Source organism: Paraburkholderia sp. JHI869 (assembly GCF_038900775.1).
Taxonomy (GTDB): Bacteria; Pseudomonadota; Gammaproteobacteria; order Burkholderiales; family Burkholderiaceae; genus Paraburkholderia.
The window spans coordinates 229,976-287,646 of the sequence record NZ_JAYMSC010000004.1; the positions used below are offsets into that span (position 1 = coordinate 229,976).

The following is a 57,671-nucleotide window of genomic DNA, read 5'->3' on the forward strand; positions in this document are numbered from 1 at the left end:
AATCGCAGATCAAGCGCGAAGACCTGATCATTTTCGTGACGTCACCGAAGCGTGTGACCGCGTATCACATCGATCGGGAATGCAATTTCATTCTTCAAATCCACGGGCAAAAGGATTTGTACGTCTTCGATCGGGAAGACCGGCAGGTTCTTCCGGAAGAGGAACTCGAGCGATTCTGGACGATCGACCACAACGCGCCGAACTATCGACCAGAGTTGCAGGACAGGGCGAAGACGTACAGGTTGGCACCCGGAAACGGCGTTCACGTACCTGTCAACTGCCCCCATTGGTTGAAGAACGGCGACAATATCTCGGTGACGTTGAGCGTAAATTTTCAGTTTCTCAACACGCTGCGCGCGGATGTCTATCGGGCCAACTATTACCTGCGCAAGCTTGGACTCAACCCCACTCCGCCTGGACGAAGCGGCGTGCGGGATCGCGCCAAGGCCGCGGCTTTCTCGGCGGTGAATACCGCCCGCCGCGTCGCGAAGTCGGCCCTGCAAGGAAGCGACTAGTCTCACGTACTGCGCTGGCCCGCCCCGGCACGCCGCGGCGGGCTTTGCTGTTGTACGCAGAAGCAATCGGGATCTTGCTGCTCTGCTCGCATCACAATCTAGTGCATCACCCGACCTTTTCGACCAGCGCTCTCCAGCTAGCGAGTATCGGTTCGCGCGCAAACATCTCGAGATGCGCGCGTGCCTCGCAAATTCTCCGGCCACGCTCCTCGTCCGGCATCTCGGCGAGCGAACGCATACCATAAGCGATGGATTCGCGAGCAAGCGGATCGGCGCACAGCATCGCGCCGCCGCCAACCTCCGTCAAGATGCTCCCGCGGGAAACGAGGCATGGCAAATCGTGCTCTATCGCCTCGATCACCGGCATGCCGAATCCTTCAAGCAGACTCATCAGCACGAAACCGGATGCGTTGCGGTATAGCCAACGAAGCTCGTCATCTTTCGTATAGCCCGGCATCACGACACCCGGAGACTGCCTGGCGAGTTCGATGGCGGCGTCCGCACCCGATTCGCGCCCTCCGACAAGGACATACTGCCACCCTTTCTCCACGAGCCCGCTTGCCGAAAACGCCTCGATACAACGGGCCTGATTCTTCCGATCGCCGATACTGCCCACCGTCAGCAGAAAGCGGCGCGAAACGCCTTCCACCGGACGTCCCTCTCCTTTCTTGACTCCCAGACGAGTTGGAATATAGATGACGTTCGATGAGGCAAAGTCATTGCCGTACAGCGCGTGAAATTCCCGCTGCGACGTCTTGCTGACGAAAACCATATGCGGCTTCATTCGCCGGATCTCGTCATAAGCCCGAACATACAATTCATTGACACCCGGCGCGAAATATTCAGGATGTGTGATCGGACCGACATCGTGGCAGAGCACAATATCTCGTGCTTCCAGGCGATGGCGCACGACGCTGAGCGGGTCGAGATGCAGCGTGGGACGTGGATCGCGGATTACCGGCAAAAGTGAAACCAGGCGCGACTGGTTGACGCGCGCAATGGTTTCCTTGTGAGTCAAGCGGCCCACGATCCGGCGCATCAGATCACTATGGGGAAATTCGTGAAATCGTCCGTAGTGGACCCTCGTCACGCTGGCGCCGAGCGTTGAGATGATGTCCTTCCCCAAAAAGAGCTTGCCGGTGCGATCATTGAGCGCCAATGAGAAGTCGACATCAATAGACATTACGTGCCCCCAACAACGCTTTTCTATAAGGAATTCAGCCGCTCACGGCCTTCACGGTCTCGAACATGCTGCGCGCCGCCTGTCTCCAGGTGAAGCGTCCAGCCTGCCGCAGCCCGGCGGATATCAGGGACTGCCGCACGGGTTCATCGTTGAGTACGGTCAAAATATTCATCCTCCAGGCGTTCGGGTCGAACGGGTCGGCGTAAAGCACCGCCTTGCCACAAACTTCCGGAAGCGCGCCAAACGGCGCAGCGACGACCGGGCAACCCAGCGCCATCGCCTCCAGCGGCGGCAGACCAAAGCCTTCCGTCAGCGAAGGAAAGGCAAGTGCGCCGGCATCGGTCATCAGCCCAACTAGCTCGGCATCGCTAATGCGGCCGGTAAATCGCACGTTCGGAGGCACGACATGGCCGAGACTTTCGAAGTCGGCCTGCGTCGCACTGCCGAACAGCACGAGTTCGACGTCGCTCAACTGCGCGCCGCCGAAGGCCTTGAGCAAGATGCCGATGTTCTTGTGTTTCTGCGTATTCGCGAGTGCGAGCACATAGCGTCGCGGCTTCAGATTCAACACCGCGAGCTGCCGCGCGTCGGGCTGGACCTGCAGCACGTGGTCGCAGCCGTTATGCACGACGACAATCTTGTCGGCGCTGGCAATGCCATAGCGCACCAGCTCGGCTTTAGAAAACTCGGATACGGTAAAGATGATCTTGTGCCGTTTGCCGATGAAAAAGTAGAGCGATTTGTACCAAAGCCGAAAAGGAAGCGAATAAGATTCCGGGGCCGAATAGACCTGTGCGTCGTGGATCATCGTCGCCGAATCCCGATGAAGCAGTGGCCCGAGATTGCACAGATTAAGAATGAAGTCCCTTCTGCGAGCCAGTGGGAGATAGCATTGCTCCCACGCGATCCGGTGAATCTTGCGAGCCCAGCGACTCTCGCGAACGCACGAAATATTGCGGTAAAGCGGTATCTCGACGCGGTCTCTGACGACAAGGGCGCAATCGACTTCGCTGCCGGCTTGCGCGGCAATCAGCGCATCGGTCGCAGCAACGAGTTGCTCGGCAACCTTGTGCACGCCCGTTGGCGCTGCCCCGAAGAACTTGCCGTTGAACGCTATCGTCTTCATCGCCCTCTCCACGTTCAAACGTCAATTCTCTTCAGTCAATGGCCCGGCAACCGATCATATGGCCGCTCAAACGGCCACAACGGTAGCCCCAGGTTTCGAGCAGGATTCGCGCAACGCGATGTCCGTCCTTACGCAGGACAGTGCCGTTTTCCCCGACGCGTATGCTATCGACCCAGCCAGCGCAGCACTGCTGGATACCGCACGCAAACGCGTGCATATCGAGCCAGTGCGCATCGGCTCAAACGGGCGTATCGGCGGCCGTGGCGTCGAGAACCGCTTTATGCGTCGATCGGCCAAATCGGGAAACGAGCCACGCACGTATTGGCGTATCGACGAAACGCATGATGAGATAACTGGTCAGCAGGATCACGGGCAAGAACACGGCGGCCTCAAGAATCGGATCCTTTCTGTGCATCAGCTCCTGATAGACGCCGTTGAGCCAGACAAACGTGGGGTAATGCAGCGCGTACACGGGATACGACAGTTCGCCAAGAACGAGTGCGACCGCCCGCACAGGCCCAGTGAGCGCAATCGAAGACCCGCCGAGGATCAGCAACGGCATCACGGCAGCGGCCCACAGCCACTGCACGAAGAAGGGGATCTGGCCGTGCCACCCCATAATGATCACCGTTGCGATGCATGCCGGAAGAAATAGCGACTTCCAGATCGCCAACGAGAGCAGCCCGAATTTCACATGACAGTGATAAATCAGGACGCCCAGATAGTAAGCGCCAAATACACGTGGAAAGCCAGAAAGGAAAGTCTGCGGCGTATCGCCTCCCATGCCGCATACCGCGGTAAGCGCATAGCCCGCGATCGCCATGACGAGCGCGAACTTCATGCCGTCGAATCGACGTGTGAGCATCCAGAAGACGTTGACGACCAACTCGAGGAAAAGCGTGTATTCAGGGCCATTGAGCGGAAACACCTGCGGCCCTCCAATTGCATGCGGGGCACCGAAGATCGGAATGCACGATAGACCAAGCAGCGTGGCGGCCGCGAGCCAGCCAGGGGAGATGTCGGAATCGTGAAGCAGCACATATCTCGCCGCAAGATACGATGCACTCAACAGGGTTCCGATCACGATCATCGGCATCAGCCGTATGAGTCTGATACGCGCGAAAAGCGCACCGCTCATCCCTCTTTCGAAGCGCCCACGGTACGCCACACACAGTACGTATCCGGACAGGCCAAAAAAGAAGTCGACGGCAATGCCCGCGTTGGGGGCCAGCCATGGGATCCCAAGCCAGTGATTAAAGTGAAAGAGCAGGACCGAGATGGCTGCGAGGCCGCGCAGGCAATCTGGCACCGCCAAATGGGAGTCTTTGTTCATCGCGTGCGACTAACACCAGCTTTTTAGACAACCTTCTGCACCACTAATATGTTGTCCGAATCGAAGATACCTTCACAGGATTGTGTATAGCGTACGGCGCAACCAGGCGCGCCCCTAGTGCTTGTTCATCGATTGCGTACGGTCAGGCACAATGCCGACAGCACTCATCGCGCTTTGCCACGTCGGAATGACAGTCAGCCTCGCGCCTGGCCATTTCTAAAAGCTTTCGGGTCGCTCGGGCGTCAGCCTTCCTCGAAAGAAGTCCCACAATCCGATCAAATTTCCCATGAGACGCCCTCGCCGGTCGATCCATGGTTCCGGTGCAAAGCTTCGCACGATGTTGCTCGCGATATTGCGTATGACATGATCGACCGCCGGGCGCAAAGGCATCGTCTTCTTTTTCACCAGATAGAACGGGTTGATAACCTGCGAATAACCCAGTTTGCATCCGGACACCCTGCCGCGTTTGACGCCCATGTGCACGCCGAGCGCCGTGTTGATACGCACGACGAGATAGCCGCGATTCCAGATCTGGCCTCCGAAATCACGATCCTCCTGCCAGCCATAGAGTACGAGGCGCTCGTCAAAGCGCAGGCCAGCGATGCTGCTCGCGCGAAACGCCATGTTGCACCCGTAGGGACCACCGGTCGGCGCGACGATCAACCTTTCCGGAAGATCGCCGATCCTGGCAACGATGGCCCGCCCTTCTTCGAAGGAATAACCCGGCCCATGAATGCCGTCCGCGATGACGGTTCCGGTGACACAGGCGATAGACGGATCGCTATCCAGGGCCTTGAGGACTTCCGCAGTCCACTCGCTGTGCATCAGAAAGTCATCGTCCAGGAACATCACGACGTCGACGTCGTCCGGCACATGGTCCAATGCATGATTGCGTTGCGTCGTGAGCCCAGGTCGTCCCTTCAGCACGATCATTCCGGGTCGGACTGGGAGGTCGCCAACGTCCTCGTCCGAGACGCAGGAGACGATGATCAGATCAGGCTTAACCGTTTGCAAATCGACGAAGGCGACGACGTCCTTGAGAATGTCTGCGCGGCCACGCGTGGCGAAGATCAGACAGATTCTCGGATCCTTGCTGGATGAAGGCTGACGCGTTGGCTCGGCCATCGTGACTCGCGAATTGGAGTTCGATTCCATTATTGACCTCATCGACCAATGCCCGCAGAAATGCGGACGACGCGGCATCGGCACACGCGGCACCGCACTTCTGCCTGCCGCACACGCCCGTAAAAATACTTCGCAGACCTCGTTATTCGAGCCATCTTGCAAATCTCGCCGGCAGAGAGGAACCTTCGGTGATGCCAAGAATTTCCCGGAACAAGCCTGCTCTCCAGATCCCGAAAATCAGCATAACGAGCAATGATCCTTCCGCGAGGATTCGCGCGTACACCATACCTGCGGCTCCCCAGTGGCTGGCAAGGGGAATGGCCGCCATCAGGTTCACCACTGCGCTGATCACACCGCTCCAGGCGAGCAGCTTCTCGAGTTTTCGGGGAATCAGGAAATAGATGCCCAATACCCGCGTGCAAACGGTGAGCGGCAGAATGAACACCATGATATTGAGCACCGGTACAGCGTGACGGAGCTCCGGTCCAAAAATCAGCGGGATGAGCCATTCAGAGAGCAATCTCGTGAGGATCACACCCGCGACTGCTCCAACAAAGAAGACGGCAAATGTTCGCCGCGCGAGCAGATTCGCTCGGGCCGGATTGCGGGTAACCAGATACATGACCTTCGGCGCCAGAATCTGCGCGGCCGGCGCCATGATGCTCAATGCAGCGCCCACGAGGCGCTCGGAGAGACCAAAGGCACTGACTTCCTGGGCTGCGGCCAGCAGCGACAAAATGTAGGTCGATGCATCCAGCACCAACACCGCGGTTCCGCTGTAGATGAAGATCGTCGCCGACCGCTTGATCAGCCCCACGGCCGCGCGCACGGGTGAAATGAAGCCGCTGTATTCTTTTCGAATGAGCCAATAGGCCACCAGCGTCTGGATCATGCTGGAGGTAAAAATCACGGGAAACGCCCGGTCGACATCAGCCGGCTTGCGGATAAAGGCAAAGATCAGTGCGAGCGAAAGTACGAGCCCCAGTACTTCGATCAGGACATTCGTCCGCGGGCGCCCCGTGCTGGTGAAATACCAGCCAATGTTAAAGGCGGACAGCAGCCCGCCGGCAACGACGAAAAAACCCGCGAGAGGCACATTGGCGATGATGTCCGACCTGGAAACCGCGATGCCCCCGACGATCGCACCGGGAATGGACAACAGCAGCCGGGCCGTAAATTGATCCCGGAAAATCGTATCGCGTTCGCTCGCGACTTCGGTATGGACGATATCCCGTCCCCCGATGGTAGAAAATCCGAAGTTGACGACCAGCCAGAGAGCACTGGAAAGCGACAGGCCGGCCAATACCACCCCGTAGCCACTCGAACCGAGCACTCTTCCGTAATAGGGAATGAGAATAAGCGGGTAGAGATAGCGTATCGCGTACGAAAAATAAACCGCTAGCAGTTCAAGCTTTGACAGCGACGAGTGAACCTTATTCATGAGCCCCCCTGGCAACCCATCCGCCACGCGCGGGCACACGTCGCAGCACACGCGGCGAGAGTGCGCCCGCTGCGGCCGCAAATATATAGAAACAAGAACCGAGTTCGAAGACGCTAAGCGAAGCCGAGGCAACGATCAACGTCGCGATCATGGCGTGCCGCGCCGCATAGGACACGGCCCGCTCCGTGAATGGGTAATGGGCAGGCACTGGCACCAGCAGAGTCTTGCCAAGGAACAAGCCGTAACACACCACACCCACGATACCAAGGCTTGCCACCAGCACCACCAGAAAGCTGGACGCACGAATGCTTCCCAGCCCAACGCCTATTCCATACGTGTCGAAGAAGTTGGTAATACCTTGAGAATTCCACCCCATTCGCTCGACACCGGAGTCACTACCTGCCTTGCTCAGGATGGCGGCGTCGACGAAATCCCCGAGCACTTTCACCACCCCCGGCAGAAAGACGATCACGTAGAGCACGACCAGAAGGCCCGCGCACGCAGAGATAACCGACAGCCGTCGCTTGCGTACGGGAGCGAAACGCGAGATGACACCGGGCCGGCTGACGAGCAGTACGAACTGATACGCCCCTAACCCGACATACGCGGTTCCCGAAGTCGAAAGCAGCAGGAGGCATCCCGTTGCAATCGAGAGCGGCCCGGCCAGTTTCGGGCGATAGCCGACGAGCCAGAGATTCAGGCAAAAAACAAAGAGCGGCAGCGTAAAAGCCGCGAAACCCGAGGTTTCGCTGAACGTGCCACTGATGCGAACCATCCCGGCCATTTCCTGCCCCGTCAAATCGGCGAACTGCGCCGTCTTGATGGCCGAGAGGATGTCGAGGCCCGCCGCGTGCGCAACGATATCGATCACGCCAGCAAGCGCGTCAAGCGAGGCGAGCAGGAAGATGGCGTTGGCGAGCGTCCGGTACACACCACGATATTGCAGGAACGCAAACATGGAGCAATACACCACGACGTCGGCGATGCAATAGATCGTCTGGGACAAATTGCCAGAGACTGGGCCAAGCGGCTGCAATACGATGAACTGGCTGCTGCGGTCGACAGGGAACACCAGGGTCGCGCCGCTCAGCACCCGCGGCAGCAAGATGGCGCCCGTCACACCCCACAGGCAGGTGCAGAGCAGCCAGAAGCCGGGCTTGTCCTGCGTGAACGCGTCAGCGAGCTTCTTCCCGCCGACGAGATTGAACGCCCGGAGTGCGAAGAACGCGAGAAAGACTTGCGCCGGCAAAATGCCGATGCCGCCCAGTCCGAGCGCGAGCGTACATCCAAACAAGGAGAACACCGCCATGCCGTAAATCGCGCCGCGATACGACGCGTAGAGCGCCGCCAGTCCGGCGACGAACACGATGACTCCGAATATCGTCAGTTCCACTTGCCGAAACCCCTATGCGTTCACCCAGCATTCGCGCGTGAACGATCTCGTTATCGCGCCAACTCAGGCTGAATGCCAGCGCCGCACCACTGGCGGCGCATCGGCAAACGCCTTGTCGGCATCCATTGCGCGCTCCACGACGCTTAAAAACTCCTGCTTGAATCGCTCTTCCGTAAAGCGCATCGCATTGCGACGGCAAACTTCCGCTTTGAGCGGTGGCAGACGCTCGAAACGCTCGACCGCGTCGACGATCGATTCGACGCTCTGCTCGCTGAAGAAGAGCCCCGTGCCGCGCTCGGGGTCCGGGGACTCCACCACGATCTCCCGCGACCCTCCACGACCCAAAGCGATGACCGGCGTGCCGCAGGCCTGTGCCTCGACAACTGAAATGCCAAAGTCTTCTTCCGCGGCGACGACGAACGCCCGCGCACGCTGCATGTGGTCGACCAGAACCTCATCGGGCTGATAGCCAAGCAACGTTACGTTCGACGTCGCACACCCCTTGACGCGCGCAAAGTCGGCGCCGTCGCCAATCACCACGAGACGCCGCGACGGCATCGCCGCAAATGCCTCGACGATGAGCGGTATGCGCTTGTATGGCACCATGCGCGAGGCGATCAAATAGAAGTCTTCGTGGTGGAGACCCAACTCGAACCGTTCCACATCGACTGGCGGATAGACCACGGCGGCTTCGCTGCCGTAGGCCTTGCGAATGCGCCGCCCCACAAACGCGGAATTGGCGACGAAGGCATCCACGCCATGCGCCGTGCGCTGGTCCCAGATACGCATGTAGTGAAGCAATGCGCGCACGATCCAGCTCTTCATGCCGCGCTGCAGTCCGGCCTCGCACAGATACTGATGCTGCAGATCCCACGCATAGCGAATCGGCGAGTGGACATAACTGACGTGCACCTGGTTCGGCCCCGTCAAGATGCCTTTTGCCACGGCATGGCTCGACGAAATCACGAGATCGTACGAAGAGAGATCGAACTGCTCGATGGCCAGCGGCATGAGCGGCAGGTAGCTGCGAAACGATTTGCGAGCGCGAGGCAAATGTTGAATAAACGAGGTCGTGGCATGTCTGCCGCCCAGCACGCCGCGCAGCGACTCCGGAAAGAAGTCGACGACGCTGTATAGATCCGCCTGCGGAAACAGCTGAAGAATCTGCTCCACCACCTTTTCCGATCCCGCGTAGGTGACGAGCCACTCGTGCACGAGCGCGACACGGCCGAACCGGCGTGTGTCGTTGGCTAGATTGGATGCAAGCGTTACGTTAGCCACGGCGAGATCTCCTCGATCAACCTGGTGGCAGTCGTTTGCCAGGTTAGTTCTGCGGTCCGCGCGCGGCCTCGCTCGCGCAGACGCTCACGCAACGCGGCATCGCTCGTGATTCGTTCAAGCAAACTCGCGAGTTCGGCGGGGTCGTCAGGCGACGTGTAGAGCACGGCGTCGCTGCACGCTTCCTGGACAGCCGGCAGACGCGAAGCGATCACGGGGCAGCCAAGCGCCAGCGCCTCGACTGGCGGCAGCCCGAAGCCCTCGTAACGCGACGGATAAACGAAGCATGCTGCGCGACGATAGAGCGCCGCGAGTTCGCCGTCACTCACGTACCCGAGATGCTTCACGAACTCGGGCAACGCATCCTGGCCCGTTCCGTAGACGCGTGCATCGCCCCCGCCCACGACGACGATGTCGAACTGCGCGTCACGAATGAGCCGTGCGGCGTCTGCCACAAGCTGAAAATTCTTGTGACGGTTGAGGCTGCCCACCGCAAGCACGAATGGACGCTCGCCGTACGCGTTTGCCGCCTTGCCCCCATCCTGTTGCACACGCAACATGTGCTCGCCGCTCTCCGGCACAACGCCGATTTTGTCCGCAGGAATCCGGTAAGCGTCACACAGCTCACGCCGCGAGAATTCGGAAACGGTAATGACACGCCGCGATATGCGGCCAAGACGCGGCGCCATCAGGCGATACCAGGCAACAAAGGAGCGGCTGTAGCTGTCCGGCACGCGCGCGGGCGCCGCATCGTGCAGCACCGTAATTTGACGGCGATACCACAGCGGCCCGGAATTGCAGAGATTGAGCAGCAGCCGGCCGCGTGCCGCTTGCGGCAGCGCCAGTTGTTCCCAGCGCAGGCCACCGCTTTTCCCGCTCGCGCGCAGCGCGACGTGCCGAAACGGATTCGGCATGGCAGCCAGGGCTTCGGGCACGATGATTTCGGTCCGCAATCCGGCGACGCGCGGGTCGCGCAACTCGATCAATTGATCGAGCGCCCGGATCGTCTCGAACGCAAAGCGATCGACACCCGTCGCGCGGCGACCCAGAAAGCGGCCGTTGATCATCAGATTCGGGGCAAGCACGTGTTTCATCCCAAGGTGGAAGGCATCGCTCACGGCCGGATTCGACGGGCCACGCCATGCAATTCATATGTCTTGAAGTGTCGCCGGTCTTCGCCCCGGTGAATGTTCGCCGTCGCTCATGTGACTGGCAATTCGATGGACCGCGGCGCGGCCCATCGACGAGCACACGACTGCCGGCAGTCGCCGGCTACTCCGCCTTTGCACTACTCCCCGTATCCTTGGCAAAGCCGTAGCTCGTATAGCCGTACGCGGCATATTCGTCGCCATAGCGCCCCGGACGCGATGTCAGGTCATTGAAGATCACGCCGCGAATTGGCACGCCAACCTGTTCGAAGCGACGCACGGACTCGCGCAGATCCGTCACGCTCGTCGCGCCCTGGCGCGCGATCACGAACACGGTACCCGCCAGTTTCCCGATGATCCCGGCGTCGGCCACCGGCAGAATCGGCGGCGCGTCGATCAACACCAGTTCATACGTCGAATTGGCCCAGGCCACGAAGTTCCTGAAGGCATCCTTTTGCAGCAGCTCGCTGGCGTTGGTCACATAACCACCGGTCGCGACGAAGTCGACGCCCGGCATTACCTCGCTGTGCACCACCTGGTCATAGCTTTGGCATTGGTCGAAGATGTTGGTGACGCCGGGCATACTCGGCACCGCCATATGCTGGTTCAGCGAGCCGCGCCGCAGATCCGCGTCGACCAGAAGCACACGCTTGCCCGACGCACCGAATACGGCCGCCAGATTGACTGAGACGAACGACTTGCCGACCATGGGTGTCGGCCCCGCCAGCAGCACGACACGATTGGCTGCGTCCTCCAGCGAATGTTCGAGCGCAGTGCGGAAGCTGCGCAGGCTCTCGACCGCCGGGTCGAATACGGCCGTGTGCGCGAGCACCGTGTTCGCGCCCGGCGCGCCGTACGGCAAACGACGCGCCATCGACTGCTGAATCCGACTGCGCGGTACGGCCGCGAAGACTGCCAGCCCGGTGCCCGCTTCGATCTCGTCCACGACAGAGACGCCGCGGTTGAGCCTCTGACGCAGCAGCACGAGCGCGGCGCCGGCAAACAATCCGGTAAACACGGCCGCGACCACGATAATTGCGCGCTTCGGCCGAATCGGTCCCTCAGGCGGCACGGCGGCGTCGATCATGCGCACATTCGACACGCGCCCTGCCTTGATCAGACGCAACTGCTCGCGATTGTTCAAGAGATTCGTGTAGATGTTCGTATCGACGGTGACTTCCCGCTGCAGGCGCACGACCTCCTGCTCCACCGGCGGCAGCGCGCGGGTCTGGCCAGCCAGGTGTTCCAGCGACTTCTGCGCTTCGGACAGTTGCCCGTTGATGGCGACGAGAGCCGGGTTGTCGTCGGTGAAACGCGCCATCGCCTGCGCGCGTTGCTGTTGCAGATCGGCGATACGCTGCTGCGCCAGCGCCGAACTCTGCAACAGTGCCGAAGCTTCGGCATCCAGATTGACGGCCCCGTGCGCCGAGCGGAACGTGTTGAACTCATTCTCGGCTTTCTCGAGCTGCGCCTTGAGCAGAGGCAGCTGCCGGTCGAGGAAGGCAATCTGCTTTTCCGCTTCTTCCTGCGTGCGCTGAGCGTTCTGCCGGATGTATTCGTTGCCGATCGCATTGAGAATGGTGCTGGTGAGTACCGGGTCTTCACCGTCCAGCGCAACACCGATGACATCGGATTCCTTGCCCTTTTCCGTAATGGCGATTGCCGTCTGCAGCCCCTGAATGGCGCTCAGTTCGGACAGGCGCATCACGTTGAAGATCGTGCCCGGCTGCCCATCGATCCGGCCGACGACGAGGTCGATTGCGCCGCCCACCGTCGGTGCGTGTAACGCCTCTCCCACTTTTCCTTCGAGCGTGATGCCGCCACCCTCGAGCGTGTAAGCCCCGTCGCCCCGGTAGGTCAAGACAAACGGTCTGCCTTGCAGGCGCGTCGGCACGTCGAATTGCGTTACCTCGATCGCCTCGTCGCCCCAGGCGTAACCGCCCCATCCCGACCAGTTGCCGAGGCTCAGATGTCGCGCAGCCCAGCGGCCCACCACGGGGAAATAGCGTGGCGTTGCCTTGATATAGAGCTTGGTCGCATCCACGGCGGACGACACGACCATCCGCGAACGCAATACCTCCATTTCCGCCGATGCCTGGGTCTTGACCGCGAACTGGGAGGAAAGATCGGCCAGCGCCGACTTTGCCCCGTTCGGGCTCTCTTCCACCTGAATGAGCATGTCCGATTGGTAGACAGGGGACGCCAGTACCGCATAGAGGGTGCCGAAAAGCGTAAAGATCAGCGTAACGATCAGGATCGTCTTGCGGCCCGCGTAAAGGGTGTCCAGCATATTGCCCATATGGCCGCCGTCGGGGGCGATCGGCATGATCGTCTCCGCAGGCCCTTCGAGCAGATAGTCGCGGTTGTTCATCGTGTTTCCCCGAAATCTAACAGGTCGACCGACGCGGTTCGTGTGGTTTATATCTTTCATTTGCGCATCAGTATCCAATCGCACGGCTCGCCGCCGCGGCCTGCGTCGTTGGCAAAATCAGGCTGATGACCCGACTCCACTTCACGAGAGCAGATGTATCCACGAACACGACGTCGTTGGGCTTAAGCTCGAACGAGTCGGCCGTGGCCATTGCAGAAGCGCTGCTCGCGTCGAGATGGAACACGACCGGCTGGCTGGTATCGCGTCCACGCACGACATACACCTGCGATGCATCGCCCGATGACTGGTTGATCCCTCCCGCGTTGCCAAGCGCCTCGTTCAGCGACATCCGTCCGTTGTTGAACATCACGCCGCCAGGACGCTCGACCTCGCCGACTACAAAAACCTTGCTGTCCGTCTGTGCAAAGATCCGCACGAGGTCACCATCGTGCAGGATGATCCGGTCGGGATTGAATCCCTTGCGGATCATCGCCGGCATATCGATATCCACGGTGGCATCTCCACGTGTCACGGACACATGCGACCGGTCGGCATTGCTCGTGAAACCACCGGCCCGGTTGATCGCCTCGGGCAACGTCATCGGGCGGTCGTTGAGCACCTGCACGCCCGGAGTCTTGACCTCGCCGTCGAGATACACGCGCTTGCTGCGGTAGGTCTCGATGCGCACGGTGATCTGCGGCTGACGGACGTATTTCGCAAGCTTCTCCGCGAGGATGTCGCGCACGCCCATTTCCGAAAGGCCGGCGACTTTCAGCGGACCAATATAGGCATACTGAATAAAGCCGTTGGTATCGACGGTGTAACCGGACGCAACCGAACTAGCTCCCGATGGAGCGTCGCCAGCGCCTGCTCCTCCGGGCAGGTTGAGCTCCGGGTGATCCCACACCACGACGGTGAGAATATCGCCGGGGCCGATTTCATACGGAGCGGCCTTGGCAAACATCTTCTGCACGTCCTCGGGGATGCTCTTGGGTCGCTCCGCCGCTTCCTTGTCCACCAGGTCCCGCGTGATCTCGACGAGCGTGCCAGATGGCGCACCGGCGACACCCTTGGCCACCAAACTATCTGGCACCGCCGCGCCAGATCCCGCGCCGGCCGTTTTCGCCCCGGCGCTCGTGTTCGCCCCGGCGCCGCCCGCCCCGGAACTGTAAGTCATGCCCGGCGCCAGAGCACAGCCGCTCAACGCCGTGAGCGCCAGACAAACGGCACACGCCGCTCCCCGGCGCAGTGCGCCCGCCAGCCCGAATTCCCGCACGACACGCGCGTGCGCAGTCCCGATCCAGTTCATCGCGTTCAGTCCCATCGCAACACCCCCAATCCATTACACGCGTTCCGGGTCATGCCGTGTGACCCGGATACCTGATATCTCAACCGCGTCTCGCGCCAACACGTTTGCAGCTCTGCTTTTTCAACTCCGGTTCGCGACTCAATACGCGCCGTTACCGCGGATCACCACGAAAAACGTCTTGAACAGAATCCCGATGTCCTTCCGGAAGGTCCAGTTCTCCACATAGGAAACGTCGAGCAAAACGCGCGTTGCGTAGTCGATATCGTTGCGCCCACTCACCTGCCACAGGCCTGTGATACCCGGCGTGGCCATCAGGTAGTACTTTCTCGCCTCGCCATAGCGCTCCAGCTCCTGATCGATGATCGGGCGCGGGCCGACAAAACTCATCTGGCCGCGCAGGACGTTCCAGAGCTGCGGCAGTTCATCGAGGCTCGAGCGGCGCAGGAAGTGGCCGATCCGCGTTACGCGCACGTCGTGCTTCAGCTTGAATTCACGTTCCCATTCGGCGCGCGCTTCGGGATCACGCTCGAGCAGATCCTTGAGCACCTGCTCCGAATTCACCACCATCGAGCGGAACTTGAGACAGCGGAACTTCTTGCCACGGCGCCCTACGCGCGTATGGCCGTATATCGCCGGACCGCCGTCGCGCTTGACCAGCAGCGCGAGCACGGCGAGCAGCGGCGAGAGCAGGACGATCGCACTCACCGCCGCCACGATGTCAAAGACGCGTTTCAAGGCGTGCCCAATGACGGCGTTGCGAACCGTGTCGCGCGTACCGACCTCGAGCGCTTCCCGGCGCCACCATTCACGCGTCAATCGCAGCACGCTGAATTCCGAAAAGAACAGTGTGTGCGACAGCAGCAGAGAAATACCCGTCGTCAATGTCCAATACATGAACCACGGCAACGCCAGCAGATGATCGTGATGAATCGCATAAAGCAGCACGAGACCGCAAAGCTGCACTGCCAGCCACGCGAACGCCGTGCGGCCGGCGACGCTAAAAAGCGACCGGCTGCCGCGTGTGCCATAGGTCCCGCAGGCGGGAAAGACCGAGAGGGCGAGCGCCGCGCAAAACGCCACCAGCGTGGGATCGGGGTGATGCACCGCGGCCACCTGTGCGGAATTTAGATTCAGGTGTACGGCGCATATGGCGCCCAGCACGATCAGCACGACATCGACCGTACGTGGCAGCACGATATCGACCGTACGTTGCGTAAGTTCTGCCCGTTGCGTTAACTCAGACATGTCCCTGCCCCAAAGCGTGTCGTGTTCGTCAGACGTTTGTGTCCGGCGCGTTCGTCCGCAGGTGCGGACACACGGACCTCATGCCCCGAGCGGTCCATGCATTCGCTGTCCGCCCGACAGCCACGACAACACATTACGGTGTGAGCAACGAGCAATCCGTGCGCAATCCCACCAACTGTCCGAGATCGTCGCCGGCTCGCCGTCCGCGCCGCGCGGGAGCCCTATGGCGAGGCGCCTGCGAGCTTCGCGTTATGTGCGCTCTCGCACATAACGCAAAGGCGACGTCCTTCGCGGGAGTGTGAAGGTGCGTGGAATCGGGACTTTTGTCCCGCCATCGCAGCCCGTTCGCAGATGCGCCCGAAGCAGGGCAATTGATATGAAGGATTCCTTATTGATTACGGAATGTATGCACTGTCATACGAATTTAATCTTTCGCGCAATGCCTATCCGTTCGCCGTCGCACACACAAAGTCGGCAACTGCGCATCAGAATGGGCCGTGAATGCCGCTCCAACAGGGGCAGAATCATCGAGACGCCGGCAAGTGGCAACGCGCAGAACCGGCAGTCGCCCCACGCGAGGAATACGCCGTGAAGCATCTCCTGGTACTCAGCCCTATCCTGCTCGCCAGACGAGCCGCCTCACAGCGTGAGCGACAACACAACCTGGCAAAACGGCGCGCGCGGCCCGGCACGCGTATCGCCCAAAGCCTCGCTGCGGGTCTGTGCGCGCTCGCATGCGCATCGGCGGTGCAAGCGAGTGACGCTGTGCAGGCAATGCCAGCCGAGGACTTCCTCCAGACGCTCGCGGTCGTGACCCACGTCAGCTACACCGACGGTGCGTACGTCAACGTCCACAATGTCGCCGACGACATGGCATGGCTCGGCATCCACCACGTCCGCGATTACGCACCCGGCTCCTCCATCCCGTTCTCGAGCTACGTCTATCTCGCGCAGCGCGGCGTGAAATTCAACTTCCTGATGGGCGCGGATTTCGAGAAGCAGATCGGGCAAGTGGCGACGTTGAATACCGAGATCCCCGGCAGCGTCGCAGCCATCGAAGGCCCCAACGAGCTCAACAACTTTCCGGTCGCTTACCAGGGGCTTACCGGCGCCGCAGCCGGGCTCGCCGTGCAGCGCGACCTCTACGCACGCGTACACGGCATGCCTGCGCTTAAAGGGGTGCCCGTATACGATGCGACCGGTTTCGAGCCCAAGTCGGTCGAGACGCGCGCGAATTCAGCCGACTACGCGAATCAGCACGTCTACCCCCAAAACGGCGAACAGCCCCTCTGGAACGCGAACGGCGACAAGTGGATGCTTGCCGCCATTCACCTGGGCCAAAGATTTCAGTTGCCGCTCGTCATTACCGAGTTCGGCTACTTCTCTTTGCCCCAGGCGGGCTGGTACATGCTCGGCGTCGACGAGCCGACGCAGGCCAAGGGCGTCCTCAACGGTTATATGGACGCGGCGGCGGCGGGCGTGAAACGGCTCTACGTTTATGAACTGCTCGACGAGAAACCCGATCCGACGCGCAAGAACGACGAAATGCATTACGGGCTCTTTCGCAACGACAACAGCCCCAAGCCGGTGGCCTACGCCATTCGCAATCTCACGTCGATCCTGAACGCCAACACGGCGCGACGCGCGAACGCGGCGGCGCGCAGCACGCTCGCGTATACGCTTTCGGATATGCCGGCATCGGCAAACAGCCTGCTGCTGCAGAAGAAGGACGGACGCTTCGTGCTGGTGCTCTGGAATGAAACGCTCATCTGGAACCGGGAGACGGGAACACCACTCGCTAGCCCAGCCGCGCGCGTCGATGTCGATTTTGGCGGAAAAGCCAAGCGTGTCGACCTGTATGATCCGCTCGCTTCGGCGCAGCCGATCGAAAGCCATCGCGACCTGCGCCAACTCACCGTGAACGTGCCCGACCACGTCATCCTGCTCGAGATCACGCCGGCTAACACGCCGGGAACCTGAGCACGCTGCCCGTCAACGCGTTGTCGTGAGCGGAACGCACGCGCGCCGTCGCCCAGATGCGCTTCGGGCGAGCGGCGTGTCCGCCTTTGTATAATCGCGCATTCCTCCTTCCGGTCGCGGTTTCCTTTCATGCTCAGTTTTGCCCTCGGCTTTCTCGTTTCATTGCTGGTCACGCTGCTGATCGTGCGTTACGCGCATCTGCATGAAAGGTTCTCCGTCGATTCCGATCTCGTGGGCGTGCAGAAATTTCACGTGCGGCCCGTGCCCCGCATCGGCGGAACGGGCATCCTCGCGGGGCTCATCGTGGCGGCCGCGCAGTTGCACGGGGCCTATCCGGCCGTCTCGGGCGGCATACTCGGCATCGTCGCGTGCGGGCTGCCCGCGTTCGCCTCGGGGCTAATCGAAGACCTGACCAAGCGCGTCTCGCCGCTTGCGCGCCTCCTCTGCACGATGGCCGCCGCCGCGCTCGCGTTCTGGTTTCTCGGTATCGCGGTCACGCGCATCAGCGTGCCGCCGCTCGACTTCCTGCTCTCCTACGCGGCGATTTCCTTCGTCATCACCGTGCTCGCGGTCGCGGCGCTCGCCAACGCGATCAACATCATCGACGGCTTCAACGGCCTCGCCTCGATGGTCGCGTTCATGATGTTCGCCTCGCTCGCCTACGTGGCCTTCCAGGTGCACGACCCCGTCGTGCTCTCCGCGTCGTTCATCATGATGGGCGCGGTGCTGGGCTTCTTCATGTGGAATTTCCCGGCGGGCCTGATCTTCCTTGGCGACGGCGGCGCGTACTTCATCGGCTTCATGCTCGCCGAGCTGTCGATCCTGCTCGTCATGCGCAACCGCGACGTGTCGGCGTGGTATCCGGTGCTGCTCTTCATGTATCCGATCTTCGAGACCTGCTTCTCGATCTACCGGAAGAAGTTCGTGCGCGGCATGTCGCCCGGCATTCCCGACGGCGTGCACCTGCACATGCTCGTCTACAAGCGCCTCATGCGCTGGGTGGTGGGCGCGCACAACGCGCGCGAACTCACGCGGCGCAATTCGCTCACTTCGCCCTACCTGTGGCTGCTTTGCCTGATCGCCGTGATTCCGGCCACGCTGTTCTGGCGCCACACGGTGCACCTGTTCTGCTTCGTCGTGCTGTTTGCGCTGACCTACGTGTGGCTCTATGTGAGCATCGTGCGGTTTCGCTCGCCCAAGTGGCTCGTCGTACGCAGGACGCACAAGCGCTGAAAGCGGCTTGATGTCGTGTGCACTCCGCCGCGCAGCCTCGGCGCATGTGGCCCCGCTTCGCGCGTAGAATAAAAAGAACGGCGGCGCGCATGCCTCATGCCCGCCGCCGCTTCGATTCGACGTCTAGTCGACGCCTGTTCGACGCCTTTTCGATTGAGGGAGAGCCGATATGAGCCGTTATTTCGCGTTTGCGCTTGCACTGTTCGCCGTGACGCTTGCCGCTTGCAACACCATCGCAGGCGCGGGCGAAGACCTTTCCAAGGGCGGTCAGGCCATCACCAACTCGGCGGAAAAGGCCAAGTAAGCCGAGTTGTGGGTTGACTGTGGCGCGGGCGTTGCCTCAAGCCGCCGCGCCCTCGCGCAGCCGCGCGACCTCCGCCTCGAGCTCGCGCACGCGCGCTTCGCGTTGCGTCGCAGCCTCTTCCAGCTCGCGAATGCGCGTCTCGCGCTCGTCCAACGCCGACTGCACGTCAGCCGCGTCGAAGCGGCGGGGAATGTGCTGCGGGCAGTTCATGTCCCACGCCTGCACCGTGAACACGATCACCCGCTCGGCGCGCGCCTTGTAGCCTGCGGGCATCAGTTCCGCGAGCAGCTTCTCGTCCTCCACCACGCGCGCCCGGCCCCAGATCTTCACGCGCCGCCGCCGCGCGTAGTCGATCACGAACAGATGCGCCTTCGGGTTATCGGCGAGGTTGCCGAGCGTGATGTATTGCTGGTTGCCGATGAAATCGGCGAATGCGATGGTGTGCTCGTCGATCACGTGCAGAAAACCCGCCGGGCCGCCGCGATGCTGGATGTACGGTTGCCCATCGGTATTCGCGGTGCCAAGAAACACACTCGTCTGTGCGCCGATGAACGCCTGGATCTCGGGCGTGAGCGCAACGCCCCAAGCGTGGTCGCGCTCCACACGCGCATAGAGTTCGCGTGAGCCCAGGCGCTCCTGCATCGCCTTGACCGTCGGCGTGAAGGCCACGTCGCTCGGGTAGTGATGGATGCGATCGGCGTTCGGGCTCATGGCAGACTCCTTTGCAGCGCGCTGCGGAGTCTAAAGACTAGTTTCTTCCGTCAGAAAAGATAATCGTCCTGCGGTGAGAATCATCCTCCCGAATTCTGGAAGGCCAGGAAACCATCGGGCACGCGGCTGGCTGTCCCGACGCTTCGCGCCCCGCGAGAACGCCAGCGGCATGCACGCAAGTGCTGCGGCACTTCCCGCCCCATGCGGCCCGAAGCGCGCTACCCTTGGTGTTCACGCCGCGTGGCGCGAGTCCACTCAACCGCCCGGCGGCCGCATGCGCCGGGCGCCATGGCAGGGAGTCGAACATGTCGAAAACGATCTGGGTTGTCGTCGCCAACCGTGTGACCGCGCGTATTTTCGCCACAGAAAGCCCGCTGGGCGCCATCGACGAGGTCGAGACGCTGCTCCATCTGCAAGGCCGCATGTCGGATGAGAACCTCGTGACCGACAAGCCGGGGCGCACCACCGATCGCGTCGGCTTTGGCCGCAGCGCGACCGATCCCGACACTAGCCAGCACGATCACGAAGCCACCGTGTTCGCGGCGGAAATCGCGACGACGCTCACGAAGGCCCGCAACGACGCGCGCTACGGCACGCTCGTGCTCGCGGCGCCGCCCGCGTTCCTCGGCGCGTTGCGCAAGGCAATCGACGCCCAAACGCGCAGCCTCGTCACGCTCGAACTCGACAAGGATCTCGCGGCGCTAGACGCGCGCGCGCTACGCGCACGCCTGCCCGAGCGGCTCGTGCGCGCCGGGGCGTGAGCTAGCCGATCCGCACAAAAGGACGCGCGGATCAAAATCCGTCGCGGTGGGCGAGGAGTGCCCGCTCACCCCGCGAGATGCGCGACGCACGCGCGCACGAGGCCGATGGCGTTTTCGCCCGCCAGCATGCCGAGCAGTCCGACGAGCGCGATGGTCGGCGGCGCGGGCGATTTCACCTGCAGCACGTTGTACAGCAGCCCCGCGAGCGCGCCGACCGCGAACGACACCAGATAGCCCTTCATCCTCATCTCCGGTTCGTTCACGCGATGTCGATCACGACACGCCCATGCGTGCCGGCGGCGACCGCCTCGTAGGCTTCGCGCGCCCTCTCGAGCGGAAAGTGCGCGGCCACGACGGGCGGCTCGAACTGGCCCGCATCAAACGCTTCGGCAATCGCGCGCATGAGCGGCGCGGATTCGGCCACGCCGAGCTTCGCGCTATCGGCGCCGAGCAGTTGCGTCTCGTTGTGATAGAAGTCGATGAGGTCGAACTCCACGCGCCGCTTGCCCGTGGCGCTGATCTCGACCACGCGGCCGCGCCGCTTCGCAAGCGCGAGCGCCAGTTCGAACGCCACGCCGCCCACGGCGTCGTAGACCACGTCCGCGCCGGCGCCCCCCGTCAGCTCGCGTATGCGCTCGGCGGTGTGCTCGTTCATCGGCACGAAGGCGTCGATGAGACGCGCGGCCGGCGAACCTGCCAGCGGCGCTTCGCGGCCCACGCCAATCACGCGCGCGCCGCGCGCCTTGGCGATCTGCGTGACCGCACCGCCCACGCCGCCCGACACACCGATCACGGCGATCGTTTCGCCCTCGGCCAGACGCGCGTAATCGACAGTGCCAAGCCACGCCACGACGAAGTTCACGCCGATCGACGCGGCCTGCGCGTGCGAGAGCGCCGCGGGCTTGCGCGCGAGCGCGGCCACGGGTACCTCGATGAACTCGGCATGCGTGCCGTCGCGCGTGAAGCCGATGTCGCCGCCCGTGCCCCAGACCTCGGCGCCGAGCCACTCGTCGGGGCCTGCCACCACCACGCCGCTGAAGTCGCGCCCGGGCACCCGCGGCGGCACCGTGTGCTCGAAATGGCCGGAGACGTTCTTCACGTCGCTCGGGTTGATCGAGGCGGCGCGCACCTGCACGAGCGCACTTCCGGCGCCGGGCACGGGCGTTGGCAGATCGACGAACTCGAGCACGTCGGGCTTGCCAAAAGTCTTGAACTGGATGGCTTTCATGGCGGGACTCCGTGTAGTCAGGTTTCGCGCTACGGCTTGCGCGAAAGCGGTATCGAACTGAGAGTCAATGTAGTTTGTCGCCGCCCGGTTGTGCGGACAGAGACTTTCGAATTTCGGACAAGGTAACTCTTTAACTAATTGCTGGGTTCTGTACGGTCGGACACAAAACTACGCATTCGCATACCTTTCCGCGATGTCAGAATAGCCGCGATCAAACGCAGCACATCCCGCTCAGGCCGCCGTTGGCGAACGCGCAGACCGCGCATCCACCATGCAAAAGCTAAAGTCCCTTACCGTGCTGCGTGCCGTTGCAGCCACAACGGTCATTTTCTTTCACATCATGTCGCCGACCGCACACACATTCGGTGAATTTGGTGTCGACATTTTCTTCGTGATAAGCGGCTTCGTCATTGCCCTCGTGCTGGACAACCCCGAATTGACCACACAGCGTTTCCTCGCGGATCGCATTGCGCGCATCGTGCCGCTGTATTGGGTGTTGACGTTTGGCGTATTCGCCGGGGCACTCATTGCGCCTGAGTTGTTGAATTCGACCACGGCGGACCTCGGCAATCTGCTGAAGTCGCTCTTTTTCATTCCCTATCGCAAGGAAAGCGGCCAGATATTCCCGATGTTGTTCGTCGGCTGGACGCTGAATTATGAAATGCTGTTTTACGCGGCCGCGGCGGTCTCGCTGATGCTGGTGCGCCGTCACCGCCTGCTGTGCACGTCTTTGCTGATCCTTGCGATCTTTTGCGCGGCGAAGGCATCGCACTCGCACGGCGTGTTTGCCGCGTTCTATACGAATCAGCGGATGTTCGAGTTCCCGCTCGGCTTCATGGCCTACCAGCTCTGGAAATTCGGAGTCCAGATCAAGTTGCCGCTTGCAGGAAGCATGGCCGTCGCCGCCTATGGATGGATGGCCTATATCAACTGGCACGACCTTTCCAACGGACCATTGCTCTATTACGGCCTTCCGGCTTTCGTGCTGATTGTCAGCACGCTGAACCTGGAATCGGCAATGGGCTCGGGCCCACTGACTCGCGCCGCGATATTCATTGGCAACGCGAGTTATGCCATCTATCTGAGCCATCCCTACTGCGTTGAAGCGGCGCGAAAACTGTTGCCGGACGCGATTGACGGCTTTGACGCGACTGCGCCGCTCGGGGTGGCGCTCACCATGATCGTGGCTACGGCGATGGGCGCCGCGCTCTATCAGTTCGTCGACTGGCCGCTGCATCGACACGCGCGTCGTCTGTTGCACGCGGTGCCGATCATCCGGTTGCGCAGATCCCGGCTTGCCGGCGCAAGCCATCGAGTCACGGCTGCCGACCAGGAACCGGCCGGCGACGTTCCGGTCAACGAAGACGCAAACTAAACCGCGACGTGCGCGTGCAGCGCGCGATCAACGACGGTTTCCCCCACCTTCCCTGAAGCGCATTGCACAACGGGTGCCACAACGGTTCAAAGCGCGTCGATCGGAATCTTCAGGTAGCGCACGCCGTTGGCTTCGGGCTCCGGCATGCGGCCCGCGCGGATGTTCACCTGAATCGACGGCAGGATCAGGTTCGGCATCGCGAGCGTGCGGTCGCGCGCGGTGCGCATCTGCACGAACGCTTCCTCGCTCACGGTCTCGTTCAGGTGAATGTTGCCGCTGCGCTGGGCGCTCACCGTGGTCTCGAAGCAGGGGCCGCGCGAAGCAGGCGGATAGTCGTGGCACATGAAAAGGCGCGTGTCGCCCGGCAGGTCGAGCAGCTTGCGCGCCGAGCGGTAAAGCGTGTGCGCGTCGCCGCCCGGGAAGTCGCAGCGCGCCGAGCCGACGTCGGGCATGAAGAGCGTGTCGCCCACGAACACGGCGTTGCCGATCTGGTACGCGAGGTCGGCAGGCGTGTGGCCGGGCACGTGCAGCGCGCGCGCCGCGAGGGCGCCGACCTGGAACGTCTCGCCGTCCTTGAAGAGCACGTCGAACTGGCTACCGTCCGGGCTGAGTGTCTCGCCCAGATTGAACACCGCGCGAAACACGCCCTGCACGGCGCGAATATGCTCGCCAATGGCGATGCGCCCGCCCAGTTGCGCCTTCAGATACGGCGCCGCCGAAAGATGATCGGCGTGCGCGTGCGTTTCCAGCAGCCACTCGACGCGCAGGCCGTATTCGCGCACGAATGCGATCACGCGCTCGGCCGATTCCGTGGAGGTTCGGCCCGATTTGGGATCGTAGTCGAGCACCGGGTCGACGATCGCGCAGGCCGTATCGCGCCCCGCATGGACGACGTAGGTGACCGTGGCCGTGACGGGGTCGAAAAACGGCTCGACGTTCGGTTCAGGTGACTGAAGGGCTGGGTCGGACACGAAGGTGGACATCGAGGGCTCCGCAAAGATGACCCTCTATTGAAACACATATTATAAATTTATATAATGTTTTTAGACAAAGTATAATGCCGTCTATCCCCGTTTAACCTCGTCCAACGAGGCGACAAATGAACTCACCCCTCACTCCCGAAGCGCTCGCGGCCCTGCGCGAATCCGCCGAAAAGTGCTGCGCGCTGCTCAAGGCGCTCGCCCACGAAGACCGTCTCCTGCTGCTTTGCCAGCTCACCGAAGGCGAGCGCAACGTCGGTGAACTCGAGGAACTGGTGGGCGTGCACCAGCCGAGCCTTTCGCAGCACCTCGGCAAGCTGCGCGACGAAGGCCTCGTCGACACGCGCCGCGAAGGCAAATACATCTACTACCGCCTCGCGAGCCCCGAAGTCATCCAGGTCATGCAGACGCTCTCGAGCCTCTATTGCGGGCGGCTCAAGGTGAACCCGGCATGAGTCTCGACCTCGCCCACTTCACGCCCTACGCCTCCTTCGCAGGCGGCCTGATGATCGGCGCCGCGGCTGCGCTCTTCGTGCTCGTGAATGGCCGCATCGCCGGTATCAGCGGCCTCGTCGGCGGGTTGTTGGGCAAAGCGCTGCCGGGCTCGGGCGGCGAGCGCGGCGTGAATGCCGCGTTCGTCATCGGCCTCGTTGCCGCGCCGTTGCTGTGGCGGCTGCGCGCGGCGCTGCCGGCCATGCAGATCGATGCGTCCGCGTTCACGCTCGTCGTGGCGGGCCTGCTGGTCGGCGTCGGCACCCGTTACGGGTCGGGCTGCACGAGCGGCCACGGCGTGTGCGGGATCGCGCGCGGCTCGCGGCGCTCGTTCGTCGCCACGGGCGCGTTCATGGCGGCGGGCTTCGCCACCGTGTTCGCCGTGCGTCACCTGATCGGAGGTTGAGATGCGAAAACTCAGCGCGTTCGCGTGCGGTCTGCTGTTCGGCATGGGCTTGCTCGTCTCGGGCATGGCCAATCCGGCCAAGGTGCTCGGCTTCCTCGATCTCGCCGGCAACTGGGATCCGTCGCTCGCCTTCGTGATGGCTGGCGCCATTGCGCTCGCCGCGCCCGCCTTCTGGCTCGCGCGCAGACGAACGTCTAGCCTCGCCGGCGCGCCGATTCAGCTGCCCACGTCGCGGCGCATCGATGGCCGGCTCGTGGGTGGCGCGTTGCTGTTCGGCGCGGGCTGGGGACTCGCGGGCTTCTGCCCAGGCCCCGCACTCGTCGCCGCGGGCGGCGGCCAGCCACGCGCCTGGCTCTTCGCCGCCGCCATGCTCGCGGGCATGGCGATCTACGCCGTGCTGGAGCAGCGCCGCCGTTCACAATAAATCAAATCAATCAGTACTACGCCGCATCAGCCTCGGGACCAAAACCACATGCAAATCACGCAACACGACGCGCGCTTCGCGAGCGCCGACCAGATCACGCCCGACGACCTCGCCGCCATCCACGCGGCGGGCTATCGCTCGATCATCTGCAACCGGCCCGATGGCGAAGGCGGTGACTCGCAACCCACGTCGCAGGCGCTGCGCGCCGCGGCTTCGCAGCTCGGTCTGCAGTTCGCCTATCTGCCCGTGAAGCCCGGCCAGATTACCGCCGAGGCGGCCGCGCAGTTCGCCCAGTTGCTCGTCGATCTACCGGGCCCCGTGCTCGCGTACTGCCGCAGCGGCAACCGCGCCACGAGCCTTTACCAGCTCGCGCAGCAAGGCGTGCCGGCGCAGGCCACGCAAACCGCGACTGCCGCGCGCGCCGCAACGGCGGCCTGCGCGTGGGAAGGTGAAACCTGGGACGTCGTCGTGATCGGCGGCGGCACGGCGGGCATCTCCGTCACCGCGAGCCTTCTGCGCCGCGAGCCGAACCTGAAGATCGCCATCGTCGAGCCGAGCGATCATCACGACTATCAGCCCGCGTGGACGCTGGTCGGCGGCGGCGCCTACGATGTGACGAAAACGCGCCGCCCCATGGCGAGCGTCATGCCCGCAGGCGTGAAGTGGTTCCGCGCGGCCGCCACGCGCGTCGAGCCGGAGGCGAACGTCGTGCAGCTCGACAGCGGCGTGCGCGTGGCCTACCGTCAGCTCATCGTGGCGCCTGGACTGCAGCTCGCGTGGGAGCGCATTGCGGGCCTCACCGAAACGCTTGGCAAGAACGGCGTGACTTCGAACTATCGCTACGACCTCGCGCCCTACACCTGGCAGCTCGTGCAGCAGATGAAGGGCGGCACCGCGCTCTTCAGCCAGCCCGGCATGCCGATCAAGTGCGCGGGCGCGCCGCAAAAAGCCATGTACCTCGCGTGCGACCACTGGCGCCGCCAGGGCGTGCTCGGCAAGCTGAACGTGGAATTCAATCTCGCGGGCGCCGTGCTGTTCGGCGTGGCGACCTTCGTGCCGCCGCTCATGGAGTATGTGAAGCGCTACAACGCGAATCTCGCCTTCTCGTCGAATCTCGTGGCCGTGGACGGCCCGGCGCGTCTCGCCACGTTCGAAGTCAAGGATGCGGGCGGCAACGTCGCGCATGTGCAGAAGCGCTTCGACATGCTGCACGCCGTACCGCCGCAGGTCGCGCCCGACTTCATCCGCGACAGCCAGCTAGCTGACGAGGCCGGCTGGTGCGAGGTGGATCACGCCACGCTCCAGCATCCGCGCTATCCCAACGTGTTCTCGCTCGGCGACGTGTGCTCCGCGCCGAACGCCAAGACCGGCGCGGCTGCGCGCAAGCAGGCCGTGATCGTGGCCGAGAACCTGCTCGCCGCCCGCGCGGGGGCGCCGCTGGCCTACCGCTACGATGGTTACGGCTCGTGCCCGCTCACCGTCGAAAAAGGCAAGGTCGTGCTGGCCGAGTTCGGTTATGGCGGACGGCTCTTGCCCACCTTTCCGCTCGACCCCACGCGGCCGCGCCGCCTCATGTGGCTGCTCAAGGCGAGCGTGCTGCCGAGCTTCTACTGGTGGGGCATGCTCAAGGGCCGCGAGTGGCTCACGCGGGCTTCGCGCGGTTGATCGTGCTCAGTGTGTGAACTGCGGGGCTGACGCCGCAGCGCGTTCAGCCCTCGAAATCGAGCCCGCCGAGCAGGACCTCGGGCTCGCCTTGCGTGCGCGAAGCAAAATCGACAGAGCGCGCCGACTCCCACGAAGCCAGCTTGCGACCGGTCGCTTCGAGGTAATGCTCGAAGCGTGCTTCGCCGCCGGACTCCATCAGGCGCTCGATCTCCTCGGTGTCCCAGGTCAGCGAGACGTTCAGCGGATACACATACGGATGCCGGTGCTCGTTCGCGACGCCCAGCAGGCGCACGCGCGTGGGATGGCCGTGCCCGGCGTTGGGCACGACGTCGACGTGCACCGAAGGGCCGAACTGTTTCGCCAATTTCGCCGCGATGCGCGGTGCGAATTCTTCCTCGAACCGGCGAACGGCTTCGATACTCATGCGCGGGGCACTCCAGGGAGGACAAGTCTGCGGGTTAAAGCGCCGCGACCGCACAGCGCACCGTCCTGGCATCCTACCGCGCCAGCAGCAGGTCAGCCAATGCCCGACATCGCACCGCCGCTCGAACCCCTCACTCACCCGTCACGCCGCACGGCGCTCGCGCGCGGCCAGGAGGCTGCGCACGCCTTCGAGCGAATACACGCCGAGCGCGACCCAGATCGCGCCATAACCCACGGCGCGCACCGCGCCGAACGGCTCCCCGTAGATGAGCACACCGGTGAGCAACTGCAGCGTGGGCGTGACGTACTGGATCAGACCGAGCATCGAGAGCGGAATACGCCGCGCGGCCGCGCCGAAGAAAAGCAGCGGGATCGCCGTGATCGGGCCGGAGGCCGCGAGCAGTACTTGCAGCCCGCGCGAGGCATGCGTGAAGTGGCTGTCACCCGCGAGCCCCACGATCGTCAGATAAATGATCGCAACCGGAAAGAGCAGCACGGTTTCGAGCGCGAGGCCTTCGAGCGCGCCGAGCTGCGCGGTCTTGCGCAAGAGCCCATAGCCGCCGAAGGTCACGGCGAGCGCGAGACTGATCCAGGGCGGCGCGCCGTTTTGCCAGGTGAGCCAGACAACGCCCGCTGTGGCCAGCGCCACGGCGGCCCATTGCAGCGCGCGCAGGCGCTCGCGGAGGAACGCATAGCCGAACAGCACGTTGATAAGCGGATTGATGAAGTAGCCGAGGCTCGCCTCGACGATGTGCCCCGCATTGACGGCCCAGATATAGATGCCCCAGTTGGCCGAGAGCAGCACGGCGCTCGCGACGAAACGCAGGAGCAGACGGCGGTCGCGCAGCGTGGGCCCGAGCCAGCGCCAGTGATGGCGCACGACGAGCACGGCGATCACGAACAGGAGCGACCACGCCATGCGGTGCGCGAGCATTTCGAGCGCGGGGATCTGGTGCAGCGTCTTGAAGTAGATGGGGAAGAGTCCCCAGAGAACGAATGCAGCGAACGCGTAGAGGATGCCGGGATTCATGTTCGATTCTGGTTTTGGTGGCGCCAGTCCTGCGCGGCGCTGTACGGCATGTGCTTGCGAGAGACCGTGACCTTGCGAAGGCATTTGAAAGCCAGGCAAAACGCGCCCGATTTTGCTTAACCCAGCGCCAAGCCGCCGGTTTTGCGACAATAGCGGATTTTCGCCGCCAGCCTTGGCCGTTGTCCAGCCTGACGCGCCGCTTACGGCGCGCGCTGTGCTCAACGCAGCAGGCAATGGCGTAGCCCCCTGAACCGGCCTCCTCGCGCGCGATGTCCTTCCCCCATATCGATCTGCTGTATTCGCTGTCCGGCCTGTTCGTCGGATTTCTGGTCGGCCTGACCGGCGTGGGCGGCGGCTCGCTGATGACGCCGATCCTCGTCCTCGTCTTCAACGTCCACCCGGCCACGGCAGTCGGCACCGACCTGCTCTACGCGGCCGCGACCAAGTCGGCGGGCACGCTCGTGCACGGGCTCAAGGGTTCGGTGGACTGGCGCGTGACGCTGCGGCTCGCGGCCGGCAGCGTGCCCGCGGCGACGATCACGCTTATCCTGCTGCATCGCTTCGGCATGGACACGCCGCGCGCCGGGCATCTGATCCAGGCCGTGCTGGGCGCGGCGCTCCTCATCACGGCCGTGGCGCTCATGTTCCGCCCGCAGCTCGCGGCTTTTGCTACCCGCCATCGCCACGAAGCGGGCGAAGCGCGCACGCTGTTCTTCACGATCCTCACGGGCGCGGTGCTCGGCGCACTCGTCTCGCTGACCTCGGTGGGCGCGGGCGCCATCGGCGTAACCGTGCTGCTGCTGCTCTACCCGACGCTGCCCACGGTGCGCATCGTCGGCTCCGACGTCGCGCACGCCGTGCCGCTCACGCTGCTCGCGGGCGCCGGCCACTGGCTGCTCGGCTCGATCGACTGGCACATGCTGCTTTCGCTGTTGTGCGGCTCGCTGCCCGGCATCGCCATCGGCAGCCTGCTTTCGTCGAAGGCTCCCGAAAAGCTGCTGCGCATGCTGCTCGCCGCAACGCTCACGCTCGTGGGCGTACGGCTCGTGCTCTCCTGAACGCGGCGCGCGTCGCCTGAATCGCGCGCACTGCGTGCGCGTTCAGGCGTGCGGCGCCTGGCGGAAAAACTTCCCGTTGAGATCGACCTCGAACTGGCGCAGCCACTGGCCGCGGGCGTCGATGCGGTAAGCCTGCGCCCAGGCGCCGCGCCGCACGATCAGCATGTCGCCGTGCTCCGGGTCGTTCGGATCGGCTTCGCCGCTAATGTGAAACTGCATGGGAGCGAAGCCGTGCCGCGCACAGGCCAGCTCGAAGGCCGCGCGGTCGACGAGCGGCAAGTCGGTGTAGGTATGAATGGTCATGGCGATTTCCTGCTTTCCGTCGATGAGGCCGCGCTCGACCTCGGGAAAGACGCGCGATACCTACGGTATACCCCCAACGGCGGGAAGACTGTGTGTCAAACTACACTTTGGCGGCGGCAGTGCAACATGACGAAATCGCATGCCGCCCGTGTATTGGGCTGCAGGCTCACGCGCTATGCGTTCAAGCCGATGGCTTGGAGCAATAACAGCCCCCAATCGCAGCCAACCGTACGCCTGCTAAACCCTGTACGCATAAAAAAAGCCCGGCCTTTGGAGGCAGGGCTTTTTGCTTTTGCTTGACCGCAGGCGCCCCGTTTCCAGGGCGCGTGAAAGCACTTATTGCTGCATAACCGTCAGCTTGTTCGACACCGACGTCACGCCGGCCACGCCTTTCGCGACTTCGCCAGCCTTGTCGATCTGGCCCTGATCCGGCACCGTGCCGGTCAGCGTGATCGCGCCGCCGTGCGAACGCACGCTGATGTTCGAAACGTCGACGCCCTGGGTCTTCGAGAGCGCCTTGCGCACCGTGTAGCCCAGCTTGCGGTCGACCTTCTTGGCCGAGGTGGCCGGAGCAGCCGTGGTGGCTGCGGGTGCGCTTGCCGAGTTGTCCTGCGCGTACGACGCGCTGCAAGCCACCGACAGGCACAGTGCCGCGCCCAGCGTCTTCAGAATAGCGATCGATTTCATATGTTTTCTCCTTGTGTCTTCGCGTTGTTGCGGGTGTTGCCTGGAATAGGACCGCCTGCCTTGCCAGCGGACGGCTCGAAGGCCGCCCGTCAGCCACAGTCTGACGGCTTGGTTACCACTACCGATGACCGCGCACGGCGCGCAATGCGCGCGTACGCAGCCAGGGTCTGGACGCGATGCGAGAGGCAAGGATGAAAGGACGTCGGGAGACACCGCTTGTTACGCCCGCCCGGACGGGTCTGCGCCCGTTTCGTGTAGTTATGCGTCTTATGCTTTGGTGCTCGCGCGAGCCCACGGCTTCGGTCAAACTTGCGGGCCCCGGCGCGGCGGGCGCACCACAATTTAGCCTGGCCGCGCCGCAAGCGCAAAGAGTTTAGCGCAGGCGCATGTGGCATGCGCTTAGGGTGTGCCGCGAGGCACGCGGGCATGCCGCCGCAACGCCGATTCTCATGTACCATCGGCTCCACAGAGCCCGCGCGGCGCGCGGGCTTGAGTCAACCGGCGCCAGCGCCGGACCCGACGCGGACCTGACCGCACTTCCCCGAACCACTCGAGGCCCGCCCCAACCCGATGAAGTCCCGCACCGGCCGCAAACCTCCTCCCCGTCTCGTCGCGCGCTTCGTGGCGATCTCGTGGCGCGACCTGGCAGTCACGTTCGGCCCCATCCTGCTCGTGAGCGCGGCAGCCATCTGGCTCGCGGTGCGTCTCATCCAGCCCGCGCCGCCCAACACGCTCACCATGAGCGCGGGGCCCAAGGGCAGCACCTACTGGAACGCCGCGGTCAAGTACAAGGACATCCTCGCGCGCAACAACATCACGCTGAACGTGCTCGAATCGGAAGGCTCGGCGCAGAACCTGCAGCGTCTCGCCGACCCGAAGTCGAACGTCGATGTCGCGTTCGTGCAGGACGGCATCGCGAGCAAGGTGCCAGGCGGCCTCGTCTCGCTCGGCAGCGTGGCTTACGTGCCGCTCGTCGTGTTCTATCACGGCCCCGTCGCGACGCGCCTCTCGCAGTTCGCAGGCCAGCGCATCGCCATCGGCGCCGAAGGCAGCGGCACGCGCGAGCTTGCGCTCACGCTCCTCAAGGCCAACGGCATCGAGCCGGGCGGCCCGACGAAGCTCCTGCCGCTTTCCGGCGACGACGCCGCGCGCGAACTCGTGGCAGGCAAGATCGACGTCGCCATTCTCGCGGGCGACTCCGCGCAGCCGCCCGTCATGGGCCGCCTCATGCGCATGCCGGGCGTACGCTTCTTCGACTTCGTCCAGGCCGACGGCTACGCGCGGCGCTTTCCGTACCTCACGGCCATCACGATCCCGATGGGCGCGTTCGATTTCGGCCGCAACCTGCCTCCCGAGCCGCTGCAGTTCATCGCGCCCACCGCCGAACTGGTCGCGCGCGACTCGCTGCATCCCGCGCTCTCCGACCTCCTGATCGAAGCCGCCAAGGAAGTGCACGGCCGCTCCACACTCCTGCAGCGCGCCGGCGAATTCCCCGCGCCGCGCGCCCAGGACTTCCCGATCAGCGCCGACGCCGCGCGCTACTACAAGTCGGGCAAGAGCTTCCTCTACCGCGTGCTGCCCTTCTGGGTGGCGAGCCTCGCCGACCGGCTCGTGGTGCTGCTGGTGCCGATCATCGTCGTGCTGATTCCGGGCATGCGGATCGTGCCTTCGCTCTACGCCTGGCGGGTAAAATCGCGCATCTACCGCTGGTACGGCTCGCTCATCGCCCTCGAGCGCGCCGCGATGGCCGACAACTCGTCCACCGAGCGCCGCGCGCTGATCCGCCAGCTCGACAAGATCGAGGAGTCGGTCAACGGCATGAAGATGCCGCTCGCCTATGCGGAGCAGTTCTATGTGCTGCGCGAACATATCGGCTTCGTGCGCGCGCGGCTCACCGGGACGCGTGAAGCGCCGGAGGCAGACGTTGGCGCTGGGGAGCCGGAGACACCGGATGGCGCCGATGGGGATCAGGCGCCGGAAGGCGGGAGCAACGACGCAGGCATAGCAGGTACAGAGGCGAGCCATGCAAACGAAAGCGGCAGCAAAGAAACCGGCGAGCGCACGCATTAGCGCCACTGCACGCATTTTGAATCGAACAATCGGCCACTGGAACCATGGCCCAGACATAGCGCAAGAGCGGAGGAACAGCATGATCGACGGCATCGACGCCAGCCAGCCAGCCTGGTTCTACGACTTCGCATCGCCGTTTTCGTACCTGTTGCTGGAACAGCACAACAAGTGGCCCGGCTTCGACTTCGTGCCGACGCCAGTCCAGCTCGCCGAGCTGTATCGCCACTGGGGCCAGCCGCTCAGTTTGCAGATTCCGGCCAAGCGCATCTTCACCTACCGCCACGCGCTCTTTCGCGCCGAGCAATTGGGCATTCCGTTCAAGATGCCGCCTGCGCACCCGTTCGACTCGACCAAGCCGATGCTGCTCGCCATCGCGGCGGGCGGCGACTTCGCGTGCGTGCGCGAGATTTTCCGCTTCATCTGGCGCGAGGGGCGCGACCCGTCGAGCGACGAGGGCTTCGAGCAGCTTTGCGAGCGCGTGGGCATTGCACACGGCGAGTCGCTGATCGAGGAAGAGGCGGTGCGTGCGCAGTTGCGCCGCAACACCAACGATGCGATCGCCATGGGCGTGTTCGGCGTGCCGACGTTCTGGATGAACCAGCAGCTCTTCTGGGGCGAGGACGCGTTGCCGATGGTGCTCTACTGCGCGCGCAGCCCGAACTGGCTCGATTCGCGCGAGGTCAAGCGCATCAGTACGCTGCCTTCGGGGCTCGCGAAGCCGGCTACGGAGTGACGGACAGCGCGCCGCGCAAACATCCCGCGCGCGGCCAAAATGCGCCTCTGATGCCGGTCATGCTGCGCGCCCTATGGCGGTGGCGCGCGAGCAGGCATATGGTTACGGGTGAATCCGTGCGCGCACCTGTGTCTGCAGTCGCGCACGCGCCCTTGCCCGCCACGCCCCATGGACGACGATAACGCCCTCACCCTCGATATCTGGCTGGTGCGCGTGCTGCGCACGCTGCTGGTCGAGCGCAGCGTCACGCAGGCCGCGCTGCGCCTGAACCAGACCCAGCCCGCCATCAGCACGGCGCTGCGCCGGCTGCGCGAGATCCTGGGCGATCCGATCCTCGTGCGCGGCAAGGCCGGCATGGTGCCGACCGAGTACGGCGAATCGCTGTTGCAGCACGCGCAGCGCGTGTTGCGCGACGTGGAGTTCGTGGCCACGCCGCACGGCGACTTCGACCCGGAGCGCTCGAAGCGCACGTTCCGCCTCGCCGCCCCCGACTATCTCAACGACTTCTTCATGCCGACGCTGATCGCCCGCTTTCGCGAGACGGCGCCGGCAGCGCGGCTGGAAATCCTCTCGCTCTCGCCCACGCTCGACCATCACGGCGCGCTCGACGCGGGCGAACTCGACATCGTGATCGGCAACTGGCCGAAGCCCGAGGCGCATTTCGCGCGCAGCGACCTTTTCTCCGACAAGGTCGTCTGCATGATGCGCGCGGATCATCCGCTCGCGCGCCGCGAACTCACGCGCGAGGCGTATCTCGCCGCGCCCCATCTCGCGCCCACGCCCTATACGGGCTCGCATGCCAGCGCGATCGACCTGGGGTTTGCGAAGGCGAAGGCCGAGCGCCGCATCGTCGCGACGCTGCCCTACTTCGGGCTCGTGCCGCAGGTCTTGCTGCAATCGGATCTGATCTTCACGACGACACGGCGCTTCGCGCAGCATTACGCGAAGCTCATGCCGATTGCCGTCGTCGAGCCGCCGTTCGCGTTTCCGCGCATTCACTGTTATCAGATGTGGCATCCTCAGCCGGACCGGCCGAGCGATGTGGGATGGCTGCGCGGGTTGATCGAGGAGGTGTCGGGGACGCTGACGGCCGAGCGCGGGGCGAAGCGCGCTGGGACGAGGAAGCCCGCGAACGTCACGAGCGAAAAGACGCCCACGCCGCCACTCGAAGCGGTCTGAACCGGTCTCGCGGCTGAACGCAAACGGGCGCCTCATGATCGAGGCGCCCGTTTCGCTTGTGTGGGTCGTGGTATCAGGCGCGCTCGAGCGCGACCGTTTTCACCACAGCCGGGCGCTGCGCCACCCGCATCTGCATGAGTTGCGCGGCCACGGCCACCGCAATCGACGAAGGCGCCTTGTCGACGATCCCCGTCACGCCGATCGGGCACGTCATCTCGTCCATGCGCTCTGGTTCCACTCCGCGCTCCATGAGCCGCCGCTCGAACTTCACGCGCTTCGTTTTCGAGCCGATCAGGCCGAACCACGCGAAATCGCGCCGGCGCATGATGCGCTCGGACAGTTCGAAGTCGAGCGCGTGATTGTGCGTCATCACGAGGAAGTACGCGCCCGCCGGCGCTTCGTCGACGATGGCGGCCGGCGTGTCGGTCGCCTCGATCTGCACGTTGGCGGGCACCTCGTCCGGGAACAGTTCGTCGCGCTCGTCCACCCATTGCACGACGCACGGCAGCATGCCGAGCAGCGTGACGAGCGCGTGCCCCACGTGCCCAGCGCCGAACAGCACGATGTGCATCGGCCCGTAGTGCGGCACCGGCGTGCTGCGGCGACCGATGATCACGCGGCCGGTTTCGTCGACGCGCACGCAATGTTCAGGATGCCGATTCATTTCGCAGCCCCGTCGCGCGCCATCGTCCGGACCGCGCGAACGCCCTTCAGGATTTCCTCGGCGGTCGCCGGCGCATTCATCGGCGGATTGAAGCGGTAGTCGGCCACGCTCGCCACGGCGTCGCGAATCGCGAAGAACACCGAGAACGGCAGCAACAGCGGCGGCTCGCCCACGGCCTTCGAGCGGTGGATGCTGTCTTCCGCGTTGCGGTTCTTGAAGAGCTTCACGTTGAATTCGGCGGGCGTGTCGTTCACGGTCGGAATCTTGTAGGTGGACGGCGCGTGCGTCATGAGCTTGCCGTCCGGCTTCCACCACAGTTCTTCCGTGGTGAGCCAGCCCATGCCCTGGATGAAGCCGCCTTCCACCTGGCCCACATCGAGCGCCGGGTTCAGCGACGCGCCCACGTCGTGCAGCGCATCCGCGCGCAGCACGCGCATTTCGCCTGTGAGCGTGTCGATCACGACTTCCGATACCGCCGCGCCATACGAGTAGTAGTAGAACGGCCGCCCGCGCAGCGCCGCCTGATCCCAGTACAGCTTGGGCGTGGTGTAGAAGCCATCGGACCAGAGTTGCACCCGCGCGAGATAGGCCTTCGAGACCAGCGTCTCGAACGGGACGATCGTCTCGCCCACGATCACGGACTCGTTCGCAAAGATCACGTCGGCTGCGTTGATTTCGCCCTTGCCGTACGTCGTCGCTGCCAGCGCGGCGAGACGCTCGCGCAACTGGCGCGCGGCGTCCTGGGCTGCCTTGCCGTTCAGGTCGGTGCCAGTCGATGCGGCCGTGGCGGACGTGTTCGCCACCTTGCTCGTATCCGTGGCGGTCACGCGCACGCGGCCGAACTCGATGCCCAGTTCATGCGCCACGACCTGCGCGACCTTCGTGTTCAGGCCCTGGCCCATTTCGGTGCCGCCGTGGTTCACGAGCACCGAGCCGTCGGTGTAGATGTGAACGAGCGCGCCCGCCTGATTGAAGTGCGTGACGTTGAACGCAATGCCGAACTTGCACGGCGTGAGCGCAATGCCCTTCTTGAGCACGTCGTTGTTCGCATTGAATTCGCGGATCGCCGCGCGCCGTGCACGATAGCCGCTCGTTTCCACGAGTTCGTCGATCAGCTCGTGAATGACGTTGTCTTCGACGATCTGGCCATACGGCGTTTCGTTGTTCTGCGTCTTGCCATAGAGATTGCGGCGTCGCACGTCGAGAGAATCGAGGCCGAGCGAGCGCGCCACGTCGTCCATGATGTACTCGATCGCGAACGCCCCCTGCGGGCCGCCGAAGCCGCGAAACGCCGTGTTCGACTGCGTATTCGTCTTGCCGCAGAAACCGGCGATCGACACGTCGGGCAGCCAGTAGGCGTTGTCGAAGTGGCACACGGCGCGCGTCATCACCGGGCCGGAAAGGTCCGCGGAAAAGCCGCAGCGCGAGGTCATGTCCACGCTCACGCCTTCGATCGTGCCTTGATCGTCGTAGCCCACTTCGTACGTGTAGTGAAAGTCGTGGCGCTTGCCGGTGACCATCATGTCGTCGTCGCGGTCGGGGCGCAGCTTCACGGGGCACAACAGCTTCCAGGCGGCGAGCGCCGCGCAGCACGCAAAGAGGCCCGACTGCGATTCCTTGCCGCCGAACCCGCCGCCCATGCGGCGGCATTCCACGAGTACGTTGTGCGACGCGACGCCCAGCACATGCGCGACGAGGTGCTGCATTTCGCTCGGGTGCTGCGTGGAGCACCACACGTGCATGCCGTCGTCGTCCTTCGGCACCGCGTAGGCGATCTGGCCTTCGAGGTAGAACTGCTCCTGGCCGCCCAGCAGCATCTCGCCTTCATGCCGATGCGCGGCGCGCGCGGCACGCGTGGACGCCTCGCCGCGCGCAAGCTTCATCGGCGGCAACACGGATTGATTGGCGGCGCGCGCCTGCTGCGCCGTGAGCACGGCGGGCAGCTCTTCGTACTGCACCTCGGCGCGGCGGGCGGCCAGACGCGCCGTATCGTGCGAAGTCGCCACCACGATGAACATCGGCTGGCCTACGTACTGCACGACACCATCGGCCAGCACCGGATCGTCGTGGATGATCGGGCCGCAGTCGTTCACGCCGGGAATGTCCTCGGCCGTGAGCACCGCCACGACGCCCGGCGTTGCGCGCACTTTGGCGAGGTTCATCGAGACGATGCGCGCGTGCGGCTTCTGCGAGAGGCCAAGCGCAGCGTGCAGCGTGCCGGCGACGACCGGAATGTCGTCGGTGTAGGTGGCGCGTCCACTCACGTGCAGATGCGCGGATTCGTGCGGGCGCGATACATGCACTTGCGCGAAGGGCTCGCGTGCCTTGAGTTCGTTCAGGAACGGTTCGGCTTGCTGGTTCATTGTTTCGTTCTCCGTATGTCTTTTCCGATTCCTGAATGTCTCAAGCCGTTTCTGCCGCTACGTTGCGCACATTGAGCGCTTGCGGCGCGAGCGGGTTGTGCGGACGCGTTTCGAGCCAGAAGCGGTACAGCGTGTTCTTCGCGGCTTCGAGGCGGTAGTCGCTCGTCGCGCGCATGTCGGAAAGCGGCGCGTAGTCGTTGCCAAGCGCGATCATTGCCGCCTGTGCGGTGGCTTCGTGCCATTGCGCATCGGCGAGCACACCTTCCGCGTGGGTCGCGCGCTTCGGTGTGGCGGCCATGCCGCCGAACGCGATGCGCGGCTCGCGGATCACATCGCCATCGGCGATATAGGCGAAGGCGGCGCACACGGCCGAGATGTCCGAGTCGAAGCGCTTCGAGACCTTGTAGGTGCGAAAACGCAGGTTCGTGCGCGCGCCGGTGCGCGTGGGCACCTTGAGCGCCAGCACGAACTCGTGCTCGGCCATGTCCTTCTTCTGATAGGCGAGGTAGAGGTCTTCGAGCGGCATTTCGCGCTCGACGTCGCCGCCGCGCAGCACCACGCGCGCGCCGAGCGCGATGAGACCCGGCATGGAGTCGCCGATGGGCGAGCCGTTCGCGACATTGCCGCCAATCGTGCCTGCGTTGCGGATGGGCAGCGAGGCGAAGCGCAGCCACATCTCTTCGAGTTCCGGGTAATGCTTCGCGAGCTCCGCATAACCGCGCTCGACGGTCACGCCCGCGCCGATCTCGATCCAGTCGTCGCTCACGTCGATGCGGCGCATCGCGTCGACCTGGCCCACGTAGACGATGTCGCCCAGTTCGCGCATCTGCTTCGTGACCCACAGGCCGATGTCGGTGCTGCCCGCGAGAATGCGCGTGTTGGGGCGCGCGGCCTTGATCGCGGCGAGCGACTCGACGGTGCGCGGCGCGTCGTAGTGCTGGCCGCGGCTCTCGTAGTGGAACGTGTCCTTGCGTTCGATCGCCTCGAGCGTTTGCGCGAGCGCCTTTACGTCGACGGGCTGCTTTGGCGCGTCGGCCTTGAACATCTGCTCGGCGGCGTCGAGGATCGGCCGGTAGCCCGTGCAGCGGCACAGGTTGCCCGTGAGCGCGTTGGCGATTTCGTCGCGCGAAGGCACGCTGCAAGCGCCCTTTCCGGCACAACCGCTTTGGCCGATGTGCGCGGCGTGCCCCGCGTGCTCGTGGCCATGCTTCTCGTAGAGCGCCCACATCGACATCACGAAGCCCGGCGTGCAGAAGCCGCATTGCGAGCCGTGGCAGTCGACCATGGCCTGCTGCACGGGGTGCAGCGAGCCGTCGGGCTGGCGCAGGTCTTCGACGGTGAAAAGTGCCTTGCCGTCGAGCGTCGGCAGAAACTGGATACAAGCGTTGACGGCCTTGAAGCTCACGCCGCCCGCCTCGTTGCGCTCGCCCACCACGACCGTACAGGCGCCGCAGTCGCCTTCGGCGCAGCCTTCCTTGGTGCCGGTGCAGCGCGCGTCTTCGCGCAGGTACTGGAGAACGGTGCGGGTGACGCCCGCGTCGCGGACTTCGCGGATGGCGTTGCGGTGGTAAAAGCGGATCGGCTGGCTCATGGTTTCTGGCTCGTCGTTGGATGCGGCTCGCAAAAGGCGTGTGCCGCTCGAGTGGACGGTTCGAAAAGTATCACTGCCAATATTGGCAACCCATAGCTACAGGAGCATGGGGGATATATCGTTGAATCGATAAATCGGTGTGTTGCAGTGCGGCTGTGCTTATGTCGCACTGTCTTGATTACGCGATTTCACTTCAGATTAGCGAATATCGGACATCTTCGACTGATGATTTCGCCACTGAAAAGCAGAGATCCCGGCACGAACGGTCGGACCGCGACGCGGCTTATGCGCGAAATGCGTCCAACGTCGCGCAATATCACGGGATCTTCGTAGCCGTGCTATTGAACGCAAAAAGCCGTCATCCATCGCCAAAAACGCGTATTCCACCGGCCGGAACAGCTTTTCAATTTCTGCATAAAAACCGGTTCCATGGGACAATCACGCCTTTCCCGCCGTTATCCATCCGCGTTTTCCCCATGTCCGCTGATTTGGCGCCCCCGCGCAAAGCCGCGTCGACGACCCTGCAGATCATTCCGGTCGTCTTTTTCACCTTCCTCTGCTACCTGACGATCGGCATTCCGCTCGCGGTGCTGCCGGGCTACGTGCACAACGACCTCGGTTTCAGCACCGTGGTGGCCGGCGCCGCGATCAGCGTGCAGTACATCGCCACGCTCTGCTCGCGCGCACTCGCGGGCCGCTCGGCGGACACACTCGGCCCCAAGAAAACCGTCACGATCGGCCTGACGATCTGCGGCGCGAGCGGCGTGCTGCTGCTGCTCGGCACGCTCGTCGATCACTGGCCCGGCCTCTCGCTCACGTTGCTGGTGGTGAGCCGTCTGTTGCTCGGCTGCGGCGAAAGCCTGTGCGGCACGGGCGCGATCCTCTGGGGCATCGGCCGCGTGGGCACGGCTCACAACGCGAAGGTGATCTCGTGGAACGGCATCGCCACTTACGGCGCACTCGCGATCGGCGCACCGCTGGGCGTCGTGATGGCGCACGCCCTCGGCTACTGGATGCTCGGCATTTCGGTCATCGCGATGGCCGCGCTCGGCTTCTGGCTCGCACGCCCCATCGCGCCGGTGCCGATCGTGCACGGCGAGCGCATGTCGTACCGCAGCGTGTTCACGCGCGTGCTGCCGCACGGCATTGGCCTGGCACTCGGTTCGGCGGGCTTCGGCTCCATCGCAACCTTCATCACGCTGTTCTACGCCGCGCGCCACTGGCCCAACGCCGCCTTCACGCTCACGGTGTTCGGCCTGATGTTCATTGGCGCGCGCCTGCTGTTCGCCAACACGATCAAACGCTTCGGAGGCTTCCGCGTCGCCATCGTCTCGTTCTCGTTCGAATGCGCGGGCCTCCTGCTGCTGTGGCTCGCGCCCACACCGCAAGTCGCGCTCGCAGGCGCGGCGCTCACAGGATTCGGCTTCGCTCTGGTGTTCCCGGCGCTCGGCGTCGAAGCGGTCGGCCTCGTGCCGCCCGCCAGCCGCGGCGCGGCGCTCTCGGCGTACTCGGTGTTCCTCGATCTTTCGCTGGGCATCACCGGCCCGCTCGCCGGCTATGTGGCGAACCTGTTCGGGTATGGGTCGGTGTTTCTCTTCGCCGCCATCGCGGCGGCTTCCGCCGTGGCGCTTTCGGTTTCGCTCCATCGCAAGAGCGTGCGTGCGCGCGCCGCGCAAAGCACGAGTGGTGCAAGCGCCCCCGCCGGGCAACAAGCGGAATAAAAAAGCTCCTCGCGGATTTTCGGGGAAACCGATTGCGGACAGGCTGTAGTCCGCCTATTTCGTTTGCGAGGACTTCCTCCAAGAGTCCAGCTCGGGGTTCTGTTTTCGGCGCCTGAAGGTGCGCAGCCGTCGTCAGCCCCGTTACAAACTGCTTCCTTGCCGTCGCTTCGCCTGATCTGCCGGTGCAGGTAAGTTGAGCACCGTCCCTTGCCGGCGTTGTCTCAGTGCCCATCAACAGATTGCAGCCTGATGGCACAAGTTCCGCATACGTTCGAAATCCGACGTGCCTCATTCTTCTAGCCTATGCTAGTACGTCTACGGTGTTCCCGTCCGAATTGACATCCCCCATCGCTATGGCTGACTCGCTTGTTCGCTAACGATTGACAACGCCGTCAATGGAGATACGCGTCATGAAAAGACTCGTAGTCCTAAATGGTCGTCACCTTAGTAACAAACATTCGGCAAGCAAGAAGCCGAACTTCACATCCCTCCCGGGCGTGCAGAGCCCCAGGCAGCAACACGAGGCATCTTGCCCTGGCGCTGAACGACAATTTCGTTGCTGGCTGATGCGGCACGGATTGGCGTCGCTCCAACCGTCAGGGTGGCATTGCTTCCTGATAGCGGTTACGTCCGCTTTCCTGGCCACTGAGGCCACCCGCTCACAAGCCATAACAGTCAACGGACCGTTTTCGTACACCTCTACCCTCACCGTCGGCACTAACGTCAGTTCTTACATTTTTAGCCCGGGCCTTGCGCAGATTACCGTCACCACCAGCGGTAACAATGCCCCCGGTGTCGTTGTCCAAGGAAATGGACAATTCACGACCCTTGCTCCCTCGCCAGGTTCCGCTTACCAATTTGGAACCGTCATTACCACCACAGGCAACAACTCATTCGGCATCAGCGACCAGGCTGCCCAGCACACTGTTGAACTGAATAGCGTACTCATCACGACCTCGGGTCAGAATGCGCATGGAATAGTTTTCCAGAATCCGAACACAAGTCTCAACGGGACGAATGTGACGGTAACCACTGGCGGATCGGGAGCAAGTGCAGTTTCCATGCCCGTTAGTGGATCGCCACCGGCGGTGAACTTTACCGACAGTACCCTCAAAAGCGAGGCTGGTGCGGTCATCAGCGCCATCGGCGGCGACATTAGTCTGACCGGCACCGCCGTCCTCGCGGGCAGCGACGGACGGTGGCTGAATGTGCTGAGCGGCAGCAGTTATGGTGTCGTCATCGATGCATCAGCCTCTACGCTAGACGGCGCGGCCATCACCAACAGCGGCGCAAGTTCGTATCTCACGCTGACGAATGGCACCACCTGGAACATGACTGGCAGTTCCAACGTCACCACACTTACCAACAATGCCAGCCAGATTGATTTCGCCCCTGGTGGTGCATTCAAAACGCTGACGACGGTGACCTACGCAGGGGTCAACGGCACCATCAGCCTCAACACATTCCTTGGTGCCGACGATTCGCCATCGGACCGGCTCATCATCAACGGCGGAACCGCGAGCGGCAATACCCTGCTGCACATCACGAATGCCGGAGGGCCTGGGGCAAGGACCACCGGCAACGGGATCGCGGTGGTGAATACCCTCGGTAGCGGCACGACGACAGAGAATGCGTTCGCCCTCGCGGACGAAGTGCGCGAGGGCGCGACCTACTATTTTCTGTTTCGCGGCGGTGTGAACGGCAATAGTCCACAGGACTGGTTCCTTCGCTCCTCGTTCGAAGTAGAGGAAGGGCCGGGGAACGGCAACGGCAACGGCAACGGCGGTAACGGCAACGGCGGCAACGGCGGCAACGGCGGCAACGGCGGCAACGGCGGCAACGGCAACGGTAGCAACGGCAACGTGACAGAAGAGGAGATTGGCACCGAGCCCCCGCCGGACAAGTTGCCGCCGGGCGTCTATCCGATCATTGGGCCGGAACTGGCCACCTACGGCGTCGTTCAGCCGGTGGCCCGGCAGATGGGTGTCGAGATGCTGGGTACGCTGCATCAGCGCATCGGCGACACGCTCACGACGCAGAGCGGTGGCGCGGACGACCAGGGCTGGACAAGGTCTGCCTGGGGACGCGTGTTCGGCGAGCAGATCGACAACCGCTACAGAGCCTACGCCGATCCGCGCGCAAGCGGCGGAGTCGGCGGCTTGCAGACCGGCCTCGATGTATGGCGCGGAAGCTTCTGGCCCGGTCATCGCGACGCTGCAGGCGTCTACTTCGCTTACGCCTATGGCAGCGTGGATGTCGATGGACTCGTCACCAACGCTGCGGCAACCGGCTACGTGCTGGAACACACCGGCTCGATGCATCTGAACGCGTATTCGGGCGGCGGCTACTGGACACACTATGGCCCCGGCGGCTGGTATCTCGACGCGGTCCTGCAGGGCACGTATTACAACGGCAACGCGGGCACGCAGTATGCCAGCCTGCCAGTCAATGGTACGGGCTTCGCGACATCGCTCGAGGGGGGCTATCCGATTCCTTTGCCACTCGGTCCGGGCTTCGAACTGGAGCCGCAGGCGCAGATCATCTGGCAGCACGTGTCGTTCAACGATGCGAACGATGGTGTGGGTGAAGTCTCCCTCGGCTCGACTTCGGGCGCGAGTGGCCGGCTCGGCTTGCGAGGAAAGTGGACCATCGAAGGCAGCCATGGCGCGGTGTGGCAGCCGTATGTTCGTGCCAATCTGTGGCGGGATTTCGGTGCACAGGCGGTCACGACCTTCGCTAGTCAGCCTGTGCCGCTAAATGTGCAGGCCACGCGACTGGAGTTCGCAGGCGGGGTCACCGCGAAAATCAAGGATCGGTTGAACCTGTACGGGCAGTTCGGCTACCAGTTCGCCGTGAGCGGAAACAGCAACGTTCGCCGTAATGGCGTCGAAGGCGACCTTGGCGTGCGCTACGCATGGTAAGCCACCCGCTAGTCGGGGACCGCTTCGGGACGGCTAGCGGCCCCTCGGGCTTGCTTGCGTCAACGTCCGCAGTGGGTCCCAGAGCCCTACCACGGAAATCTGCGAAGGGCCGTAAAAAAACCGCATCCGGCAAACCACGCCGGATGCGGCCCGGACTTCAGACGAATTCAAGCTAGAGGCGGCAACGCGCCGCCTGCCCTTACTTCTTCACCGCCGTCGGATCGAGCTTCTTGCCGGTGGCCTCGTTATAGCGCTCCACGTACTCCTCAGTGAGCTTGCGCACCGCGCGGCCGATCTTGCGATAGTCCGACTCGTTGAGGTTCGCGAGCGACACGCGGCCCGACGGATGCGGCGTACCGAAGCCCTTGCCCGGCAGCAACACCACGCGCGCTTCTTCGGCGAGACGGAACAGCAGTTCGTTGGGCTTGACCTGCTTGAGCAACCAGTCGACGAACTCACGCCCGAAGCGCTTCTCGCCCATGTACTCCATGTCGAGGATCGTGTAGTAGTCGACCTGGTTCGGATCGCCTTCAGCGTAAGGCACACCCATTTCCTCGAAGAGCGCGCGCTTGCGGTTGCGAATGAGGCGCTTGAGCGCGTTCTTGTACGCGTCGGGCGTGTCCATGAGCGAGAACAGCGAGAACATCACCATCTGCACCTGCTGCGGCGTGGAAAGGCCGGCAGTGTGGTTCAGCGCGACGGTGCGGCTGTCGGCCACCAGGCGGTCGATGAACTTGAGCTTGTCCGGCTCCGTCGTGATCGACTCGTAGCGCTTGTGGAGTTCCTTCTTCTCGTCCTTCGGAAGCTTGGCGAGTGCATGGTCGAGCACGTTGTCGCGATGCGTTGCGATTGCGCCGAGACGCCAGCCCGTCGCGCCGAAGTACTTCGAGTAGGAGTACACGAGGATCGTGTTCTTCGGCGCGAGCGCGAAGAGCGAGACGAAGTTGTCGGCGAAGGTGCCGTACACGTCGTCGGTCAGCAGGATGAGGTCCGGACGTTCCTTAATAATCTCGGCGATGTATTCGAGGCTCGCGTCGTCGATCTTCACCGAAGGCGGGTTGCTCGGGTTCACGAGAAAGAACGCCTTGACCTTCGGGTCGCGCAGCTTGTCGAGTTCCTTCTTTGAGTACTGCCAGTTGTTCTCTACCGTGGCGTTCAGGTGCACCACGTTGAGCTGGTAGTCGTTGAGTTCCGGAATCTCGATGTAGGGCGTGAAGATCGGCATGCCGAGCGCGATGGTGTCGCCCGCCTTGATCAGGAAGTTCTCGCGCATCGTGTTGAAGATGTACGTCATGGCCGCGGTGCCGCCTTCGACCGCAAACACGTCGAACTCGCCGACGAACGGATGCTTGCCGATCATCTCGCGGCGCAGGTACTGGCCGACGATGATCTCCGAAAGCTTGAGCATGCGGTCCGGCACCGGGTAGTTGCAGGCGAGAATGCCTTCGCACATCTCATACAGGAAGTCGCCCGCCGAAAGCCCCAACTGGTCGCGCACGTACGACACCGCGCCCGCGAGGAACTTGATGCCAGGCTGCCCCTTGTTCTCGCGCACGAACAGGTCGAAGCGCTCGACAATGCCTTCGCGCTGCGGGAAGCCGCCCACGCCTTCGGGCATGTAGGCGAACGAGCGCTCCGACTCGCGCATGGCGAATAGGCCCAGTTGCCAGAAGCCGTGGCGCGGAATCGTGGCGAGGAAGTTGGGGTTGCCGCGGCCCGCGTTGAGCATCGCAAGGTTGGCCGGGCGCGAGGTCGCGCCGCCGCCGGCCGCCTTGATCAGTTCGTCCTTCAGTTCGAACGGGCTCAGTGCATCGAGACCCGACTTTTCTTTTGCGCCACTAGCCTTCGCTTTCGTTGCCATGGTGTTCTCCATTGGAAGACGTTGCGTGTGCCGCGCGCTTTTTGCTTCCTTGCACGGCACGCGTTGGGTTCATGTCATGCAAGACCGACGACGAGCGGCCCGAGCAGCGTGAGCAGCACGTTCGCGATCGCGTAGGTAATGGCGAACGGCACGGTGGGCACCGCGCTTTCCGCCTTGTCGAGAATGCCGCCGAAGGCCGGGTTCGCGCTGCGCGCGCCGGACAGCGCGCCCGCCAGAATGGCGGCGTTGTTGTACTTGAGCACGTAACGGCCGAACAGCATCGTGAGAAAGAGCGGGACAAGCGTCACCACCGCGCCGAGCAGGAAAATGGTGAGGCCGCTTTGCTTGATCGTCACGACGGCTTGCAGGCCCGAGTTCAGCCCCACCACGGCGACGAACGCCGCAAGACCGAAATCTTTGAGCAGTTGCGAAGCCGCGGGCGGCATCACGCCATACATGGGGTGCTTGCCGCGCATCCAGCCGAACACGAGACCCGCGAGCAGACAGCCGCCGCCGGAGCCGAGCGTGAGCGGAATGCCGGCCACGTTCACTACGATCAGGCCAGCCAGCAAGCCGAGCACGAGGCCCACGCCCATGTAGATGAAGTCGGTCTTGTTGCTGTATGCGAGTTCATAGCCGGCAGCCTGAACGGCGCGCTTCGTGTCCGTTGCCGTGCCGTAGATCGTCACCACATCGCCGTGCTCGAGCTGCGTTTGCGGCAGAAGCGGCACGGGCTGGCCCACACGTTCGATCTTCTCGATGTACACGCCATGGCGCAGATCGCGGTCCACGTTCTGGCGCACTTCCGCAATCGTCGTATGGTTCATGCCCTTCTTCGTGAACACGAGCTGGCGCGTTTGCATCACGAGGCTCATGCCACCCGAATCCGGCACTTCCGGTCCGATCAGCGCGCCCACTTCGACCATCTGCTCGCGGCGGCCCACCACCAGCACGAGGTCGTCGCGGCTCAGCACGAAGTCGGGCGTGGCGTCGAGCAGCTTGCCCGCGCGGCGGATCTTCTCGACCGCGACGAAGTCGCTCTCGGCCACTTCGATCTGCTTGACGGTCTTGCCCGCGCCTGCCTCGACGCGGAACACGCGCCCGAACAGTTCAGGCAGCGCCGTGATCTGGCCCGGCCCCGAGGCGGCGTTGCCGCCCGACATTTCGCGCTCGGCGTCCGCGGAGGCGTCCTTGAGGCTTCGGCCCATGAACTTCGGCAGGATGTTCACGCAGACGATGATCGCGCCGAGCGAGCCGAACACGTAGGTGACGGCGTAGCCGATCGCGACGTCGGCCTGCATGGCCTTGACCTGGTCGGCCGGGAGGCCCAGACGTGCGATGGCGTCGCCGGCCGTGCCGATGATGGCAGACTGCGTCATGCCGCCCGCGGCGAGGCCGGCGGCGAGACCCTTGTTTAGGTGAAAGAGCTTCGCGCAGACGATCACAGTGGCAAGACCCGCCAGCGCCATGAACACCGCCATGGCGATCTCGCGCAACGTCTTGCGGTTGAGGGAGTTGAAGAAGCCCGGACCGGAGTCGTAGCCCACGGCATAGATGAAGACGGCGAACATCACCGACTTCACGCCGTTGTCGACGGTCACTCCCACCTGGCTTACGACGACGGCCGCGAGCAGCGAGCCGCCCACGCCGCCTAACTGGAACTTGCCGAAATTGATCTGGCCAACCCAGTAGCCAATGGCCAGAGAGAGAAATAGCGCGATTTCCGGTGATTTGTGAAAGATGTCATGTAGCCATTCCATCGTGTCCTCGCTTTAGGAAAGATCCATCCATTGCTGCTCAACCGAACTTCGCCGCGAGCCCCACCACCACGGGGCCCATGAGCGGCAAGAGGATGTTCGACAGCGCGTAGGTGATCGTGTAGCCGATCACGGGAGTCGAATTGCCTGCTACGCCAACGAGCGCACTGATCGCCGGCGTGCTGCACTGCTGACCTGCAATCGCACCGAGCAGCATCGGCGCTTCGAGTTTGAGGAACATGTGCCCGATCCAGAGTGAGAGGAGCCCGGGAATCAGCACCATCAGGATGCCGGCAAGCGGCAGCGCGAGACCGTACTCGCGCACGAGCTTGATGGCGTCGGGGCCGGCGGAGAGCCCCACGGCCGCAATGAAGGTGGCAAGGCCGAAGTCCTTGAGCACCTGCGCGGCGGCCGAGGGCAGCGAACCCACCACGGGAAAATGCGAACGCAGCCAGCCGAAGAAGAGGCCCGAGAGCAGGCACCCGCCACCCGTGCCGAGCACGAGCGTGACGCCGCCCACGTTCACGCCGAAACGCCCGATCATCATGCCGACCAGCACGCCCAGGCCCAGATAGACGAAGTCGGTTTTCTGGGTCTGCTGGATCACGTAGCCAAGGCGCTTCGCGCCGCGCGCCACGTCGCTGGGCGTGCCGACCAGCGTGAGCACGTCGCCGCGATGCACGACCGTGCCGGGCAACGCGGGCACCGTGGTGTCGAGCCGCGTGATCGCGCCCACGTAGATGCCGCGGCCCGCTTCCGGCGAGGCGCGCTCGCGCATTTGCGCGAGCGTGAGGCCGTTGACGTCGCGCTGCGTAACCATCACATCCACGCGTTTCGCAAGCAGCTTGAACAAGCCCTCGCCGGGCAGCTCTTCGCCCAGACTGCCTGCGGCTTCGATCACCGCTTCGCGGCGCCCCGCAATCAGCACGATGTCGCCCGCCTGCAGCACCGACTGCGCGGTGGCGTCGAGCTGGCGTCCGTCGCGCAGCACGTGCTCGATTGTGACGTTGTTGCCAAAGCGCGCCTCGAAGGCCGCGACAGCGGTGCCGGCCGCGGGGCCCACCTTGAACGCGCGACCAACGAGCGGTGGCAGCGCGAGCCGCTGCCCTTCGTCGAGCGCGCCGTCGCCGCCGAGCTTGCGATACAGGCGCGCGGCCTCTTCACGCAGATTCACGCGCAGGATGAGCGGTGCAATCTGGCTAGTGAAGAGCACGATGGTGATGAGGCCAAAGAGGTAGCTCACGCTGTACGCGGTCACGATGTGCGCCTGCAGCGTGCTGACCTGGGCATTGGTCAGTCCGAGCCTCGTGATCGCTTCGGAAGCCGTGCCGATCACAGCCGATTCGGTGGCCGCTCCCGCGAGCAGGCCGGCCGCGGTGCCCGCATCGAGCTTCATCACCACGACGGCGATCATGATGAGCGTCATGACCGAGACGATCTCGACGATCGACAGGAGACCGTAGCGCCAGCCGCGCCCGACGTTCGCGAAAAACTGCGGACCGCCCGTGAAGCCGAGCGCGAAGATGAAGAGTGCAAAGGCGATGTTCTTGAGGTCCGGCGAGATGCGCGCGCCGGTTTGCCCGAGCACGAGCGCGACGATCAGCGTGCCGCACACGCCGCCGAGAGAGATTGGCCCGAAGCGGATAGAACCGATCAGATAACCGAGCGCGAGGCTCACGAACAGGGCAATCTCGGGTTGCGACTTCAGCAATTCGACGATCATGTCTGGTCTGCCGATTTACGTTTTAGTTAGCCCGAAAGCATGCTCGAAAAGGAGCGCGAATGCACATTAAATAACATGCAATGCCGATGCAGGTCGTTATTTTCCCCACGTGCAACAATTCTTTCACGCAGCAGAAAAATCAATGCGCGCTTATTCCCGGCTTGTGAATTACGATGAATTCACAGACCGCAATGGCTTGCAACGCCCTACAGACAAAGGGAAATCCTGCGTGAATCTGTCATGCAATGCGGGCGTCCGCGCCCGCATGAACTCCGCAAACACGTTATCCGCAATGCACAAACAATCGATAGTGACAAAAACGCACAACACATTCCTCACTCAATACATGCCAGTTGAGTATTGGATCTTTTACAAGTAAGAAATGCTGCCGTGTGTTGAGATAGATATTGTAATTCTCACGGACTGTCAATATTATTTTTGTTAGATTGCCGTAATCGTCCATTCGACACATATCGTCCAGAACAACACAGCAAGCCGCTTCGCTCGTCAACTTCGCCAGCAGTCGCAGTGCCCCTCAACCGGTCCATGCATCGAGCATACGAGGCTACACATGAACCAGATTCACGCCATGCGCGTCTTCGTCAGGGTTGCGGAAACCGAGAGCTTTCGTCGCGCCGCGCAGCAGCTCGACGTCTCCAACGCACTCGTCACGCGCTCCGTCGCGATGCTCGAGGCACACCTGAATACACGCCTCATCAATCGCACTACGCGCAATCTCGCGCTTACCGAGGCAGGCCTGCGTTATCTCGAGGGCTGTCGTTGCGTGCTCGAGGAACTCGATCATCTGGAGCGCTCGCTCGCGCACACGGAAAGCGAGCCGAGCGGCACGCTTCGCGTAGTGGCCGCGGGCGCGCTCTCGCTCGCCACGCTCACGCCGCTCATCGACGGTTACCGGCGTCTGTATCCGCGCGTGAACGTGCGCCTCACGCTCGCCGAGCGGCCCGTGGATCTCGCGGAAGACGGCTTCGACGTGGGCATCGTCGGCGCCACGCCCGCACGCAACGGCGAGTGCGTGGAGCGTGCGCTCGGCACCACGACGTTCGTGCCCTGCGCGTCTCCCGCATGGCTCGCCGAGCACGGCGAGCCGCATACGCCCGAGCAGCTCGCACAGTGCGCGGCGGTGGCGCTGCCTCCCGAGGAGCGCAGCGCGACGTGGCAGTTCGCGAAGCCCGGCGAGCGCGCCCAACCAATCACGCTGCAGCCCGGCTACGCCGTCAACAACATGCTGATGGTGCGGCTCGCGGCGCTGGCCGGCATGGGCGTGGCGATCGTGCCCGCGCCGCTCGTCGCCGACGATTTCAACGCGGGCACGCTGCGGCGGCTGTTACCCGACTACGATATCGACGACCCCGACGCGCGCATGTCCATCGTCTATCCGAGCCGCCAGTATCTGCCCGCGAAGACGCGCCGCTTCGTCGACTACACGGTGGAGCATTTCGAACATGCGCACAACGCGTCGCCAGCGACGAACTCAGCGTCATTGCCGGCGAGTTCCGCTGGCGCGCCTGCCCGGCCGCTAAGCGTGGCGTGAGCACGCAACGGGGCGCGCGTCGTGGGCGCCCCGTCGTTTGAAAACATGTGATCGAAAACATGCCGCTTGCAAACGCGCTGTTTGTGAACATGCCGTTCGCGCGCGGCGGCACATCACAATCGGGGCGAGTTGCCGTCCACGGGAACCAGCAGACCCAGGTCGCCCGCGCCGCATAATTCGCGCAGCAATGCCGCTTCGCGCTCGTGCACTTCCACCGGCAGCCACAATGCCCCCGCCCACGCGAGGTAGCGCGCGCGATGCTGGCCATTGCGAAACGCCACCACGCCCTCGTGCGCGAGACCGAACCAGCCGGCCACCCCCGCCGCGCGGCGCTTGCTGATCGTCACGTACGGCATTTGCGGCACGCGCTCGTTCTCGGGATCGAGAAACTCGCGGATGCCGCGCACCTTGCCGCTATGCCAGTCGTCGACGGGCTTGAGCACGTAGTCGGTGTCGTCGCGGCCGGCGCACAGGAGCAGCTTGTGCAGATCGACGATCACGACGACATGGCGCGTGCCGTCGGTCGTGAACACGCGCTTGAAGCGCACGTGGTCATACGCGTCGTGGTCGGGCAACGGGACGGTCCAGAAAGGTCCACAGGCGGGATACGGCGAGGAATCCGAAACGGAGATGGTGCTGGACATGGACGTCGATTGCATGCGTGCGTTGGGGGCAAACGTAGTTCAGGAATTGAAACCGGCCTAAGCTACGGATAGACCATTAAATTTTTATGACGAATGCGCGGTGCATCGAGGACACGAACATGACCATCGAAACCTTCGGCGAGCACGTGCGCATCGAAGCGCAAGAACGTGTAGCAATTCTCGTGCTCGATCGCCCGGCGCAGCGCAACGCCATCGACAGGCCCGTTGCGAACGCACTCGCCGCCGCCTTTACGCGCTTCGAAGAGAATCCCGCATGGCTCGCGGGCGTGCTGTACGGCGCGGGCGGCACGTTCTGCGCGGGCGCGGATCTCACCGCGCTCGCCGACCCCGAACGCCGCAACGAAATCCACGCCGACGGCAGCGGCCCGGGTCCGCTCGGCCCCACGCGCATGTCGCTCAGCAAGCCGGTGATCGCGGCGATTTCCGGCTACGCCGTTGCCGGCGGCCTCGAACTCGCACTGCTGTGCGACCTGCGCGTGGTCGAAGAAGATGCGGTGCTCGGCGTGTTCTGCCGCCGCGTGGGCGTGCCGCTCATCGACGGCGGCACGGTACGCCTGCCGCGTTTGATCGGCCTTTCGCGCGCACTCGATCTGATCCTCACGGGGCGCGCCGTCGATGCGCAGGAAGCGCTCGCGTTCGGCCTCGCCAATCGCGTGGTCGCGAAAGGCGGCGCGCGCGAGGCCGCAGAGCGACTCGCCGCGCAACTGGCAGCGCTTCCGCAAGCGGCGTTGCTCGCGGACCGCCGCTCCGCGCTCGAACACAGCATGCTGCTCGACACGGCCGAGGCGTTGCGCCGCGAAGGTGCGCTCGGCTATCGCGCAGTGCTCGACGAAGGGCTCGCGCTCGCCGCGCGCTTCGCGGCCGGCGCGGGCCGTCATGGTGCACCGCTCGATCCGTAGACCATTGATCTTGAAGGCGCGCGCGCGACCCACTACATTGAAATTGATCCGCGCCGCTGCCCCCGCCTCTGCCGCCATTTGTCATGACGCTGAGTACGCCTGCGTCTAACGGCAATCTTCAGACGAACCGCCCCGGCGCCCCCTTCCCTGATGCCGCATCACGGGAGAGATCTCATGCCGACGGATCGAATCATCCGCTTCGCGGACTTCGAACTCGACGTCGAGCGGTACCAGTTGCGCCGAGAAGGTACGGCGGTCCGGCTGGAGCGGTTGCCCATGGATCTTCTGATCCTGCTCGCCTCGCGCCGCGGCGAGCTGATCTCGCGCGCGGACATCGTCGACCGGCTGTGGGCCGGCAGCCCCTTTCGCGACACCGACAACGGCCTGAACACGGCGATCCGCAAGATCCGCATCGCGCTCGCCGACGACCCCGCCAATCCGCGTCACCTCATCACGGTGAAGGGCAAGGGCTATCGCTTCGACGGCATCCTGCCCGAGTCGTCCGAGGTTCACGGTGCGTCGGCTGCCGCGCGCGACTCGCACGCGCCGCGCGAGAGCGAGCAGACGCCGCCCGCCGTGCGCATGCTGGTGCTGCCGTTCGCCAACCACACGGGCGACGCGAGCCAGGAGTGCCTGTGCAGCGCGCTCGCCGACGAGATCTCGGTTACGCTCGGCGCGCTCAATCCGGAGCGCCTGCTCACGATCGCGCGCACCACGGCGGCGCGTTACCGCGCGACGCAACAGAGCATCGGCGAGATCGCACGCGAGCTGAAGCTCGACTACGTGCTCGAAGGCTCGCTCACGCGCGCGGGGCAGCAAACGCGCATTCTCACGCGGCTGATCCGCTGCGCCGATGAAGCGCAGATCTGGAGCCGCGCACACGAGAGCGCCACGCAAGGCGCGCTCGACATCCTCAAGGAAGCGGTCGCGGCGCTCGCCGAGAACCTGGCATCCACGCTTTCCGAGCAGCAGCGCACGCGCCTCGAGCGGCGCCTGCCCGTCGATCCCGCCGCGCACGATGCGTATGTGCGCGGGCGTTTCTTCTGGTATCGCCGCGTGCATTTCGAAGCGGGCTTTTGCGCGCACCACGGCATCGACGGCGAAGACTTCGTGCGCAGCCGAACCTACTTCGAGTCCGCGCTCGAGCACGATCCGAGTTACGCGCTCGGCTATACGGGCCTTTCGAACTACTACGGATCCACAGTGGTGCATGGCTTCGTCGCACCCGACGATGGCTGGCCGATCGCGCGCTCGCTCGCCGAAAGCGCGCTCGAACTCGACCCGGACCTGCCCGAGGCGCATCACGCGCTCTCGGCCGTACGCTACTTCTACGACTGGGACTGGGACCAGGCCGAGGCGGGCTTCAAGGACGCGCTACGGCGCAATCCGAGTTACCCGGAGGCGCACAGGCTCTATGCGCGCATGCTCGTGGCGGCAGGACGCCGCGCGGAGGGCGACGCCGCGATGGAGCGCGCCGAGCGCATCGATCCGCTGGCGTTCCAGGGGTCGCGCGCGTTCGGCATGGTGATGTCGGGCAGGCATGCGGAAGTCGTGAGCGAATATCTCGCGCCGGGGCACATGGACCATCCGCCGCTCGTGTATCAGCTGCTCGCTACCGCGTTCGAAGTGAAGAAGCTGTACCCGCAGGCCGTGGACGCCACCGTGGAGGCGCTCGAGCACTGCAATCAGCAAGCGCGCGCGGCCATCATTCGCGCCCGCTGGGAAACGGGCGGCTATGACGCGGTGCTGCGCTGGTATCTGGAAGATCTGCTCGCGCGGCGCCGGGCCCGCTACACCTCGCCGTTACTCATCGCCGAGGCCTATGCGCGGCTCGCGCAGCCCGACGAAATGTTCCGCTGGCTAGAAACAGCGCTCGCCGAGCGCAGTTCGCGGCTATGCGAGTTGCGCACGAATCCGTGGTTCGCGCCCTGGCGTCCGACGGGACGCATGCGGCTCATCGAAAAACATATAGGCGGCGGCCCGACACGCTGAGCGGTTGGCGCGTATCGCGAGAGCGCGTCGCGTCGCCGTCCTGATACGTCGGTCTCCCTTGTCTGCTCAGTTGCCGTGGTAGAGCCCTTCGCTCAGAGCCTTCTGCTGACCCGATTGCTGTGAGCGCACCAGGTCCTGATAGACCTGCGCGTGCGTGATCCGCATCGGCGCGCCCGAAGCGCTCGTCGACATCGGCGAGCCACCCACGTCCTGCGCCACCGGCGGCGTGGCGGCCTGTTGTGTCTGGTCGTCGCTCTGCGTTTGCGCCAGCGCGCTACCTGCGAACAAGGCGGCCGCTGCGGCCACCGCGATGCGTACTGTGTTCATCGTCTTCATGTCATCGCTCCAGGAGGTTGCGCATGTTCGGTTCCGTCATGCGCGGGACGGGCGACGCGGCGGGCGGGCCGGATGGCGGACTGTTTCGCTCACGGAATCGTCTGGGTATCGTGCTGCGCACGAGCGCATTGCGCCATGCACGTAACCTGTAGAAATCGTCAAGAAATGTGAACGAACGTTGAACGAGGGTCGGGGAAACAAGCTGTTGTTTTCCCAACAGCACTGAAAAGCGTGCCGTATGCGTTGTGTCGGGTTTCAGTACAATTCCGCGTTGACTTAAATAAAACGGCTTTGGGCTTAAGCCCGTCGCCGAACTGCGCCGATTACTCGCCACACCACGCCATGCCCTTGCCTCTGCTCGCCCTTGCCGTTGCCGCCTTTGGTATCGGTACCACCGAATTCGTCATCATGGGCCTCTTGCCCGACGTCGCACGCGACCTGAGCGTCTCGATCCCGGCGGCGGGCATGCTCGTCTCGGCCTACGCGCTCGGTGTGACGATCGGTGCGCCCATCGTCGCCATCGCCATTGCCAACGTGCCGCGCAAGCAGGCGCTCATGCGCCTGATCGGCATCTTCATCGTCGGCAACCTGTTGTGTGCGCTCGCCCCGAACTATTCGATCCTGATGGCCGCGCGCATCGTCACCGCGTTCTGTCACGGCGCGTTCTTCGGCATCGGCTCGGTGGTCGCCGCCGGTCTCGTCGCGCCGAATCGCCGCGCCCAGGCCATCGCGCTTATGTTCACGGGCCTGACGCTCGCCAACGTGCTCGGCGTGCCGCTCGGCACGGCGCTCGGCCAGATCGCCGGCTGGCGCACCACGTTCTGGGCCGTGACGGCCATCGGCATTCTCGCGGCGGCGGCGCTGCAGGTGTGCCTGCCCGCGAAGATCGAAATGCAGAAGGCGAGCCTCGTGCATGAGTTCGGCGTGCTGAAGAATCCGCAAGTGCTCATGGTGCTCGGCATGAGCGTGCTCGCCTCGGCCAGCCTCTTTGCGGTCTTCACCTACATCACGCCGATTCTCGAAGACGTGACGGGTTTCTCGCCGCATGAAGTCACATTCGTGCTGCTGCTGTTCGGCCTCGGCCTCACAGTGGGCAGCACGCTGGGCGGCAAGCTCGCCGACTGGAAGCTGATGCGCTCGCTCCTCACGTTCCTCGCCATGATCGCCGTGGTGCTCGCCGTGTTCTCGCTGACCATGCACGACCAGATTGCGGCCATGGCGACGATCTTCGTGTGGGGCATTCTCGCGTTCGCGATCGTGCCGCCGCTGCAGATGCTGATCGTCAACCGCGCGAGCGACGCGCCCAACCTCGCCTCCACGCTCAACCAGGGCGCGTTCAATCTCGGCAATGCGGGCGGCGCGTGGATCGGCGGCGTCGCGATCAGCGCGGGTGCGCCGCTCACGGCGTTGCCGTGGGTGGGCGTGGCCACTGCATTCGCGGCGCTCGCGCTCACGCTGGTTTCGGCGCAGATCGACCGGCGCGCGCGCCGGCGCGTGGCGGTTTCGGGGCCGACCTCCTGCGCGTGATGCCTTTTTTCGATGCGGGCATGGGCAAGCGCTCATGGCATTGAGTTGCGTTGAAGCGCGCGTGCTCAACCTGAGGCACGCCGGCGCCGCGATTTTCGCGCGCACGTAGTAGCATCTCGCCCGATGAAAACCGTCCTCACCCGCGACTTTCTCGCGCTGATCCTGAGCGTGGCCGTGGTCGGCTTAGGCTCCGGCGCGACGCTTCCGCTCACCGCCCTCGCCCTTACCGACGCCGGTTACGGCACCGCCATCGTCGGCCTGCTCACGGCCGCCCAGGCGCTGGGGGGCCTCGCCGTCGTGCCGTTCACGGCGTGGATCTCCACGCGCTTCGGCTCACGCCAGGTGATCGTCGGCTCGGTGCTGACCGTGGCCGTTGCGACGGCGCTCATGCAGGCGAGCGGCAACCTGTGGCTCTGGGCGCTCCTGCGCATGCTCTGCGGCGCGGCGCTCATGCTGCTCTTCACGATCGGCGAAGCGTGGGTCAACGAACTTGCCGACGACTCGAATCGCGGCCGCGTGGTGGGCATCTACGCGACCACGTTCACGCTGTTCCAGATGTCGGGCCCGGTGCTCGTGAGCCAGATCGCGGACTACACGGCGTGGCGCTTCGCGATCTGCGGCGCGATCTTCCTCATCGCGCTGCCGATGCTCGCGGCGATCCGCTCGAACCCGCAGCCAACCGACATGCACGAGCCGCACGGAAGCTGGCGCCACGTAATGCCGAAAATGCCCGCGCTGATCGTCGCCACCGGCTTTTTCGCGCTGTTCGACACGCTCGCGCTATCGCTGTTGCCGCTCCTCGCAATGGGGCACGGCATCAACACCGAGGTGGCCGTGCTGTTCGCCTCGGTCGTGCTGCTCGGCGACACGATCATGCAGTTCCCCATCGGCTGGCTCGCCGATCGCCTGGGCCGCGAGCGCGTGCATGCGCTCATGGGCGTAATCGTCGCGGTGCTGTTGCCGCTTCTGCCCTTCGTGGTCGATACGCCCTGGCTGCGCTGGCCGCTCCTCTTCGTGCTGGGCGCGGCGGCGGGCTCCATTTATACGCTTGCCATCGTTGCGTGCGGCGAGCGTTTCTCGGGCGTCGCGCTCGTTTCCGCAAGCGCCCTCGTGAGCGCGGCATGGAGCGCGGCGAGCTTCGGCGGGCCGATTATCACGGGCGCGCTGATGGAGCACGCGGGCCACGACGCGATGCTATGGGTATTGTTCGCGGGCGCGCTGGTGTTTCTCGGCGCGCTGCGCTGGGAGCGCTCGCGAGGCCTTGCGCAAGCGCGCGCATAACGCGAGCGCGAACAAAAAAATACGGCCGATGCGCCTTCAAAGCGCATCGGCCGTTTTTGCGTTTCAGACTAAAGCGTCTTTACTTCAGCGCCGGCAGGATCTTGCCAACGCAGGCGCCGAAGCCCACGCGATAGCCGTCGCCCTGGCACCAGCCCGCGAGCGTCAGTTCGTCGCCGTCTTCGATGAAGCCCCGCGTGCCGCCGCTCTTCAGTTCGAGCGGATTCTTCGCGTTCCACGTGAGTTCGAGCAGGCTGCCGAACGAGTCCGGCGTCGGACCCGAGATCGTGCCCGAACCCATCAGGTCGCCCA

The 57,671-nt window shown here is 63.9% G+C and carries 51 protein-coding genes (2 of these 51 running past the window's edge); 22 read left to right on the forward strand and 29 right to left on the reverse strand.

Going from position 1 to position 57,671, the window contains the following annotated elements; genetic code table 11:
* A protein-coding gene (locus VSR72_RS10050) for a transcriptional regulator (RefSeq protein ID WP_342952226.1) crosses the window boundary here: on the forward strand, positions 1-515 show its 3' portion. 400 nt of this gene lie to the left of the window's left edge; only the last 515 of its 915 coding nucleotides appear in the window; the start codon falls outside the window, past its left edge; it ends in the stop codon at positions 513-515.
* A 106-nt stretch (positions 516-621) separates the two neighbouring features.
* Here VSR72_RS10050 and VSR72_RS10055 read toward each other — a convergent pair whose 3' ends face one another.
* The 11 genes from VSR72_RS10055 to VSR72_RS10105 all read right to left on the reverse strand — a co-directional run bounded on the left by VSR72_RS10055 (position 622) and on the right by VSR72_RS10105 (position 15,467).
* Positions 622-1,698 (reverse strand): glycosyltransferase, encoded by a 1,077-nt coding sequence (locus tag VSR72_RS10055; RefSeq protein WP_342952227.1) that lies wholly within the window; start codon positions 1,696-1,698, stop codon positions 622-624.
* A 34-nt stretch (positions 1,699-1,732) separates the two neighbouring features.
* Positions 1,733-2,824 (reverse strand): glycosyltransferase family 1 protein, encoded by a 1,092-nt coding sequence (locus tag VSR72_RS10060; protein ID WP_342952228.1) that lies wholly within the window; start codon positions 2,822-2,824, stop codon positions 1,733-1,735.
* Between the two features lie 238 nt (positions 2,825-3,062).
* The gene (locus VSR72_RS10065; RefSeq protein WP_342952229.1) at positions 3,063-4,157 is read right to left on the reverse strand and encodes an acyltransferase; all 1,095 of its coding nucleotides are present in this window, start codon (positions 4,155-4,157) and stop codon (positions 3,063-3,065) included.
* Between the two features lie 216 nt (positions 4,158-4,373).
* Entirely contained in the window at positions 4,374-5,312 is a 939-nt protein-coding gene (locus VSR72_RS10070; protein ID WP_342952230.1) for a glycosyltransferase, read from the reverse strand.
* Positions 5,313-5,424: 112 nt separating this feature from the next.
* Positions 5,425-6,723 (reverse strand): oligosaccharide flippase family protein, encoded by a 1,299-nt coding sequence (locus tag VSR72_RS10075; protein WP_342952231.1) that lies wholly within the window; start codon positions 6,721-6,723, stop codon positions 5,425-5,427.
* Positions 6,716-8,116, reverse strand: a complete 1,401-nt coding sequence (locus VSR72_RS10080) for a hypothetical protein (RefSeq protein ID WP_342952232.1) — start codon at positions 8,114-8,116, stop codon at positions 6,716-6,718. The genes VSR72_RS10075 and VSR72_RS10080 overlap by 8 nt, the downstream gene beginning before the upstream one ends.
* 63 nt (positions 8,117-8,179) lie before the next feature.
* Positions 8,180-9,397, reverse strand: a complete 1,218-nt coding sequence (locus tag VSR72_RS10085) for a glycosyltransferase family 4 protein (RefSeq protein ID WP_342952233.1) — start codon at positions 9,395-9,397, stop codon at positions 8,180-8,182.
* Positions 9,385-10,512 (reverse strand): glycosyltransferase family 1 protein, encoded by a 1,128-nt coding sequence (locus VSR72_RS10090; RefSeq protein WP_342952234.1) that lies wholly within the window; start codon positions 10,510-10,512, stop codon positions 9,385-9,387. Before VSR72_RS10090 ends, VSR72_RS10085 begins: the two co-directional genes overlap by 13 nt.
* A 154-nt stretch (positions 10,513-10,666) precedes the next feature.
* Positions 10,667-12,913 carry a GNVR domain-containing protein gene (locus tag VSR72_RS10095; protein ID WP_342952235.1) on the reverse strand — a complete coding sequence of 749 codons (2,247 nt, stop codon included), beginning with the start codon at positions 12,911-12,913 and terminating at the stop codon, positions 10,667-10,669.
* A 67-nt stretch (positions 12,914-12,980) separates the two neighbouring features.
* Positions 12,981-14,237, reverse strand: a complete 1,257-nt coding sequence (locus VSR72_RS10100) for a polysaccharide biosynthesis/export family protein (RefSeq protein WP_342952236.1) — start codon at positions 14,235-14,237, stop codon at positions 12,981-12,983.
* Between the two features lie 123 nt (positions 14,238-14,360).
* The gene (locus VSR72_RS10105; protein WP_342952237.1) at positions 14,361-15,467 is read right to left on the reverse strand and encodes a sugar transferase; all 1,107 of its coding nucleotides are present in this window, start codon (positions 15,465-15,467) and stop codon (positions 14,361-14,363) included.
* Between the two features lie 588 nt (positions 15,468-16,055).
* On the opposite strand from VSR72_RS10105, the gene VSR72_RS10110 reads away from it, so the two are divergent.
* The 3 genes from VSR72_RS10110 (at position 16,056) to VSR72_RS10120 (ending at position 18,984) form a co-directional block, all read left to right on the forward strand.
* Complete coding sequence (locus VSR72_RS10110; protein WP_342952238.1) at positions 16,056-17,447, forward strand: calcium-binding protein; 1,392 nt, start codon at positions 16,056-16,058, stop codon at positions 17,445-17,447.
* A 129-nt stretch (positions 17,448-17,576) separates the two neighbouring features.
* Positions 17,577-18,680 carry a glycosyltransferase gene (locus VSR72_RS10115; protein ID WP_342952239.1) on the forward strand — a complete coding sequence of 368 codons (1,104 nt, stop codon included), beginning with the start codon at positions 17,577-17,579 and terminating at the stop codon, positions 18,678-18,680.
* Positions 18,681-18,849: 169 nt separating this feature from the next.
* Complete coding sequence (locus VSR72_RS10120; protein WP_342952240.1) at positions 18,850-18,984, forward strand: entericidin A/B family lipoprotein; 135 nt, start codon at positions 18,850-18,852, stop codon at positions 18,982-18,984.
* A gap of 36 nt (positions 18,985-19,020) precedes the next feature.
* On the opposite strand, the gene VSR72_RS10125 is transcribed toward VSR72_RS10120, so the two are convergent.
* Positions 19,021-19,695 carry a pyridoxamine 5'-phosphate oxidase family protein gene (locus VSR72_RS10125; protein ID WP_342952241.1) on the reverse strand — a complete coding sequence of 225 codons (675 nt, stop codon included), beginning with the start codon at positions 19,693-19,695 and terminating at the stop codon, positions 19,021-19,023.
* Between the two features lie 305 nt (positions 19,696-20,000).
* Here VSR72_RS10125 and VSR72_RS10130 point away from each other — a divergent pair, with 305 nt between their 5' ends.
* A complete protein-coding gene (locus VSR72_RS10130; RefSeq protein WP_342952242.1) occupies positions 20,001-20,456 on the forward strand; it encodes a host attachment protein in 456 nt (151 codons plus the stop codon).
* A 65-nt stretch (positions 20,457-20,521) separates the two neighbouring features.
* Here VSR72_RS10130 and VSR72_RS10135 read toward each other — a convergent pair whose 3' ends face one another.
* Positions 20,522-20,698, reverse strand: coding sequence for a DUF1427 family protein (locus VSR72_RS10135; RefSeq protein WP_158757103.1), 177 nt, complete (start codon positions 20,696-20,698; stop codon positions 20,522-20,524).
* 17 nt (positions 20,699-20,715) lie between these two features.
* Positions 20,716-21,684, reverse strand: a complete 969-nt coding sequence (locus tag VSR72_RS10140) for a zinc-binding alcohol dehydrogenase family protein (protein WP_342952243.1) — start codon at positions 21,682-21,684, stop codon at positions 20,716-20,718.
* A gap of 271 nt (positions 21,685-21,955) precedes the next feature.
* Between VSR72_RS10140 and VSR72_RS10145 the strand changes: the two genes are divergently transcribed.
* Complete coding sequence (locus tag VSR72_RS10145; RefSeq protein ID WP_342952244.1) at positions 21,956-23,059, forward strand: acyltransferase; 1,104 nt, start codon at positions 21,956-21,958, stop codon at positions 23,057-23,059.
* An 86-nt stretch (positions 23,060-23,145) separates the two neighbouring features.
* Here the strand turns inward: VSR72_RS10145 and VSR72_RS10150 are convergent, their stop codons facing one another.
* Positions 23,146-24,042 (reverse strand): MBL fold metallo-hydrolase, encoded by an 897-nt coding sequence (locus tag VSR72_RS10150; protein WP_342952245.1) that lies wholly within the window; start codon positions 24,040-24,042, stop codon positions 23,146-23,148.
* 116 nt (positions 24,043-24,158) lie between these two features.
* Here VSR72_RS10150 and VSR72_RS10155 point away from each other — a divergent pair, with 116 nt between their 5' ends.
* The 4 genes from VSR72_RS10155 to VSR72_RS10170 are packed head-to-tail and all read left to right on the forward strand — an operon-like array spanning position 24,159 to position 27,026.
* Positions 24,159-24,494 (forward strand): metalloregulator ArsR/SmtB family transcription factor, encoded by a 336-nt coding sequence (locus VSR72_RS10155; RefSeq protein WP_342952246.1) that lies wholly within the window; start codon positions 24,159-24,161, stop codon positions 24,492-24,494.
* Positions 24,491-24,937: a YeeE/YedE family protein gene (locus VSR72_RS10160; RefSeq protein WP_342952247.1), complete on the forward strand. Its 447-nt coding sequence runs from the start codon at positions 24,491-24,493 to the stop codon at positions 24,935-24,937. The genes VSR72_RS10155 and VSR72_RS10160 overlap by 4 nt, the downstream gene beginning before the upstream one ends.
* Before the next feature lies 1 nt (position 24,938).
* Positions 24,939-25,361 (forward strand): DUF6691 family protein, encoded by a 423-nt coding sequence (locus VSR72_RS10165; protein ID WP_342952248.1) that lies wholly within the window; start codon positions 24,939-24,941, stop codon positions 25,359-25,361.
* Positions 25,362-25,409: 48 nt separating this feature from the next.
* A complete protein-coding gene (locus VSR72_RS10170; RefSeq protein ID WP_342952249.1) occupies positions 25,410-27,026 on the forward strand; it encodes a TIGR01244 family sulfur transferase in 1,617 nt (538 codons plus the stop codon).
* 43 nt (positions 27,027-27,069) lie between these two features.
* On the opposite strand, the gene VSR72_RS10175 is transcribed toward VSR72_RS10170, so the two are convergent.
* Both VSR72_RS10175 and rarD read right to left on the reverse strand, forming a co-directional pair.
* Positions 27,070-27,450, reverse strand: coding sequence for a DUF5594 family protein (locus VSR72_RS10175; protein ID WP_342952250.1), 381 nt, complete (start codon positions 27,448-27,450; stop codon positions 27,070-27,072).
* Between the two features lie 141 nt (positions 27,451-27,591).
* Positions 27,592-28,479, reverse strand: coding sequence for an EamA family transporter RarD (rarD, locus tag VSR72_RS10180; RefSeq protein WP_342952251.1), 888 nt, complete (start codon positions 28,477-28,479; stop codon positions 27,592-27,594).
* Positions 28,480-28,748: 269 nt separating this feature from the next.
* Here rarD and VSR72_RS10185 point away from each other — a divergent pair, with 269 nt between their 5' ends.
* Entirely contained in the window at positions 28,749-29,537 is a 789-nt protein-coding gene (locus VSR72_RS10185; protein ID WP_342952252.1) for a sulfite exporter TauE/SafE family protein, read from the forward strand.
* Between the two features lie 42 nt (positions 29,538-29,579).
* On the opposite strand, the gene VSR72_RS10190 is transcribed toward VSR72_RS10185, so the two are convergent.
* Positions 29,580-29,840 (reverse strand): hypothetical protein, encoded by a 261-nt coding sequence (locus VSR72_RS10190; RefSeq protein ID WP_342952253.1) that lies wholly within the window; start codon positions 29,838-29,840, stop codon positions 29,580-29,582.
* Positions 29,841-30,176: 336 nt separating this feature from the next.
* Positions 30,177-30,527 carry a BON domain-containing protein gene (locus tag VSR72_RS10195; protein WP_342952254.1) on the reverse strand — a complete coding sequence of 117 codons (351 nt, stop codon included), beginning with the start codon at positions 30,525-30,527 and terminating at the stop codon, positions 30,177-30,179.
* Positions 30,528-31,097: 570 nt separating this feature from the next.
* Between VSR72_RS10195 and VSR72_RS10200 the strand changes: the two genes are divergently transcribed.
* From VSR72_RS10200 to VSR72_RS10210, 3 genes are all read left to right on the forward strand, one after another.
* Entirely contained in the window at positions 31,098-32,597 is a 1,500-nt protein-coding gene (locus VSR72_RS10200) for a TAXI family TRAP transporter solute-binding subunit (RefSeq protein WP_342952255.1), read from the forward strand.
* A gap of 79 nt (positions 32,598-32,676) precedes the next feature.
* Positions 32,677-33,330, forward strand: coding sequence for a 2-hydroxychromene-2-carboxylate isomerase (locus VSR72_RS10205; RefSeq protein WP_342952256.1), 654 nt, complete (start codon positions 32,677-32,679; stop codon positions 33,328-33,330).
* Positions 33,331-33,498: 168 nt separating this feature from the next.
* The gene (locus VSR72_RS10210) at positions 33,499-34,509 is read left to right on the forward strand and encodes a LysR family transcriptional regulator (RefSeq protein WP_342952257.1); all 1,011 of its coding nucleotides are present in this window, start codon (positions 33,499-33,501) and stop codon (positions 34,507-34,509) included.
* 73 nt (positions 34,510-34,582) lie between these two features.
* Here the strand turns inward: VSR72_RS10210 and xdhC are convergent, their stop codons facing one another.
* The 4 genes from xdhC to VSR72_RS10230 form a co-directional block, all read right to left on the reverse strand.
* Positions 34,583-35,173, reverse strand: a complete 591-nt coding sequence (gene xdhC / locus VSR72_RS10215; RefSeq protein WP_342952258.1) for a xanthine dehydrogenase accessory protein XdhC — start codon at positions 35,171-35,173, stop codon at positions 34,583-34,585.
* Entirely contained in the window at positions 35,170-37,536 is a 2,367-nt protein-coding gene (gene xdhB / locus VSR72_RS10220) for a xanthine dehydrogenase molybdopterin binding subunit (RefSeq protein WP_342952259.1), read from the reverse strand. Before xdhB ends, xdhC begins: the two co-directional genes overlap by 4 nt.
* Positions 37,537-37,576: 40 nt before the next feature.
* On the reverse strand, positions 37,577-39,127 hold the full coding sequence (xdhA, locus tag VSR72_RS10225; RefSeq protein WP_342952260.1) for a xanthine dehydrogenase small subunit: 1,551 nt from the start codon (positions 39,125-39,127) through the stop codon (positions 37,577-37,579).
* Between the two features lie 198 nt (positions 39,128-39,325).
* Positions 39,326-39,565 (reverse strand): hypothetical protein, encoded by a 240-nt coding sequence (locus VSR72_RS10230; RefSeq protein WP_342952261.1) that lies wholly within the window; start codon positions 39,563-39,565, stop codon positions 39,326-39,328.
* Positions 39,566-39,603: 38 nt separating this feature from the next.
* Between VSR72_RS10230 and VSR72_RS10235 the strand changes: the two genes are divergently transcribed.
* Together VSR72_RS10235 and VSR72_RS10240 are read left to right on the forward strand one after the other, a co-directional pair.
* Complete coding sequence (locus tag VSR72_RS10235; protein WP_342952262.1) at positions 39,604-40,848, forward strand: MFS transporter; 1,245 nt, start codon at positions 39,604-39,606, stop codon at positions 40,846-40,848.
* Positions 40,849-41,936: 1,088 nt separating this feature from the next.
* Complete coding sequence (locus VSR72_RS10240; protein WP_342952263.1) at positions 41,937-43,769, forward strand: autotransporter outer membrane beta-barrel domain-containing protein; 1,833 nt, start codon at positions 41,937-41,939, stop codon at positions 43,767-43,769.
* 199 nt (positions 43,770-43,968) lie between these two features.
* Here the strand turns inward: VSR72_RS10240 and VSR72_RS10245 are convergent, their stop codons facing one another.
* The 3 genes from VSR72_RS10245 to aspT (VSR72_RS10255) all read right to left on the reverse strand — a co-directional run bounded on the left by VSR72_RS10245 (position 43,969) and on the right by aspT (VSR72_RS10255) (position 49,110).
* Entirely contained in the window at positions 43,969-45,630 is a 1,662-nt protein-coding gene (locus VSR72_RS10245; protein WP_342952264.1) for a bifunctional aspartate transaminase/aspartate 4-decarboxylase, read from the reverse strand.
* 74 nt (positions 45,631-45,704) lie between these two features.
* On the reverse strand, positions 45,705-47,390 hold the full coding sequence (gene aspT / locus VSR72_RS10250; protein ID WP_342952265.1) for an aspartate-alanine antiporter: 1,686 nt from the start codon (positions 47,388-47,390) through the stop codon (positions 45,705-45,707).
* 37 nt (positions 47,391-47,427) lie between these two features.
* On the reverse strand, positions 47,428-49,110 hold the full coding sequence (gene aspT / locus VSR72_RS10255) for an aspartate-alanine antiporter (RefSeq protein WP_342952266.1): 1,683 nt from the start codon (positions 49,108-49,110) through the stop codon (positions 47,428-47,430).
* Between the two features lie 571 nt (positions 49,111-49,681).
* Here aspT (VSR72_RS10255) and VSR72_RS10260 point away from each other — a divergent pair.
* Positions 49,682-50,662 (forward strand): LysR family transcriptional regulator, encoded by a 981-nt coding sequence (locus VSR72_RS10260; RefSeq protein WP_342952267.1) that lies wholly within the window; start codon positions 49,682-49,684, stop codon positions 50,660-50,662.
* A 113-nt stretch (positions 50,663-50,775) separates the two neighbouring features.
* On the opposite strand, the gene VSR72_RS10265 is transcribed toward VSR72_RS10260, so the two are convergent.
* Positions 50,776-51,306: a hypothetical protein gene (locus VSR72_RS10265; protein ID WP_342952268.1), complete on the reverse strand. Its 531-nt coding sequence runs from the start codon at positions 51,304-51,306 to the stop codon at positions 50,776-50,778.
* Between the two features lie 119 nt (positions 51,307-51,425).
* Here VSR72_RS10265 and VSR72_RS10270 point away from each other — a divergent pair, with 119 nt between their 5' ends.
* Complete coding sequence (locus VSR72_RS10270; protein WP_342952269.1) at positions 51,426-52,226, forward strand: crotonase/enoyl-CoA hydratase family protein; 801 nt, start codon at positions 51,426-51,428, stop codon at positions 52,224-52,226.
* Between the two features lie 174 nt (positions 52,227-52,400).
* The gene (locus tag VSR72_RS10275; protein ID WP_342952270.1) at positions 52,401-54,218 is read left to right on the forward strand and encodes a winged helix-turn-helix domain-containing protein; all 1,818 of its coding nucleotides are present in this window, start codon (positions 52,401-52,403) and stop codon (positions 54,216-54,218) included.
* Positions 54,219-54,284: 66 nt separating this feature from the next.
* On the opposite strand, the gene VSR72_RS10280 is transcribed toward VSR72_RS10275, so the two are convergent.
* Positions 54,285-54,554 (reverse strand): hypothetical protein, encoded by a 270-nt coding sequence (locus VSR72_RS10280; protein ID WP_342952271.1) that lies wholly within the window; start codon positions 54,552-54,554, stop codon positions 54,285-54,287.
* Positions 54,555-54,577: 23 nt separating this feature from the next.
* Between VSR72_RS10280 and VSR72_RS10285 the strand changes: the two genes are divergently transcribed.
* The 3 genes from VSR72_RS10285 (at position 54,578) to VSR72_RS10295 (ending at position 57,362) form a co-directional block, all read left to right on the forward strand.
* Positions 54,578-54,706: a hypothetical protein gene (locus VSR72_RS10285; RefSeq protein WP_342952272.1), complete on the forward strand. Its 129-nt coding sequence runs from the start codon at positions 54,578-54,580 to the stop codon at positions 54,704-54,706.
* 190 nt (positions 54,707-54,896) lie between these two features.
* On the forward strand, positions 54,897-56,081 hold the full coding sequence (locus VSR72_RS10290) for an MFS transporter (RefSeq protein WP_342952273.1): 1,185 nt from the start codon (positions 54,897-54,899) through the stop codon (positions 56,079-56,081).
* Between the two features lie 123 nt (positions 56,082-56,204).
* Positions 56,205-57,362: an MFS transporter gene (locus tag VSR72_RS10295; protein ID WP_342952274.1), complete on the forward strand. Its 1,158-nt coding sequence runs from the start codon at positions 56,205-56,207 to the stop codon at positions 57,360-57,362.
* A 79-nt stretch (positions 57,363-57,441) separates the two neighbouring features.
* Here the strand turns inward: VSR72_RS10295 and fahA are convergent, their stop codons facing one another.
* Positions 57,442-57,671, reverse strand: partial view of a fumarylacetoacetase gene (gene fahA, locus VSR72_RS10300; protein WP_342952275.1) — the final stretch only. Its footprint extends 1,084 nt past the window's final position; 230 of the gene's 1,314 nt are visible here — the last part of the coding sequence; its start codon lies off the right edge, out of view — the gene reads right to left on this strand; its stop codon occupies positions 57,442-57,444.

Coding starts and splice junctions, on each gene's coding strand:
- VSR72_RS10290 (WP_342952273.1), top strand. CDS start 54,897: ATGCCCTTGCCTCTGCTCGCCCTTGCCGTTGCCGCCTTTGGTATCGGT.
- VSR72_RS10055 (WP_342952227.1), bottom strand. CDS start 1,698: ATGTCTATTGATGTCGACTTCTCATTGGCGCTCAATGATCGCACCGGC.
- rarD (WP_342952251.1), bottom strand. CDS start 28,479: ATGAATCCCGGCATCCTCTACGCGTTCGCTGCATTCGTTCTCTGGGGA.
- VSR72_RS10160 (WP_342952247.1), top strand. CDS start 24,491: ATGAGTCTCGACCTCGCCCACTTCACGCCCTACGCCTCCTTCGCAGGC.
- VSR72_RS10195 (WP_342952254.1), bottom strand. CDS start 30,527: ATGAAATCGATCGCTATTCTGAAGACGCTGGGCGCGGCACTGTGCCTG.
- VSR72_RS10260 (WP_342952267.1), top strand. CDS start 49,682: ATGAACCAGATTCACGCCATGCGCGTCTTCGTCAGGGTTGCGGAAACC.
- xdhA (WP_342952260.1), bottom strand. CDS start 39,127: ATGAGCCAGCCGATCCGCTTTTACCACCGCAACGCCATCCGCGAAGTC.
- VSR72_RS10235 (WP_342952262.1), top strand. CDS start 39,604: ATGTCCGCTGATTTGGCGCCCCCGCGCAAAGCCGCGTCGACGACCCTG.
- VSR72_RS10130 (WP_342952242.1), top strand. CDS start 20,001: ATGTCGAAAACGATCTGGGTTGTCGTCGCCAACCGTGTGACCGCGCGT.
- VSR72_RS10270 (WP_342952269.1), top strand. CDS start 51,426: ATGACCATCGAAACCTTCGGCGAGCACGTGCGCATCGAAGCGCAAGAA.
- VSR72_RS10245 (WP_342952264.1), bottom strand. CDS start 45,630: ATGGCAACGAAAGCGAAGGCTAGTGGCGCAAAAGAAAAGTCGGGTCTC.
- xdhC (WP_342952258.1), bottom strand. CDS start 35,173: ATGAATCGGCATCCTGAACATTGCGTGCGCGTCGACGAAACCGGCCGC.
- aspT (WP_342952266.1), bottom strand. CDS start 49,110: ATGATCGTCGAATTGCTGAAGTCGCAACCCGAGATTGCCCTGTTCGTG.
- VSR72_RS10275 (WP_342952270.1), top strand. CDS start 52,401: ATGCCGACGGATCGAATCATCCGCTTCGCGGACTTCGAACTCGACGTC.
- VSR72_RS10100 (WP_342952236.1), bottom strand. CDS start 14,237: ATGGGACTGAACGCGATGAACTGGATCGGGACTGCGCACGCGCGTGTC.
- VSR72_RS10095 (WP_342952235.1), bottom strand. CDS start 12,913: ATGAACAACCGCGACTATCTGCTCGAAGGGCCTGCGGAGACGATCATG.
- VSR72_RS10190 (WP_342952253.1), bottom strand. CDS start 29,840: ATGACCATTCATACCTACACCGACTTGCCGCTCGTCGACCGCGCGGCC.
- VSR72_RS10175 (WP_342952250.1), bottom strand. CDS start 27,450: ATGAGTATCGAAGCCGTTCGCCGGTTCGAGGAAGAATTCGCACCGCGC.
- VSR72_RS10120 (WP_342952240.1), top strand. CDS start 18,850: ATGAGCCGTTATTTCGCGTTTGCGCTTGCACTGTTCGCCGTGACGCTT.
- VSR72_RS10285 (WP_342952272.1), top strand. CDS start 54,578: ATGTTCGGTTCCGTCATGCGCGGGACGGGCGACGCGGCGGGCGGGCCG.
- VSR72_RS10155 (WP_342952246.1), top strand. CDS start 24,159: ATGAACTCACCCCTCACTCCCGAAGCGCTCGCGGCCCTGCGCGAATCC.
- VSR72_RS10280 (WP_342952271.1), bottom strand. CDS start 54,554: ATGAAGACGATGAACACAGTACGCATCGCGGTGGCCGCAGCGGCCGCC.
- VSR72_RS10145 (WP_342952244.1), top strand. CDS start 21,956: ATGCAAAAGCTAAAGTCCCTTACCGTGCTGCGTGCCGTTGCAGCCACA.
- VSR72_RS10295 (WP_342952274.1), top strand. CDS start 56,205: ATGAAAACCGTCCTCACCCGCGACTTTCTCGCGCTGATCCTGAGCGTG.
- VSR72_RS10140 (WP_342952243.1), bottom strand. CDS start 21,684: ATGAAAGCCATCCAGTTCAAGACTTTTGGCAAGCCCGACGTGCTCGAG.
- xdhB (WP_342952259.1), bottom strand. CDS start 37,536: ATGAACCAGCAAGCCGAACCGTTCCTGAACGAACTCAAGGCACGCGAG.
- VSR72_RS10200 (WP_342952255.1), top strand. CDS start 31,098: ATGAAGTCCCGCACCGGCCGCAAACCTCCTCCCCGTCTCGTCGCGCGC.
- VSR72_RS10205 (WP_342952256.1), top strand. CDS start 32,677: ATGATCGACGGCATCGACGCCAGCCAGCCAGCCTGGTTCTACGACTTC.
- VSR72_RS10075 (WP_342952231.1), bottom strand. CDS start 6,723: ATGAATAAGGTTCACTCGTCGCTGTCAAAGCTTGAACTGCTAGCGGTT.
- VSR72_RS10060 (WP_342952228.1), bottom strand. CDS start 2,824: ATGAAGACGATAGCGTTCAACGGCAAGTTCTTCGGGGCAGCGCCAACG.
- VSR72_RS10185 (WP_342952252.1), top strand. CDS start 28,749: ATGTCCTTCCCCCATATCGATCTGCTGTATTCGCTGTCCGGCCTGTTC.
- VSR72_RS10070 (WP_342952230.1), bottom strand. CDS start 5,312: ATGGAATCGAACTCCAATTCGCGAGTCACGATGGCCGAGCCAACGCGT.
- VSR72_RS10135 (WP_158757103.1), bottom strand. CDS start 20,698: ATGAAGGGCTATCTGGTGTCGTTCGCGGTCGGCGCGCTCGCGGGGCTG.
- aspT (WP_342952265.1), bottom strand. CDS start 47,390: ATGGAATGGCTACATGACATCTTTCACAAATCACCGGAAATCGCGCTA.
- VSR72_RS10170 (WP_342952249.1), top strand. CDS start 25,410: ATGCAAATCACGCAACACGACGCGCGCTTCGCGAGCGCCGACCAGATC.
- VSR72_RS10115 (WP_342952239.1), top strand. CDS start 17,577: ATGCTCAGTTTTGCCCTCGGCTTTCTCGTTTCATTGCTGGTCACGCTG.
- VSR72_RS10125 (WP_342952241.1), bottom strand. CDS start 19,695: ATGAGCCCGAACGCCGATCGCATCCATCACTACCCGAGCGACGTGGCC.
- VSR72_RS10150 (WP_342952245.1), bottom strand. CDS start 24,042: ATGTCCACCTTCGTGTCCGACCCAGCCCTTCAGTCACCTGAACCGAAC.
- VSR72_RS10210 (WP_342952257.1), top strand. CDS start 33,499: ATGGACGACGATAACGCCCTCACCCTCGATATCTGGCTGGTGCGCGTG.
- VSR72_RS10105 (WP_342952237.1), bottom strand. CDS start 15,467: ATGTCTGAGTTAACGCAACGGGCAGAACTTACGCAACGTACGGTCGAT.
- VSR72_RS10265 (WP_342952268.1), bottom strand. CDS start 51,306: ATGTCCAGCACCATCTCCGTTTCGGATTCCTCGCCGTATCCCGCCTGT.
- VSR72_RS10065 (WP_342952229.1), bottom strand. CDS start 4,157: ATGAACAAAGACTCCCATTTGGCGGTGCCAGATTGCCTGCGCGGCCTC.
- VSR72_RS10165 (WP_342952248.1), top strand. CDS start 24,939: ATGCGAAAACTCAGCGCGTTCGCGTGCGGTCTGCTGTTCGGCATGGGC.